General features: G+C 47.9%; 48 protein-coding genes (2 of these 48 only partly in view). 18 read left to right on the plus strand and 30 right to left on the minus strand.

The window, feature by feature from the left end; all coding sequences use genetic code 11:
• The 13 genes from CF168_RS11785 to CF168_RS11845 all read right to left on the minus strand — a co-directional run.
• Positions 1–143: the start of a cell division protein ZapC gene (locus tag CF168_RS11785; protein ID WP_011622458.1), read on the minus strand. Its footprint begins 391 nt before the window's first position; only the first 143 of its 534 coding nucleotides appear in the window; its start codon is at positions 141–143; the stop codon falls past the left edge of the window.
• Positions 144–343: 200 nt separating this feature from the next.
• Positions 344–1,363, minus strand: a complete 1,020-nt coding sequence (gene pyrD, locus CF168_RS11790) for a quinone-dependent dihydroorotate dehydrogenase (RefSeq protein WP_011622457.1) — start codon at positions 1,361–1,363, stop codon at positions 344–346.
• A gap of 62 nt (positions 1,364–1,425) precedes the next feature.
• Positions 1,426–6,270 (minus strand): NAD-glutamate dehydrogenase, encoded by a 4,845-nt coding sequence (locus CF168_RS11795; RefSeq protein WP_089067964.1) that lies wholly within the window; start codon positions 6,268–6,270, stop codon positions 1,426–1,428.
• A gap of 265 nt (positions 6,271–6,535) precedes the next feature.
• The gene (locus CF168_RS11800) at positions 6,536–8,851 is read right to left on the minus strand and encodes an efflux RND transporter permease subunit (protein ID WP_086904710.1); all 2,316 of its coding nucleotides are present in this window, start codon (positions 8,849–8,851) and stop codon (positions 6,536–6,538) included.
• A 31-nt stretch (positions 8,852–8,882) separates the two neighbouring features.
• Complete coding sequence (locus CF168_RS11805) at positions 8,883–9,893, minus strand: YCF48-related protein (protein ID WP_089067965.1); 1,011 nt, start codon at positions 9,891–9,893, stop codon at positions 8,883–8,885.
• 54 nt (positions 9,894–9,947) lie between these two features.
• Positions 9,948–11,312: a DUF1329 domain-containing protein gene (locus CF168_RS11810; RefSeq protein WP_089067966.1), complete on the minus strand. Its 1,365-nt coding sequence runs from the start codon at positions 11,310–11,312 to the stop codon at positions 9,948–9,950.
• 12 nt (positions 11,313–11,324) lie between these two features.
• Positions 11,325–13,367: a DUF1302 domain-containing protein gene (locus CF168_RS11815; protein WP_089067967.1), complete on the minus strand. Its 2,043-nt coding sequence runs from the start codon at positions 13,365–13,367 to the stop codon at positions 11,325–11,327.
• Positions 13,368–13,702: 335 nt separating this feature from the next.
• The gene (locus CF168_RS11820) at positions 13,703–13,921 is read right to left on the minus strand and encodes a DUF2835 domain-containing protein (RefSeq protein WP_089067968.1); all 219 of its coding nucleotides are present in this window, start codon (positions 13,919–13,921) and stop codon (positions 13,703–13,705) included.
• Between the two features lie 307 nt (positions 13,922–14,228).
• Complete coding sequence (pepN, locus tag CF168_RS11825) at positions 14,229–16,778, minus strand: aminopeptidase N (RefSeq protein WP_089067969.1); 2,550 nt, start codon at positions 16,776–16,778, stop codon at positions 14,229–14,231.
• A gap of 83 nt (positions 16,779–16,861) precedes the next feature.
• Positions 16,862–18,913 (minus strand): carboxy terminal-processing peptidase, encoded by a 2,052-nt coding sequence (gene prc / locus CF168_RS11830; RefSeq protein ID WP_167373626.1) that lies wholly within the window; start codon positions 18,911–18,913, stop codon positions 16,862–16,864.
• Positions 18,914–18,941: 28 nt separating this feature from the next.
• Complete coding sequence (gene proQ, locus CF168_RS11835) at positions 18,942–19,583, minus strand: RNA chaperone ProQ (RefSeq protein WP_089067971.1); 642 nt, start codon at positions 19,581–19,583, stop codon at positions 18,942–18,944.
• Between the two features lie 278 nt (positions 19,584–19,861).
• Positions 19,862–20,320, minus strand: a complete 459-nt coding sequence (locus CF168_RS11840) for a GAF domain-containing protein (protein WP_011625985.1) — start codon at positions 20,318–20,320, stop codon at positions 19,862–19,864.
• 15 nt (positions 20,321–20,335) lie between these two features.
• On the minus strand, positions 20,336–20,635 hold the full coding sequence (locus tag CF168_RS11845; RefSeq protein ID WP_089067972.1) for a YebG family protein: 300 nt from the start codon (positions 20,633–20,635) through the stop codon (positions 20,336–20,338).
• Positions 20,636–20,840: 205 nt separating this feature from the next.
• On the opposite strand from CF168_RS11845, the gene CF168_RS11850 reads away from it, so the two are divergent.
• The 3 genes from CF168_RS11850 to CF168_RS11860 are packed head-to-tail and all read left to right on the plus strand — an operon-like array spanning position 20,841 to position 24,718.
• A complete protein-coding gene (locus tag CF168_RS11850) occupies positions 20,841–21,476 on the plus strand; it encodes a paraquat-inducible protein A (RefSeq protein ID WP_086903596.1) in 636 nt (211 codons plus the stop codon).
• A gap of 1 nt (position 21,477) precedes the next feature.
• A complete protein-coding gene (locus CF168_RS11855; RefSeq protein WP_011622444.1) occupies positions 21,478–22,095 on the plus strand; it encodes a paraquat-inducible protein A in 618 nt (205 codons plus the stop codon).
• Positions 22,082–24,718: a PqiB family protein gene (locus CF168_RS11860; RefSeq protein ID WP_089067973.1), complete on the plus strand. Its 2,637-nt coding sequence runs from the start codon at positions 22,082–22,084 to the stop codon at positions 24,716–24,718. Before CF168_RS11855 ends, CF168_RS11860 begins: the two co-directional genes overlap by 14 nt.
• Before the next feature lie 179 nt (positions 24,719–24,897).
• On the opposite strand, the gene CF168_RS11865 is transcribed toward CF168_RS11860, so the two are convergent.
• The gene (locus CF168_RS11865) at positions 24,898–26,124 is read right to left on the minus strand and encodes a nucleoside recognition domain-containing protein (RefSeq protein ID WP_089067974.1); all 1,227 of its coding nucleotides are present in this window, start codon (positions 26,122–26,124) and stop codon (positions 24,898–24,900) included.
• Positions 26,125–26,269: 145 nt separating this feature from the next.
• Here CF168_RS11865 and rsmF point away from each other — a divergent pair, with 145 nt between their 5' ends.
• Positions 26,270–27,718 (plus strand): 16S rRNA (cytosine(1407)-C(5))-methyltransferase RsmF, encoded by a 1,449-nt coding sequence (gene rsmF, locus CF168_RS11870; protein WP_089068963.1) that lies wholly within the window; start codon positions 26,270–26,272, stop codon positions 27,716–27,718.
• Positions 27,719–28,039: 321 nt separating this feature from the next.
• Here the strand turns inward: rsmF and CF168_RS11875 are convergent, their stop codons facing one another.
• The 9 genes from CF168_RS11875 to apbC form a co-directional block, all read right to left on the minus strand.
• Positions 28,040–28,828 carry a TatD family hydrolase gene (locus CF168_RS11875; protein WP_089068964.1) on the minus strand — a complete coding sequence of 263 codons (789 nt, stop codon included), beginning with the start codon at positions 28,826–28,828 and terminating at the stop codon, positions 28,040–28,042.
• A gap of 361 nt (positions 28,829–29,189) precedes the next feature.
• Positions 29,190–29,516, minus strand: a complete 327-nt coding sequence (locus CF168_RS11880; protein WP_011622439.1) for a PilZ domain-containing protein — start codon at positions 29,514–29,516, stop codon at positions 29,190–29,192.
• A gap of 6 nt (positions 29,517–29,522) precedes the next feature.
• Positions 29,523–30,479: a DNA polymerase III subunit delta' gene (holB, locus tag CF168_RS11885; protein ID WP_089067975.1), complete on the minus strand. Its 957-nt coding sequence runs from the start codon at positions 30,477–30,479 to the stop codon at positions 29,523–29,525.
• The gene (gene tmk / locus CF168_RS11890) at positions 30,473–31,102 is read right to left on the minus strand and encodes a dTMP kinase (protein ID WP_011622437.1); all 630 of its coding nucleotides are present in this window, start codon (positions 31,100–31,102) and stop codon (positions 30,473–30,475) included. The genes holB and tmk overlap by 7 nt, the downstream gene beginning before the upstream one ends.
• Complete coding sequence (gene mltG, locus CF168_RS11895; RefSeq protein ID WP_089067976.1) at positions 31,099–32,109, minus strand: endolytic transglycosylase MltG; 1,011 nt, start codon at positions 32,107–32,109, stop codon at positions 31,099–31,101. Before mltG ends, tmk begins: the two co-directional genes overlap by 4 nt.
• The gene (gene pabC, locus CF168_RS11900) at positions 32,106–32,915 is read right to left on the minus strand and encodes an aminodeoxychorismate lyase (RefSeq protein ID WP_089067977.1); all 810 of its coding nucleotides are present in this window, start codon (positions 32,913–32,915) and stop codon (positions 32,106–32,108) included. Before pabC ends, mltG begins: the two co-directional genes overlap by 4 nt.
• A 5-nt stretch (positions 32,916–32,920) precedes the next feature.
• The gene (gene dcd / locus CF168_RS11905) at positions 32,921–33,502 is read right to left on the minus strand and encodes a dCTP deaminase (RefSeq protein WP_055648412.1); all 582 of its coding nucleotides are present in this window, start codon (positions 33,500–33,502) and stop codon (positions 32,921–32,923) included.
• A 29-nt stretch (positions 33,503–33,531) separates the two neighbouring features.
• Positions 33,532–34,170, minus strand: a complete 639-nt coding sequence (udk, locus tag CF168_RS11910; RefSeq protein ID WP_089067978.1) for a uridine kinase — start codon at positions 34,168–34,170, stop codon at positions 33,532–33,534.
• Positions 34,171–34,181: 11 nt separating this feature from the next.
• The gene (apbC, locus tag CF168_RS11915) at positions 34,182–35,297 is read right to left on the minus strand and encodes an iron-sulfur cluster carrier protein ApbC (protein WP_089067979.1); all 1,116 of its coding nucleotides are present in this window, start codon (positions 35,295–35,297) and stop codon (positions 34,182–34,184) included.
• A 160-nt stretch (positions 35,298–35,457) separates the two neighbouring features.
• Here apbC and metG point away from each other — a divergent pair, with 160 nt between their 5' ends.
• Both metG and CF168_RS11925 read left to right on the plus strand, forming a co-directional pair.
• Positions 35,458–37,488: a methionine--tRNA ligase gene (metG, locus tag CF168_RS11920; protein WP_089067980.1), complete on the plus strand. Its 2,031-nt coding sequence runs from the start codon at positions 35,458–35,460 to the stop codon at positions 37,486–37,488.
• Positions 37,489–37,782: 294 nt separating this feature from the next.
• On the plus strand, positions 37,783–38,739 hold the full coding sequence (locus CF168_RS11925; protein ID WP_089067981.1) for an AEC family transporter: 957 nt from the start codon (positions 37,783–37,785) through the stop codon (positions 38,737–38,739).
• Between the two features lie 109 nt (positions 38,740–38,848).
• Here CF168_RS11925 and CF168_RS11930 read toward each other — a convergent pair whose 3' ends face one another.
• Positions 38,849–39,601, minus strand: a complete 753-nt coding sequence (locus CF168_RS11930; RefSeq protein ID WP_089067982.1) for a Nif3-like dinuclear metal center hexameric protein — start codon at positions 39,599–39,601, stop codon at positions 38,849–38,851.
• Positions 39,602–39,661: 60 nt separating this feature from the next.
• Positions 39,662–40,132, minus strand: a complete 471-nt coding sequence (locus CF168_RS11935; RefSeq protein ID WP_069455124.1) for a glycine zipper 2TM domain-containing protein — start codon at positions 40,130–40,132, stop codon at positions 39,662–39,664.
• Between the two features lie 54 nt (positions 40,133–40,186).
• On the opposite strand from CF168_RS11935, the gene aat reads away from it, so the two are divergent.
• The 3 genes from aat to infA all read left to right on the plus strand — a co-directional run bounded on the left by aat (position 40,187) and on the right by infA (position 41,904).
• Complete coding sequence (gene aat, locus CF168_RS11940) at positions 40,187–40,897, plus strand: leucyl/phenylalanyl-tRNA--protein transferase (RefSeq protein WP_089067983.1); 711 nt, start codon at positions 40,187–40,189, stop codon at positions 40,895–40,897.
• Positions 40,887–41,603 carry an arginyltransferase gene (locus CF168_RS11945; protein WP_089067984.1) on the plus strand — a complete coding sequence of 239 codons (717 nt, stop codon included), beginning with the start codon at positions 40,887–40,889 and terminating at the stop codon, positions 41,601–41,603. The genes aat and CF168_RS11945 overlap by 11 nt, the downstream gene beginning before the upstream one ends.
• An 82-nt stretch (positions 41,604–41,685) precedes the next feature.
• A complete protein-coding gene (gene infA, locus CF168_RS11950; RefSeq protein ID WP_006081934.1) occupies positions 41,686–41,904 on the plus strand; it encodes a translation initiation factor IF-1 in 219 nt (72 codons plus the stop codon).
• A 104-nt stretch (positions 41,905–42,008) separates the two neighbouring features.
• On the opposite strand, the gene clpA is transcribed toward infA, so the two are convergent.
• Positions 42,009–44,276: an ATP-dependent Clp protease ATP-binding subunit ClpA gene (clpA, locus tag CF168_RS11955; protein WP_086903585.1), complete on the minus strand. Its 2,268-nt coding sequence runs from the start codon at positions 44,274–44,276 to the stop codon at positions 42,009–42,011.
• A 42-nt stretch (positions 44,277–44,318) separates the two neighbouring features.
• Positions 44,319–44,627, minus strand: coding sequence for an ATP-dependent Clp protease adapter ClpS (clpS, locus tag CF168_RS11960; RefSeq protein ID WP_011622425.1), 309 nt, complete (start codon positions 44,625–44,627; stop codon positions 44,319–44,321).
• Positions 44,628–44,820: 193 nt separating this feature from the next.
• Between clpS and cspD the strand changes: the two genes are divergently transcribed.
• On the plus strand, positions 44,821–45,027 hold the full coding sequence (gene cspD / locus CF168_RS11965) for a cold shock domain-containing protein CspD (RefSeq protein ID WP_011072576.1): 207 nt from the start codon (positions 44,821–44,823) through the stop codon (positions 45,025–45,027).
• Between the two features lie 146 nt (positions 45,028–45,173).
• Here the strand turns inward: cspD and CF168_RS11970 are convergent, their stop codons facing one another.
• A complete protein-coding gene (locus tag CF168_RS11970) occupies positions 45,174–47,399 on the minus strand; it encodes an NADP-dependent isocitrate dehydrogenase (protein WP_089067985.1) in 2,226 nt (741 codons plus the stop codon).
• 350 nt (positions 47,400–47,749) lie between these two features.
• Here CF168_RS11970 and CF168_RS11975 point away from each other — a divergent pair, with 350 nt between their 5' ends.
• The 6 genes from CF168_RS11975 to CF168_RS12000 all read left to right on the plus strand — a co-directional run bounded on the left by CF168_RS11975 (position 47,750) and on the right by CF168_RS12000 (position 53,720).
• Positions 47,750–48,535, plus strand: coding sequence for an rRNA large subunit pseudouridine synthase E (locus CF168_RS11975; RefSeq protein WP_167373629.1), 786 nt, complete (start codon positions 47,750–47,752; stop codon positions 48,533–48,535).
• Between the two features lie 70 nt (positions 48,536–48,605).
• Positions 48,606–49,097 (plus strand): NUDIX hydrolase, encoded by a 492-nt coding sequence (locus CF168_RS11980; RefSeq protein ID WP_089067986.1) that lies wholly within the window; start codon positions 48,606–48,608, stop codon positions 49,095–49,097.
• A 221-nt stretch (positions 49,098–49,318) separates the two neighbouring features.
• Positions 49,319–50,437 (plus strand): tRNA 2-thiouridine(34) synthase MnmA, encoded by a 1,119-nt coding sequence (gene mnmA, locus CF168_RS11985; RefSeq protein ID WP_055648406.1) that lies wholly within the window; start codon positions 49,319–49,321, stop codon positions 50,435–50,437.
• A gap of 30 nt (positions 50,438–50,467) precedes the next feature.
• Entirely contained in the window at positions 50,468–51,058 is a 591-nt protein-coding gene (gene hflD / locus CF168_RS11990) for a high frequency lysogenization protein HflD (RefSeq protein ID WP_430980744.1), read from the plus strand.
• A 29-nt stretch (positions 51,059–51,087) separates the two neighbouring features.
• Positions 51,088–52,458: an adenylosuccinate lyase gene (gene purB, locus CF168_RS11995; protein ID WP_011716764.1), complete on the plus strand. Its 1,371-nt coding sequence runs from the start codon at positions 51,088–51,090 to the stop codon at positions 52,456–52,458.
• Positions 52,459–52,580: 122 nt separating this feature from the next.
• Positions 52,581–53,720 carry a cupin domain-containing protein gene (locus tag CF168_RS12000; protein WP_089067988.1) on the plus strand — a complete coding sequence of 380 codons (1,140 nt, stop codon included), beginning with the start codon at positions 52,581–52,583 and terminating at the stop codon, positions 53,718–53,720.
• Positions 53,721–53,818: 98 nt separating this feature from the next.
• On the opposite strand, the gene CF168_RS12005 is transcribed toward CF168_RS12000, so the two are convergent.
• Entirely contained in the window at positions 53,819–54,277 is a 459-nt protein-coding gene (locus CF168_RS12005; RefSeq protein ID WP_023265484.1) for a DUF4826 family protein, read from the minus strand.
• 279 nt (positions 54,278–54,556) lie between these two features.
• On the opposite strand from CF168_RS12005, the gene CF168_RS12010 reads away from it, so the two are divergent.
• Both CF168_RS12010 and CF168_RS12015 read left to right on the plus strand, forming a co-directional pair.
• A complete protein-coding gene (locus CF168_RS12010) occupies positions 54,557–55,591 on the plus strand; it encodes a Glu/Leu/Phe/Val dehydrogenase dimerization domain-containing protein (RefSeq protein WP_011716761.1) in 1,035 nt (344 codons plus the stop codon).
• A 194-nt stretch (positions 55,592–55,785) separates the two neighbouring features.
• The gene (locus tag CF168_RS12015) at positions 55,786–56,133 is read left to right on the plus strand and encodes a hypothetical protein (RefSeq protein WP_011622377.1); all 348 of its coding nucleotides are present in this window, start codon (positions 55,786–55,788) and stop codon (positions 56,131–56,133) included.
• 62 nt (positions 56,134–56,195) lie between these two features.
• On the opposite strand, the gene CF168_RS12020 is transcribed toward CF168_RS12015, so the two are convergent.
• Positions 56,196–57,671 carry the final stretch of a S8 family serine peptidase gene (locus CF168_RS12020; RefSeq protein ID WP_089067989.1) on the minus strand. It continues 2,313 nt past the right edge of the window, so the window shows 1,476 of its 3,789 coding nt (coding positions 2,314–3,789); the start codon falls outside the window, past its right edge — the gene reads right to left on this strand; its stop codon occupies positions 56,196–56,198.

Below are 57,671 nucleotides of genomic sequence, written 5' to 3' on the forward strand. Positions count from 1 at the left end.
TCCATGCTTGATAAGGCATCAGGAATTAATGATTTTGCTTTATAAGCCGTCAGAAATTCTATCTCGGAACCTAACGAAACGCCTAATACACCGTACGAATCGTTATATTTCCAGTGCCAATCCTTTTGTGGCAATAATAACATAACGTTTACCTACTATTTGAACACTGGCACATCATAGTAGATATTTTATTCAATATCAAAATAAAAATATAAAAATACAGATTAGTTAACAATTACTTAGTAGATCTATTTAAGGATCTTAACTGCGATCTATTGATCGTTTTAGATCGCAGTTAAGATAAATGATCGTAATTTAGATCCCTGTTGAGATCTAAAGATCATTATTTTAAGCGGTAAGCTTCAACAATTTCTTTAATTAACTTTGGACCTTGGTAAATAAAACCTGAGTAAATCTGTACCATAGTCGCGCCCGCATCAAATTTAGCTAACGCATCTTCTGCACTGTTAATTCCACCCACACCAATGATCGGGATCTGACCATTTAAACAGGTGGCTAATTGTTTGATCACTTTAGTTGAAAGCTCAGTCAATGGTTTACCACTTAATCCACCACTTTCATTGGCATTCGCAAGGCCGCTAACACCGTCACGAGTTAACGTTGTGTTAGTCGCAATCGCGCCATCAAACTTGTTTTTAATCAAGGATTGAGCAATATTTTCGATTTCTTCCGTGGTTAAATCAGGCGCAATTTTAAGGGCAATTGGCACGTATTTTTTATGTTTCTCGGCCAACTCAAGTTGCTTAGTTTTTAATGCGCTTAATAATTCGTCCAATAGATCGCCATATTGTAGCGATCGTAATCCGGGTGTATTCGGTGATGAAATATTCACCGCAATATAGGCTGCATAGGGATAAACTTTGTCCATGCAGATCAAATAATCGTCTTTACCCTGCTCTACTGGAGTGTCTTTATTTTTACCAATATTGACCCCAACCATGATATCGGTTTTCTTTGCGATCAAATTTTTGACCAGATTATCGACACCCTTGTTATTAAAGCCCATGCGATTGATGATCGCCTTTGCGGGTTTTAATCTAAATAAACGGGGTAAATCATTACCGGGTTGTGGTCTTGGGGTCACTGTACCCACTTCCACATGACCAAATCCCATCGCATGAAAGGCATCTATCGATTCGCCATCTTTATCCATACCTGCGGCAAGGCCGACAGGATTAGGAAAAGTCAGTCCCATGAAGCTGACAGGCGCTGGCGCAATATTCTGGGCATAAAACGCATTCAATGGACTATTACCTGTCATTTTCAGGCTGCCAATGGCTAAATTATGCGCTCGCTCAGGATCCATCTGAAACATGACTTTCTGTGCGATTTTATAAAACATGTATTTTCCTCGACCTAAAAAAAGCCCCGGCGATCGCCAGGGCTTCTGATTGTTATAAAAGTTTACTTATGGCCTTCGCAATGAAGGATCAGAAGGTTCAGTTCACGCAGGGCGACAGAGAACTTAGCAAACTCATGGCTTTGCGACGTTTTGAAGTCAGCGAGCATATGGAACCATCTTTCCAGTAGGGCTTGATTGGTATCAATCCACTGAGAAATAACGCTCTGGGCGTCACAGGTTGCACTGCATGTTCTTAAGACCACTGACGTCAACGCACGTTGTTGCCAATCCAACTCTTCCCTAAAGGCTGCACGAGCCAGTGCTTGCCAATGGTTCGCCACGGGTTGTGCACTGATCTGCTCTAGGAACCAATGCAGCTCAACGCGGGCACCGAGTTTGAAATATGTCTCGGCAACGAGCTCAACTGTTTTCTCTTCGGCTTGGGCAATTTGCGCAATATCCAGAGCCGAGAACAGTGTGCTCATGTTAGCCACGACGGTCGCCACATTCTGAGGCACATTCTCTTTCACAAGAGCGTTGATCTCAGCTTGGATACCCGCCGCTTCTTCTTCTACCAAGTAGGAATGAACATTCGCTTTGATTTGTTCAAATACGGGTTTGAAGAAGGCTACAGTTTGCTCGATGCTCCAAGTACGGTTGCGGTGACGCAGGAACCAGCGGCATGCACGGCGCATGTTGCGACGTAATTGATGCAGCATTTCGCCCTGAACCACAGCAGGAACAATACCGTTTAAGTCAGTGATCGCTTTAGTTAATTCAGCTAAACCAAACACTTCGCGAGCCATAGTGTAACAAATTGCCGCATCGGCAACTGAGGCACCAGTCTCATCTTGCATACGTTGAACAAAGTTCAGACCCATGTCGTTGACCAATTCGTTGGCCAGTGACGTGGCAATGATTTCACCGCGCAGTGGGTGCGTCACCATTCTGTGGCTGTACAGTTCCTGAAGTTGTTTCGGGAAGTAAGCAATCAACAGTTGGCTCAGCAGTGTATCTTCGGTGATTTCTTGAGTCAGTAACTGCTCTTTCAGTACCATCTTAGCGTACGCCACCAGTACCGATAGTTCAGGACGCGTTAAAGCGCGGCCATTGGCTAAACGTTCTGCCAGCTCTTCTTCCGATGGTAAGAATTCTAAGGCGCGGTCTAACTTGCCTTCTTTTTCCAAATACTGGATAAAGCGAATTTGCTCTTTTAACTGCTCAGCACCACGGACTTGGGTGACAGAAATCGTACGGGTTTGATCTTTACAATCCTGCAGCACGATTTGGCCGACTTCTTCGGTCATCTCTTCCAGTAAACGGTTACGTTGCTTGAGTGTCAGTTCACCCTCTGCCACTAATGCGTTTAATAGAATCTTGATGTTAACTTCGTTGTCAGAACAGTCCACACCACCCACGTTATCCACGAAGTCAGTGTTGATACGACCGCCGTTAGCTGCGTATTCGATACGACCTAACTGAGTACAACCTAAGTTACCACCCTCGCCCACGATCTTGGCGCGCAGTTCGCGACCATTGACACGCAGAGCATCGTTAGCGCGGTCGCCCACTTCTGCATGGGTTTCGCGTGATGACTTAACATAAGTACCAATACCACCGTTCCAAATCAGATCCACTGGCATTTTCAGCAGTTCTTTCATCAGCTCAGTCGGAGTCATCGACGTCTTTTCCGTTTCCAGCATTTGCTTCATTTCAGCAGACAATGGAATGGACTTAGATGAACGCAGGAAGATACCGCCGCCCTTAGAAATCAGCTTGCTGTTGTAGTCTTCCCAGGTTGAACGTGGCAGCGCGAATAAACGGGCACGTTCTTCATAGCTGGCAGCTGTATCTGGATTCGGGTCGATAAAGATATGCATGTGGTTGAATGCAGCCACAAGTTTTGTGTGCTTAGACAACAACATACCGTTACCGAATACGTCACCAGCCATGTCACCAATACCTAAACAGGTAAAGTCTGTAGTTTGACAATCGATACCCACTTCGCGGAAGTGACGTTTAACCGATTCCCAACCACCTCTGGCCGTGATACCCATTTTCTTATGGTCGTAACCGTTACTACCACCCGATGCGAACGCATCGCCTAACCAGAAGTTATATTCTTGCGAAATGGCGTTAGCGATGTCAGAGAAGGTGGCAGTCCCTTTGTCTGCCGCGACCACTAAATATGGATCATCTTCATCGTGACGGACCACATCTACCGGGTGAACGATTTCACCGTTAACGATGTTATCTGTGATATCGAGCAGCGCACGGATAAAGATGCGGTAACATTCTTGACCTTCGGTGAAAAAGGCTTCGCGGCCACCTTCAGTAGGCAGTTGTTTACAAACGAAACCACCTTTCGCGCCCACAGGTACGATTACAGTGTTCTTCACTTGTTGTGCTTTTACTAAGCCAAGCACTTCGGTACGGAAGTCTTCACGACGGTCAGACCAACGCAGACCACCACGAGCCACTTTACCGTAGCGTAAATGCACACCTTCAACCCGTGGCGAATAAACGAAAATTTCGAATTTCGGCAGCGGACGCGGCATTTCAGGAATTAACGAAGGCATGAATTTAAACGAGATATAACTCTTAGATTCGCCTTTGGCATCCAGTTGGTAGAAGTTAGTACGCAGTGTGGCGTTAATCAGATCGAGATAACGACGGATAATACGGTCATCATCTAGGCTCGATACTTCGTCTAAACGTAGGTTGATCTGCTCCATAAACTTGCCCAGAGTACGGGTCTTCAGTTTTGGATTGAACTTACGGATAAACATTTTCACCAACAAATCAGCGATTTGTGGGTAACGACCGAAGGTTTCTTCGATGTAAGCTTGGCTGAATGTCGCATCGATTTGACGCATGTACTTAGCGTAAGCACGCAGCACTGACACTTCACGACCAGTTAAACCTGACGCCAGAATAATGCGGTTAAAACCGTCATCTTCTAATTTCTTTTGCCACACTTGAGAGAGTGCAGTTTGGAATCTGTCCTGGCTGTCGGCGATATTGTCGGTATTAGTGACTTTAACCGTCATTAAGAAGTCTAAGATCCAGAAGGTCGAACCATCTGAGGTCGTCACTTCATAGGGACGCTCGTTGATCACGCGCAGACCAAAGTTTTCCAACATCGGCAGCACGTCAGAAAGATGGATTGGCTCATCTTTATGGAACAGTTTTAAACGCACTTTGTTGTCGTTCAACGCCGCTTCCTGCGGTTGATAGAACAACATGCCTAACTTGTGTTCGTCATCCAGTGCTTCAAGCTGTTGCATATCCACAACGGCAGAGCTTGGTAATACGTCTTCTTTATAGCTTTGTTCGAAGGCGTTAGCATAACGCTTCATCAGATGAGTACCGGCTTCTTCACCTAAGGCAGTGTTTAGCGCGGTATTTAACTTATCTTCCCACGAGCGTGCCGCTTCAATTAAATTGTTTTCAATGGCAGCCACATCTACATCCATATTATTGTTATCAACTTTGACAATGTAGTGAGTACGGGCCAGGGTTGACTCGGAGAAATACGTCGTAAACTCTACATCTTCTTTGCTGTTGAAATGCTGAGCCAGAATACGTTGGGTATCTTGGCGAAGTTTAGTGTTATAACGATCTTTTGAAACGTACACTAAACAGGATAAGAAACGACCGAAACCATCTTTGCGAACAAAGAGTTTCAGTTTGTCCCTGTCTTGCATCTCGAGCACACCGTGCGCCGTGTGTGCTAAATCATCCACATTCGCTTGGATTAGCTCATCGCGCGGCAGGTTTTCGAGAATGTTCAGCAGGGCTTTATAGTCGTGAGAACGTGGGGTTAAACCTGAACGGTCTAATACGCGCTGGACTTTTTCGTTCAGCAGCGGGATCTCACGTGGGCTGCGGTTATACACATTTGAAGCGTACAAACCGATGAATCTGTCTTCACCGACCACATTGCCTTTCTTGTCAAAGCGTTTGATACCGATATAGTCCACATAGGCAGGACGGTGCACGCGGCTCTTGGCGCTGCTCTTGGTCAGGATCAATAAACTGTGGTCTAAGGCTTCTTTACGGGCACTGTCAGAGAAGCTTGATAATAACAAACCTTGCTCTGGCTGAGTCTTATGGTGCTTATTCATTAAGCCTAAACTAGAGGCCATATTTGGCACTAGTTCGACGTCGCCTTCAACGCGTTTTAAATCGTATTGACGGTAACCCAGTAAGGTAAAGTGATGATTATTAAGATAAGTTAAGAAGTTAATCGCTTCTTCTAACTCTTGCTTCTCACCGGGGAATGGACGCTTAGGTAAATCTTTAATGGTCTCACTCAGCTTAGCTGACATCGCGCTCCAGTCGTTGACTGATGCAGCCACATCACCCAGCACAGATTGGATTTCGCGCTCAAGGGCTTTGATATCCACACTGCTGCTTTGACGGTCGATTTCAATCAGGAAAACGGCAACGTGTTCAGTGCTGTCAGGGCTTTGATTCAGGTAAGTGACTTTAGTTACATCCTGGGCTGAACGCTCAATCGCCAGCGGAGTGTGTAACATCATGTGAGCTGTAATACCCATACGATTCAATGCCATACCAACTGAATCTACCAGGAATGGCATGTCAGGTTGGATAACTTCAATGATCGAATGAGTTGATTGCCAGCCGTGCTTTGACTGACTTGGATTGAATACTCTGAGGTGAGTCTCCCCTTTCGGGGTTTTGTTTAGTGCATTCCATAAACTGAGAACCGCACCATACAGGTCGCTGTCGTTACGCGCATTGAGGTCGTCTTTCGACATGTGGGCATAAAGGCAGGTCGCGAACTGTTCAACTTGCTTGGCTTGTGAATTAGGGACTTTAGCGTGAATTAAACTGACTACATTTTCAAGTAGTACTGAAGGCATTGCATCTTTCAAGGCCATGTTGCTGTTTCCTTAAGCGTCTATGGCAGCGCTTTTTTTCATTATTTGGATGCTTCGGCTTAACGATCTCAGAAAATTAGTGTGATCCAGATCGTCGCGCGAAGTTTATTACTAAATCCTCTGTATTTCGAGGAAAATTTTAGTGGTACATCCTCTGTAAATCCAGCCAGAGCGTAAAGATGTGATAACAGGTGAGCAAAAAATCAAAAAAACAGCGTTTATATTCAAAGACAATGGGGAGTCAAAAACTCCCCATTGTTTGTAACTACTTAGCCTGCCGCCAGAATACCGCTGCCAGTGCTGGCAGGATAATTATGGCACCCAACATATTTACCACAAACATGAAGGTGAGCAGGATCCCCATGTCCATTTGGAACTTAAGCGCCGAGAAAAACCAAGTGCTCACCCCAATCGCCAACGTCAGGCCAGTGAAAATCACCGCACTGCCCCGCTCGACTAACGCTTCATAGTAGGCTTGTTGTACTGGCATCCCATTCGACAACTTAGATGACATGGTCGACAGGATATAAATACCGTAGTCAACACCGATACCCACACCGAGGGCGATAACGGGTAAAGTACTGACTGCTAAGCCAATATTGAGTTGAGTCATCAGCGCCTGTGCCAGCGTGGAGACCACGTAAAGCGGAATAATCACCGCGACTGTCGCTTTTAATGACTTAAAGCTGATAAGACAAAGCACAAATACCGCGCCATACACATAAATCATCATAGGTAATTGGGCTTCCGCTACCGCTTCGTTGGTCGCCGCCATCACCCCGACAGGACCAGACGCCAGCTTAAATTGCAGCTTATCATTGTCCATTTTGGCCGCGACCGCTTTCACCTTAGCGACAACCGTTTCAATGGTTTCAGCCTTATGATCCTGCATAAATAGATACACAGGCATCACTGAGCAATCACCATTTAACAAGCCCGATGTCGTTGGGATCTGACCAATCGCCTGTACTAAACTGGCGGTCGTACGGGGCAGTACTTCCCATCTTGGGTTGCCTTCGTTAAAGCCCGCATTCACTTTTTTCGCCACCGAGGCCAAGCTAACTGTCGATTCAACACCCGGGGTATTACGCACTAACCATTCAAACTCATCAATTTGCGTCAGCATATCGTGGTAAGTACAGGCCTCTGGGCTCGCTTCCACAATTACAGTCATCACGTCGGTGGTGATAGAAAAGTGATCGGTAATAAAGAAGGTGTCCAAGTTGTAACGAGAATCTTGGTGTAAAGCCGGCGCGCCGCCCTGCAGATCGCCAATTTTCATCTGATTCGCCTGTTGCAGACCGGCAAAATACAAGGCAATGGTCGCCGCAATCACTACCACTGCGTATTTCGGCGTAGCAAATTTGGCAAGGTAGCGCCAAATTGCCTCGGCTCGCACTTCATCCGAGGTCGGCACGCCCTGTGGTGCAACCTTGAGTTCAGTGAAAGAAATCACTAAAGGCAGAAGGATAAGGTTAGTGAAAATAATCACGCCCACACCGAGGGATGCCGAAATGGCCAGCTCACGGATGATACCGATATCAATAGATAACAGTGTGATGAAACCAACCGTATCAGAAAGCAGCGCCACCCCACCAGGCACTAATAAACTGCGAAACGCAGAAGCCGAAGCCGCCTTGGTGGTTTGTCCGTCCATCACGCGGCGTCTGACCGCATTGATCATCTGCACCCCGTGACTCACCCCGATAGCAAAAACGAGGAATGGCACCAGAATTGACATAGGATCTAAGCCAAAACCGATGACCGTCAGTAAACCCAGCTGCCAGATCACCGCCGTTAAGCTACAGACTAATGGCAATAAGGTCAGGATAAGTGACTTGGAAAACAGATAAACCATTACCGCAGTGATCAAAATGGCAATCACGAAGAACAGCAATACGCCTTTGGCGCCATCGGCCACATCACCCGCCATCTTAGCAAAACCGATAATATGGATTTTCACCTTATCGGTTTCATACTTACCGCGAAGTTCCTTCTCCAGCTGAGCGGCAAAGGCGATGGTATCTAAGGGCTTACCCGTTTGTGGATCAAAATCCATCAACTGAGCCGACACCATAGCGGCACTATAATCGTTGGCAATCAAACGCCCCACAATGCCTGCTTTTTCAATGTTATCGCGCACCGTGTTTAAGCCCGCTTCGGTGGTCGTGAAATCGGCGGGGATCACAGGGCCCCCCGCAAAACCATCTTCCACGACTTCGGTAAAACGGGTCGAAGGTGAAAATAAAGATTTCACCTGTGAGCGGTCAACACCAGGAATAAAAAACAGCTGATCGTGAACGTTTTTCAGGGTGTCGAAAAAGTTAGGGTTAAAAATATTGCCGCTGGTATCTTCCACCGCCACCATAATGCTATTCGCGCCACCAAAATCTTTTTGGTGTTTGAGGTAGGTTTGCATATAGCTATGATTAAGCGGAATATTTTTAATGAATGCCGCATCCATTTTTAATTGGCTCGCTTGGTATCCCAAAAAAACCGTCAGCAAAATAAAAATGCTCACCACCCAAGCACGGTTGCGGAATAAAAATGACTCAAATCCGTTGACCAGTTTTTCTAACATCTTATCGGCCCTGTTATTGTTGTTTTATAATTTATGGCTTCAGTGTGAGTAGCCCTTGGCTACCCGATAACCACACATTCCCTTGGTTATCTTTGGCAATCGAAACTAAGTTTTCCCCCTGGCGGCGAGTGACAATACTCGCACTATCATCCTGATTAAGCTGGATAACAACGCCAGCATTCCCCACAAGGTACAAGCTGGTGTCAGAGCTCACCAAGGCGCCATTGATGGATGATTGCACAGGCATTTCAATCTCATCCCATTGGCCAAGGCTCAAATCTGCTTTAAACACGTGCCCTCTCAATCCCATTACATAGACCGCATCCTGCAATTGAATGGCATTGAACATAGAGCCGTCGTAATCAAACCCGGTACGGGTAAAGGTTTGGCCCTTATCAGCCGATACCGCCACAAGCCCAAGCTCTCCGACTAATAACAAACGACCATCATTGAGCACGATCATTCGATTAAAATGCGGCAGTAACGAGGCGCGCTCGGTCAAATAAGCGGCTTGGTCACTATTTTTTAACTCAGCCAAATAGGACACGTCTTCTTCGGCCAGCAACTCTTCGTGGAATTCTTCTGCCCAGGTCTTGCCGCCATCATGGGTTCGATAAAACAGTCCGTAAGCCCCAATGGCCATGCCGTCCTGCTCATTGAGAAACAGCACATCGAGGAAGGGTTTTTCAATTTCAGTCGACTGCATTTGTAACGACCAGGTCTGGCCGCCATCTTGGGTGTGCAAAATAGTGGCATCATGCCCCACAGCCCAACCAAGTTTTTCATTTAAAAAGAACACTTTTGTCAGCTGCGCCGAGGTTGGTGTCGGCACTTGTTGCCAGGTGTCATTCAGCACGAGCACATGGCCACGCTCGCCCACGGCGACCAAACGCTGTCCCGCATGGGCAATATCTAACACTAAAGAAGATGCCGCTAAGGGCTGAATTTGCGGGAAAATCTCAGACACCGCAGAAAATGAAGGGGAAGAAAATAAACAACCAACACTGATTGCAGCGGCGCATTGAAGGATGCGAAACGACATACAAACTTCCTTAACTAATGAGGGGCGCTTAGCGCCCCTTTATACCGTGGCTGATTAACGGATACCTTCGCGACGTAGCGCGTCTGGGGTGAAGTTCGCTTCACTCAACTTGGCATCGAAGTTATACATTCCACTCTGGTTGTCTAAGCCCATGGCCAAATAACGACGGGACTGCAGATCGTGGAACACTTCTAAGGTATCCCACTGTGTTGGGACTTCGTAGTAGTTCAAGCCGTGGGCAACCGCCACACGGTAGAGTTCATCACGGTTGTCATACAGATCGGCAATCGATACTTGCCATGAGTCTTCGTCAAGATACATCACACGCGTTTTGTAGATGTGGCGCATACCATCTTTCAAGGTCGCCTTCACTTCCCATACGCGGTGTTTTTCCCAACGGACAAACTCAGGATTGATATGGCCGGGTTTTAAAATCTGGTCATATTTCAGCTTATCTGAGTGCAATTTATAGTCGTTGTAAGGAATATAGATTTCCTTCTTGCCCACAAGCTCCCAGTTATAACGCACGGGAGAACCGTTAAACATGTCGAAATCGTCTGTGGTGCGCAGACCATCGGATACGGTACCCGGTGTATCAAAGGCAACGTTTGGTGCTTTACGAACGCGGCGCTGACCTGTGTTATAGGTCCATGCTTGGCGTGGCAGCGCCTCTTGGTCCATGGTTTCTTTCACTAACAGTGCAGTACCAGCCAAACGAGCAGGCTGAGTCACCACTTGTTTAAAGTAGAACAGCGTGTTGCTGGCCTTTAACTGATCAAGGGTGATTTCAGGGCGAGAATACTCGAAACGAATCTCCTCAGCGGTTTCCACTAAGGTGTAGCTGCCATCGGCCGTCGGTGCCGCTTGGCTACGTGAAGTTTCCACATCCACACCACGGAAGCGCAGGATATGGTTCCAAATCGCTTCTAAGCCATTGGCAGGGATAGGGAATGGAATCCCAATCGATGCCCCCGAAATACCATTACCCTGTGCAACCAATTCAGCGCGAGTGGCGTTGGCTTTTGTCGCATCATAGACAAACTGTGGTACTGATGCGCTGCGGCGCGTTTTGTACACATTCATCTTGTAAGTGTCTGGGTAAAGCTCGAACAATTTCATTTGACCCGGGGTCAAGAAATCCTTGTATTGGGCTTTGTTCGCATTGGTAATAGTGAATTCAATTTTATCCTCAGGGAAAGGATCGGGGTGATGCATTCCCTTGGTATATCCAGCAACTGGCTTAGTAATACCGCCATCCCAAGCGGGAATAGAGCCATCGGCATTACCGGCTTTTTCTGCGCCTAATGGCGTTAATTCGTTACCTAATTTAGCGGCCTCGGCTTCAGATACCTTTGCCATCGCTACAGGTGCTACAAGGGCCATCATCACGGCACTTGCCAATATCGACAGTTTCTTCATTGTTATAGTCCTTTAGAGCGAATACTTGATATTGAAAGAAATATAATCACGATCTGACATCGCGTTGGTTGTTCCTACACCGCCAAAGAAGTTGTTGTAGGATAAGTCTGCGCCCCAACGGTTTTGGTACTCAAAATTGAGACCCAAGGCCACTGACTTACGTCCTTCGGTAAAGAGGAACATAGGATCAGGCGTTATACCGTCTACATCGTGTGAGAAAATCAACCGAGGAGACATGTTCACGCCCGCAAACAAGTTGTTAAAGTCCGCTTTAGCCACAAGACGGTATCCCCATGCAAAATCCGTTGGGAATGGGTTGGTTTCTGGACCATTATGCAGCGCTTGGATGATGCCAGGCATATCTGGATTACCACCAGAACGTGCGGTACCTGGGCCATTGAGACGCAGTTCATCAAAACCTGGCATATCGTGGATCCATACCCCACCGACTTCAGCCAACATCGTCAGGTTATCCAATCCCAAGGTAGGACCGAATAAGTGCGTGAAAGTGACTTGCGCTTGAGTGGTATCGAGGCGGATAAAACCGTCAACGGTTTCACCAGGTTGTACGCCATCAATCTGTGAAATGCCGTCGAAGTCGGGGCGAATACCCGCATTAGCTAACTGTTGTGGCATACCCGCAAACAGCAGTTCTACGTCATCGATTTGCAGCGGTTCGTCTTGGCGGTGAGCGATTTCAGCACCGACTGAGGTATCGCCCAATGAGGTGTTAAAGCTGAAGCCATAGAGTTTAATGTCTTCTGGGTAAACAATTTGCGCCTTAGAGAAGCTCTTTAAGCTGAGCAGCAATTCGCGGTTAATATCACCCGCGTTTTGACCCAGTACCGCAAGATCTGACAACAGTGCGCCAGTGCTGAAGTCGGCGGCTGTACCGCTGATCAGCGGACGACGGCTGTGGTAGTTCATAAAGTAGAAACCAAACTCGGTATCGCCTAACTCAGGGGCGTAATAACCTAGCTTGATACCATATTGACCACCGTTGCTTGGCGCTTGCTCATCTTGCACTAACGTCACTTTAGTTGGATAAGCCAGTGCCATCGCCACCAATTGCTGTGTAGGAATAGTTTGACCACTGGCGATCATCCCAGCCAGTTTCTGATATTCCTGCGTTAAGAAGTCTAAATTGATGTCTGGGTTGGCGTTGAAGCCTAATTGCGCGTTCTGGTTGTAACCACCGTAACCAGCGAAATCGTTAGTCGCAAAAATTGAACCAGGGGTTGGGATCCAAACGGGTTCCCAATCATATTGATAGAAACCTTCTACCGATAGGTTTTCGGTGATCCCCAATGAGGCCCACACCATACCCTGAGGACGGAAGGCTTCTTTGAGTTCCGCGCCTGGCGCGTTCAGGATGTTCAAATCGACCGGGTTGATTTCACCAATACCGTGGGCGATCAGCGTACTTTCACCCCAAGAAACCACTTGGTTACCCACACGGATAGAAAGCGGGTTGGCACCATCATTTAAATCAAAATTCGCGTAGACGAAGGCATCCAGCAGACGGATGTCCTTACATTGCACTTCAGACGCTTTACTGTCGCGGCAAGGATCGTATTCTTTCCCTGTTAACGGGTCATTGAAGTCGTAGTTACCATCGTTTAGCTTACGATCGTAAAAATACATACCACGAACGAATAGACCATAGTTCTCATATTTAAGGGATAACTCGTGTAATCCTTTAACGATTTCGGATGTAGTATCACCTTGAGAATAAAGTAAATTACTCAAATCGTTGTTGCTAGAATAAGAACCTGGTTGTGCCCAAATCTCAGCAGATGTGTATTTGGTATTGCCAAATGCAGTGTAGTTTGACCAATCAAACTGTGGCTGGTTTACCTTACCAATTTGTCCATCCCAATCGCGCTCCCCTACACGCCAACTGGCACCAGCAGTCCAAGTCGAGTCAAAAGTCCCTTGTATCTCCCCCCAATCGAACGCAACCGCATTAACATTCGACACCATCAATAAACTCAATGCCGACGCCACCCCCAAAGCAAGCGCCGACTTGTTAAAACTTTTTTTAACAATTTTCATTTTAGCTCTCCGTACCCTGCTGGATTCTTTGTTCTTGGAATTACAACCAACATCTTGTTAGCTCACAGGTAACATCATTGTTACAGCAATTAATCCCCATGAGCAAGGCACAGTTAGAGAAAATTTTCTAAAGAATTAAGCACGTAGACACATTTATGTCATCTACTACAGGGATGGGATTTAAATTAGAAAAGCAGAAGATTGAAAAGCGCGGGTGAAACCATGCAAAAAACTTTATATTTCATTAACATAATCACAAAGAAAATATCATATTTCCGTGATTGTAATTAGTCGACCGTTTAAAGTAATTGCTCTAAGTAAAAATCAACAATTTATTAGGTTAACTGCTCTAGCGACACAAATTGCCCTTTATCATCGAGCACCAGTTTGAACTGTCCATGAATACCGTTATCGGTTAAAAAACGCCTAAAATGTCGGCCATTAATCCACAGGATCCGCCCCTGACGTTCACGCACTTCAACCTTATCGGCAATGCCTTGATAGTAAGGTAAAAACTCTCGATAACTTAGATTTAGCTTAAAATACAATTCCATATTAAAACTCAAATAATCGGCATAAAACTGGTAGTGGGAATTTACGACGGGCCAATTACAGCTGTTGGACCAACAAACAGCATGTCGTAGAAACAGAGCTATTGCCTTGAATTATCGGCCTCACAGGGACAAAGAACACTCTACTCCCCTCGTCAAAAGGCCATCATATTCAATAGTATAAAGCGTCATACCTTAGATTTAACTTAACTCGTTAAATAGTATAACTAGGGTACATGGCCTTCATGACTCTAACTGCTCAATTACTGTTTGGAAGAATGAGGGCAGCATAATGCTGCCCTCTTCATAGCTACTGTGCTAATGCCTTAGATACTTTCTCGAATAAATCTTTCGACAGTTCAGGCAGCGCCAACAATCGCGTTAAACAAGCCTTGATCTTGACTTGGCGCGCCTCATCAAACTTACTGAATTGGATGAGTGGCGTCACCATACGCGCCGCAACCTGTGGGTTGAGTTTATTTAAGCTGATAAGGCATTCAGTTAAAAACTCGTAACCTTTGCCATCGGCGCGGTGGAATTGATAAATATTTCCCGCTGCGAAACTGCCAATCAGTGAACGCACGCGGTTAGGATTGCTCATGCTAAAGCTCGCGTGTTGCTGTAATTGACGCAAGCTATCAATCACCCCTTCCACATCATGGGTTGCCTGCAGCATAAACCATTTATCCATCACCAGCGGCGTATCGCGCCAGCGGGCTTCAAACATTGCCATCAAATGTTCGCGGCAAGGTAACGAGCCGACATTGGCCGCACTTAATGCGCCAAGTGAGTCGGTCATATTGGCAGCCTTCTCAAACTGCTCAACCACAAAGCTTTCGGCCTCGCTACTGACTCGGCTCAACCAGTTAAGACATTGGTTTTTCAGCGCTCGCGCTTTTGTGCAATCACGGTTTACCAATGAGCGATACAGCGCCGTTAATTCATCTTCACAATAGGCGGCAAGCTCTGTGAGCACAAATTCGCGGGCTAGGGCTAAGGCATCTAAATCGACCGTGTCGGTTTGCTCAATCAAAGCTGAGGCCGATGGTATGGCTAACATTTCCGCCATCAGCGCCTGATCTAACTGCTCATCGAGTAAGGCGCCTTTAAAGCTGTCTTTCACGCGCTCGTCTAAGGTCATGCTGTGATGTTGCTGTAAATGCGCCACATTTTGCCAAATCGCTTGGCTCACGAGCGCCACCGATGCTTCCCAACGCGCCACTTCACTCGAGGCAAAGCGCATCAAATGCACAAGCTGATCGATTTCAAAGGGATAATGTAATTTAACCGGTGCAGAGAAATCCTGTAGTAAGGATGACACGGGTTTATGGCGCATACCTTCAAATGTAAAGACTTGCTCTGCTTGAGTAAAATCAAGCACTTGATCTACCAGTGATTGCCCTTTCTCATCTAACAGCTCTAGGCTAAAGGGAATATGCAAGGGTGAAGCACAGCCAGCTAAGGTTTGCTTGAGGGTTAACTGGTAAGTCCCAGTCTCGGCATCAAAACTGTCGCTTGCGGTGACAATTGGCGTACCCGCTTGGCTATACCAGAGACGGAATTGCGTTAAATCGATACCACTGGCATCTTCCATCGCCGCGACAAAATCATCGCAAGTCACAGCTTGGCCATCGTGGCGTTTGAAGTATAACTTCATCCCCGCTTGGAAATGGGCTTCACCCAACAGGGTGTGCATCATGCGAATAACTTCGGCGCCCTTGTTATACACAGTAACAGTATAAAAATTATTCATCTCAATCACAGACTCGGGGCGGATCGGATGCGCCATGGGGCCTGAGTCTTCAGCAAACTGCTGGTTTTTGATGACTTTAATCGCGTGAATTCGGTTCACAGCACGAGAGCCTAAATCCGAACTAAACTCTTGATCGCGAAACACTGTCAAGCCTTCCTTGAGGCTTAATTGAAACCAGTCACGGCAAGTCACACGGTTACCCGTCCAGTTATGAAAGTACTCATGGCCGACCACAGATTCAATGCCGTGGTAATCCTCGTCGGTTGCGGTCAAGGTATCTGCCAACACATACTTGGTGTTGAAGATATTTAAGCCTTTGTTTTCCATCGCCCCCATATTGAAAAAATCGACGGCGACTATCATGTAGATATCTAAGTCGTATTCTAAGTCAAAACGAGATTCATCCCAGGCCATAGACTTTTTCAGGGACGCCATTGCATGGTGCGCTTTGTGTAAATTACCTTTATCGACAAACACCTGCAGTACCACTTTGCGATGACTGCGGGTGATAAACTCATCCTGCAGCAGATCAAAATCGCCAGCGACTAAGGCAAACAGGTAGGCGGGTTTTGGGAAAGGATCTTGCCAGCGCACGTAATGGCGACCACCATCAAGCTCGCCTTTCTCAATCAAGTTACCGTTGCTGAGCAGGAACGGAAACGCCAGTTTATCGGCTTCGATTCGCACTGTGTATTTGGCTAACACGTCGGGGCGGTCGAGAAAATACGTGATACGTCTAAAGCCTTCCGCTTCGCACTGAGTACAGTAGGCGCCGTCGGACATATAGAGCCCTTCGAGGCTTGAGTTAGCCTCGGGATCGAGTTGGGTGATGATGGTCAGCTCAAATTCGTTCAGTGTCGTCTCGATAGACAACTGCCCTTCACTCGCGTGATACGTCGCCGCTTGTCCATCAATGGCCACACTCACTAAGGTCAAACTTTCACCATCGAGCACTAAGGGATTGGTGTGGGAAGAAGTGCGTTTGACTTTGCTAACGGCTTTAACCAGAGTGTTTTTACCATCGAGATTAAAATCTAAATCAATGGTTTCGATCGTGAACTGGGGAGCTTGATAATCTTTAAGGTATTTTGCTTGTGCTTGTGTCATGTCGTTCCCTTTAACACTGTTCTAAATAAGAAAAACGCGCCATAAGCGCGTTTTAAGATACGGTAAACAGGCGCAATAACCGCCTATTTAGTGCCAGCGTTAGCCAGCTTTTTTGCATCCGCCATATCGAAGGTGATATAGGCCGTTTCGTCTAAGAAGGCATCCGGTGCTTCAATGTCGTCTTTGTCTTTAATGTCTTCCATCGATTTAACCGCGGCTAAACCATGGGCAACACGACGCTCGTTGGTTCTATCGAGTACTTTCTTCTCATCGGCTTCACGCGAGGCAATGCGCTCACTTTCAACTAAGGAGACTGTTTTCTCTTTATGATGCTTTTTAAAGTCGGCAATATCTTGATTGATATAGTTAAACTCGACATTGTTCTGAATACGGGCAAGGTGCTTTTTATCTAAACTCGCCACCAACTCAGGGGTGATATCGTTTAGGGTGCCGTATTGCGCCATTGGCACTTTGTCCCAAGGTAAAGCATTCTTCTCTTCCGCTTCACCGTATTCACCAGGCTCTAACGCACTTGGGTAAGCAATGTTCGGGGTTACGCCTTTGAGCTGAGTGCTGCCACCGTTGATACGGTAGAACTTCTGGATCGTGTACTGCACGTGGCCAATCGGCTTCTCGTACATGTCGTAGATTCGACCAAGGCTCTTATGCTGCTGCACAGTGCCTTTACCAAAGCTTGACTCACCAACAATCAGCGCACGGTCGTAATCTTGTAACGCGGCGGCAAAAATTTCCGAAGCTGATGCACTGTAACGGTCAACCATAATGGTTAACGGGCCAGCGTAGGTTGTCTTGCCATCGTTATCACGGTGGGCAGACACTCGACCATCGGCGTCACGCACTTGCACCACAGGGCCCATATCGATAAAGAGTCCCGTCAGTAACACGGCTTCGGTCAACGCACCGCCGCCGTTACCACGTAAGTCGATGACGACGCCTTCAACCTTGGCTTCGTTTAACTTCACCAATTCTTTTTCGACGTCCTGGGATAAATTCATATAGAAACCAGGAATTTGAATCACACCCACTTTACGGTTGGCGTATTCACCGTCTTTTGGCTCGATGATCTTTGAGGTTGCGGCACGGTCTTCTAAACGGATTTTGTCGCGCACTAAGGTCAGATTAAACGGCTTAGCGTTAGAGCCACCCTTCTTAGGTAAAATCTGTAATACGACTTTACTGCCCTTCGGCCCTTTGATCAGATCGACCACATCGTCTAATCGCCAGCCGATTACATCAACAATCTCACCGCCTTCTTGGCCGACGCCGACGATCTTATCTTCAGGCGACAGTTTTTCACTGCTGGCCGCAGGACCGCCTGCAATCAAGCTCTTGATGACAGTGTAATCGTCTTCGAGCTGTAACTGCGCACCAATCCCCTCGAGGCTTAAGTTCATTTCCATTTGGAAACGTTCCGCATTACGGGGAGATAAATAGCTAGTATGTGGCTCGATGCTACGGGAGAACGCATTCATCACCGCTTGGAACACATCTTCGCTATTGGTCTGAGTCAGTCGCTTGATGGCGTTGTTATAACGCTTTTGCAGAATATCAACGATTTCAGGCCATTTCTTGCCAGTGAGTTTCAGATTCAGCGCATCGTATTTAACACGTTGACGCCATAACTCGTTGATCTCGTCTTGATCTTTTGGCCAAGCAACATCTTCTCTATCGTATTCGTAGGCATCACCCGGAACGGTGAAATCCATCTCTTTGTCGAGCAGAGAGAGTGCGTATACAAAACCTTCGTAGCGACGTTTCTGAACCAAATCAAACATCTTATAAGCAGGCTCGAGTTCACCCGAGCTCAGCATATCGTCAAACTGATTAACGTAAGGTTTGAAGCTGTCGACATCGGCTTGCGTCAGCACATTACGACGGTAGTCGAGTTGTTGCAGGTAGCGGTCAAAAATCTGAGCAGAAAACGCATCATCTAATGCAAATCTATGATAGTGGGAACGAGTGTATAAATCCGTCACTCGCTTACTCGCCACTTTATGCTGCGCTTCCTGCTTGAGAGTGGGTAACTCGCTGATTTGAATCGTAGGGGGGACAGCCCAAGCCGAGAATCCGACAAAAACAGTGGCAATGGATGTAGCCAAAGTGAGTTTTCGCATCAACAAGTTACTCCGTTTGATTAAATGATTACAGCAGGATATGTTCCGCTTTCACTTTTACCGTTAAGCCGCTATCTAGCTGAACATGAATGTCCTCTTTGTTAATGTCGGTGATCACGCCGGCTACTGGCGTCACCCCTAACTTAACATTGACACGTTGCTTCTTCGCTAAATCGGTCAATTGAGCTTGAACTAAGTTAACAGCAGGCTCTGCCTTAGGTGCTGCTTTTGCTGGGCGCTCAGTCTTGCGTGCTGGCACGGCAACTTTCTTAGGGGCTTTCTTCGCAGGGGCTTTACCCGCAGGCGCCGCTTTTGGTGCTTGAGCTGCACGCTTAGCTTTTGCTTTATCTTGGCTTTCTTTCAACATCGCTTGAGCATGATCGATATGCTCTTGCTCTAACTCACCGCATGGCTGACCATCAAGATCCACACGCTGTGCACCGGCTTTTACCGATTTCAGGTAGCGCCAGCTGCTGGTGTAGCGTCTTAAGGCAACTCGCAGTTGAGTTTTACTGACTTTAGAATCATCAGCCAACCTTTCAGCCAAATCTTGAAACAATCCGATTTTTAATGGCTTAGTTTCACCTTCAGCAATAAAGCACAAAGGAAATGTTTCATACAAATACGCCAAAATTGCGTTGGTGTCGGTCAACTTATCTGTTGATTCCATCATTACTTCCACAGTTAAAAAGGGACATCGAATCCGAGGTGATAAAAATCAGCTTCTTACGAGTCGTTTATCTTGGTTAAGCTCACATATGAGCCAAAGTACAAATTAGCATTCTCGCCGAGTTAACTAAAGTTAAAAAATATAAGTTAACAATTTTTCACGGCTGAACCTATCAGGCTTATTTCGGCAGTGCTCAAAATAAGCCTTATCAGTGCATGCGCTATTATAAGGCGCACGCCACCGATTGCGACTATGAATTATGCGTTATTGTACGCAAATTAAGCAAATAGGCAGTTTTCGAAGCTTTTTACCAATAATTCCAAGCCCTTTTGGTCTTCTTCATCGAAGCGGTCAAAAATAGGACTATCGATATCCAGCACGGCCACAACCTTACCATCGGCGCGCACTGGGATAACAATTTCAGAATTACTGGCTGAATCGCAGGCGATATGACCATCAAATTGATGCACATCGGCGACGCGCTGCGTCTGATTGGTTTGCGCGGCGGTACCGCACACGCCCTTACCCATTGGAATACGGGTACAGGCCACTTTACCTTGGAAAGGACCCAACACCAGCTGTTCGCCACGCATCACGTAAAAACCCACCCAGTTCAATTCGGTTAGGTTATCGTTTAGCAAAGCAGAAAAGTTAGCCATGGCAGCCACTAAATCATCCTCGCCCTCGAGTAAGGCCAGCGCTTGACGATTCAGTGACTCATAAAATTGCGGTTTCATAGACTTCCTAAAAAATTATTCGGCAGCGTCGTCCTTCTTAGGCGCTTTTTTCGCTGCATTTTGTTTTGATGGCGTACTATTAACTTGAACCACGCCTTTAAGCAAGTTTGTCAGCTCATCTTTATTGTTAGCAAAATAGAATGCGAGCTGTTCGCTCACGGTTTCATCAATTCCGAGCTGCGCTTTTTGAATAAATGGAATGAGGTTATCGGCGATGTCGAGCATCTTATCGTAGGCGTCAGCCTCCTTTTTCGATGTAAATGTCATCTTCTCCACCCCTTCTCTTACCACGACAAACTGTGTAATAACTGCCATGACTGCCCTCGCACTGTTTTTATATACAGTAATCAGGATGACATAAAGTGAACTAGTGATGCAAGTGTTCTGATTATTCTGGTATTATAAGTACGCTTTTCGTTGTCGAGATGGGTCAAGCAATGTGCTATCTCACCCTGTAATATGGTTTTATTGCGGATTATTTGCTCTCTCAATGGCTTTGGGGCTAATTTAATATTTTTATATGCATGAAAATACAGCAGAAAACTCTGTAATCCTCTGTCGTTCCTGCGACTTAGCCGTTCGAAAGCGCGCCTTACCTACGGGTGTTAGGGCGTTATGCCCGCGCTGCAGCACCGCACTTTATGACACACCATACTGCTCGGTAAACGGCATGTTAGCGCTATGTATTACCGCGCTGGTGTTCTATTTCCCCGCCAATTTTTTCCCGGTACTCGAAATCCACTTTTTGGGTAGCATTCGTACCACTACAGTTTTTCAGGGTGCCTTTGCGGTGTTCGACCAAGGTTATTGGGTCGTGGGATTAGCCGTGCTTGCCGCCGCCGTGATTGGTCCGGGATTGTTGATCCTGTCGATCCTTAGTCAGATTTTGATCGTCAAATGGGGACTTGGCAGTCCATTTTGGCGTCGCAGCCTCAAACAGTTATTAAAGCTGCAAGGGCTGCTATCCCAGCTCACCATGCTGGAGATTTATGTGATTAGCTTTTTGGTGTCATCATTTCAGTTATCTGATTTCTCGGATATTTACTTCGGTATGGGCACCTTCTGCTTCACCATGCTTTTTTTAGTCACCCTGTTTTTGCAGCGTGAATACGATATTGAGCATATGTGGAGTCTTCTCATGCAGGAGCGACACTAAGATGCAGCAACAGGGAAAAGACTTAGGCCTGTGCTTGTGCAGGGTGTGCCGGCAGCTCAATAGCAGTGATAATAGCCACTGCAGCCGCTGCGAGGCCGAGCTCCATGTCCGTGATCACAGCAGTTTACAAAAAAGTTGGGCGCTGCTGATCACCGCCGCCATTTTGTTGGTTCCCGCCAACCTCTACCCTATTACAATGCTCACCAATCAGGGGCAAGTGCGCCACGATACGATTTTTTCGGGGATTATCCATTTAGTGCATTCGGATATGTTGCCCATCGCCATTATTGTATTTATTGCCAGTATTTTAGTGCCTTGGGTGAAAATTATCGGTTTGGCCACTTACCTCTGTGCCATCAGTTTTAATCTGCCAATTTCGAAAAAGAAACTCATGGTGGGATTTCATGTGATTGAGTGGATTGGCCGCTGGTCAATGCTCGATTTGTTTGTGATCTCCTTAACGGTTGCCCTCGTCAATATGGGGCAATTACTCGATGCAAAGCCTGCACCTGCGGCCACGGCGTTTGCATTGGTGATTTTACTGACTCAACTTGCCGCAAAAGTTTTAGACACTCGTTTACTCTGGGATCGATTGGAACCTCAAGATGACACAAATTGAATCGCCAAAAGTTGTGAAGAAAAAACTCTTTTCGCCGATTTGGCTGCTCCCGATAGTAGCGCTCGCGCTCGGCGCATGGCTGGGCATTAAGAGCATCAAAGAATCGGGCATTGAAATTCAGATCCACTTCCCCAGTGCCACGGGGATCGATGTGGGCAAAACCTTAGTCAAATATCAAGGTCTTACTGTCGGTAAGGTAAAAGACATTGGTATCGATGAAGATCTTAAGGGCGTAAACGTCAAAGTCATGATGGACTATCGCGCTAAGCCTTTCTTAAATAAAGAAACCCTCTTTTGGTTAGTCACCCCAAAAGCCAGCATCACGGGCGTTGAAGGCTTAGATGCGCTGTTTTCGGGTAACTATATCGCGATTCAACCCGGTAAAGGCAATGCCGCCACTTTCTTCGAGGCTGAGCGTCAACCGCCACCTATGCAGGTGGGCTCAGAAGGGGTAATGATTGAACTGACAGCCGATAAACTCGGCTCGTTAGACGTGGGCTCGCCTGTGTTCTTTCGCCAGATCCCTGTCGGCAGCGTGGTCAGCTATCGTTTAGACGGCAATGCCAGAGTCATTATCAGCGCCTTTATCCAAGAGCAATATGCGCGTTTAGTGAAGAAAAACTCTCACTTTTGGAACGTTTCCGGCGTGAAAGTCGACGCCAGTTTAGCGGGCATAAAAGTCAACACTGAGAGCTTAGCTTCCATTCTGGCGGGCGGCGTGAGTTTCAGCTCCGATGATAAGGCACCTGCGGCACAAAATGGTGACAGTTTTGCCCTCTATGATTCCGAAACCAGCGCCCTTGGTGGAATTGAAGTGAGCCTGACCATGAACGATGGCAACGCGATTGATAAAGGCACTCGCATTGTGTATCGCGGCATCACCATTGGTACTCTGCAGAGCAAACAACTCACCGCAACCGGCGTGACTGCGGTGGCAAAATTTGAGCCTGAATATGCCAACCTGTTAACCAGTGACGGACTGTTTTGGCTTGAAGGCGCGGATATTTCGCTCTCTGGGATCAAAAACCCCGAGCGTTTACTCACGGGAAGCGTGATTAACTTTTTACCCGGCACCAATGCCAATACGGCGCTGCCAAGCAGTTTTGCCCTGCAAGAAACGGCGCCGGATCTACTTAAGGCCAAAAAACGTCAGCTCACTATCACCTCAACTGAAAACATGGGCCTCACCGCAGGTGCTGAAGTGCGTTACAAGCAGCTACCTATCGGTCAGGTGCTGGCGGTGAAATTAACCAAAGATCTGTCGGCCGTCGAATATCAACTCGAGCTGCAGCCTGAGTTTGCCAGCTTAGTTCGCAGTGATAGCTATTTTATCCCCGAGTCGGCGCTGAGTATCGATGCCTCACTCGATGGGGTGTCGGTGAAAACCCGCGATATGGCGACCCTCACCAAAGGGGCTGTAAGTCTTATCCCAGGAAGCAGCGACACACCGCTTGCGGCAAATACTCGTCTGTCACTCTTTAGCTCAATGGATGAAGCAAAACAGTTTTTTGCTCGGCAACAACGTCTGTACTTTACCCTCACCAGCGTAGATGGCGCCGATGTCAGCCAAGGCTCACCGATTTACTATAAAAAAATGCAAATCGGTAATGTGGAGTCGGTCAACTGGCAGAGTAAAACCGAAGACTTTGCCATTAAAATCGCTATCGATAAGCAGTTCCAACCCTTAGTGCAAAAACCTAAAGTGTTTTGGCGTAATAGTGCCGTGGATGTCAGTGCCAGTCTTGCGGGTATTGATGTCGCCGTCGCGCCACTCCAGGGCGCGTTAAAAGGCAGCATCAGCTTAGGTTTGTTAGATAGTTCAACGACTGAGCCTAATGCGACACTTAAACTATACGAAAGCAAACAGCTCGCCTTAGCGCAGGCTCAAGCCATCAAACTCACCTTACCCGCCTCAGCGAAATTGGCTGCCAAAGCCGCCATTCGTTACCAAGGCCATCAGGTGGGTGAAGTGACACAAGTGAAGCTCAATGCCGACTTAGCCACTCTCACGGCCACCGCCTATCTTTACGGCGACTATGCCGAGCACTTCAGCCGCAGTGATACTGAGTATCATATGGTTGATGCGCAAATCTCCTTAGCGGGGATCAAATCGCCAGAAACCTTAATCACTGGGCCTTATATTGGTGTGTTACCGGGTAAGAGCAACCAAAAGGCGAGTCAATTCCAGGCTAAATTGGTTGAGAGCAGCTATGCCAACGTGGCCGAAGATGCGCTTAAGTTTACCTTAGAAGATAGCAACCTTGGCTCGATGAAAGTCGGCACGCCCATCTTCTTCCGTGGCATTAAAGTCGGCCAAATCGATGGTTATAGCCTCTCGTCTCAAGGCAACAGTGTGTTAATGCAAGCACATATTGAACCGCAGTACAGTCATTTAGTGAATCAGAGCAGCCAGTTCTGGGACGCTTCGGGCATCAAAGTCGATGTGGGAATTTTCTCTGGTGCACAAATTGAAGCCGGTTCGCTCGAAACCCTATTAGCGGGCGGGATTAATGTCGCGACTAAGGAAACGACGCAAGCAGGTAATCGCTTAAACCAAGGCACTGTGATCCCGTTGCAACACAAAGCCCAGAGCGAATGGCAGGAATGGGCTCCAGCCCAGTAGCTAAAGCCCTGAAGCGAGGCACTGCTACGCCGATGCTCTTTACCAGCAAGATAACAAGGTAAAAGCACTCGGTATCATTTAATAATCAGGCGCATTAGAGCGGATCTAATGCGCCTGATTTTTACCTGCTAAAAGCGACTGTTTGCATCGCTATCAATCACCCTTTCGTCATCATATCCTTAGCCATAGAACCAATAACAGACCGCAATCGCGGCGCAGATCCCTGCAAAATCGGCCGTTAAACCACAGGCGAGCGCATGACGCCCGTGACGGATCCCAACAGAGCCAAAGTAAACTGCCAGCACATAGAAAGTTGTTTCAGTACTCCCTTGGAAAATCGCCGCCAAGCGCCCCGCAAAGGAGTCCACACCATGGTGCGCCATGGTTTCGAGCATCATAGCCCGCGCGCCCGAACCGCTAAAAGGCTTCATTAATGCGGTTGGCATTGCATCGACAAAGCGGGTATCAAACCCGAAAAGACTCACGCCACTGGCAATTAGTTGCAGCAGGTAATCCAAGGCGCCCGACGCCCTGAGTAAGCCAATCGCCAGCAGCATGGCTAACAGATACGGGATCAGTTGAATCGATTGGTTAAACCCCGCCTTAGCGCCTTCGATAAACTCATCATAAATCGCCACTTTTCTCACGCCCGCCACCAGCACAAAACTGAAGACTAACAGTAGCAATACCCCGTTGCCCAAGGCGGTCGACACTGTGCCAATGGCGTCTGCGGTTAAGGTCATCAAATAAAAACCACTGGCGACTAATGCCGACAGCAGTACTGCGCCATATCCGAGCACCACGGCATTGAACAGTGAAAGCCGCTGCACAACAGCGACGATCAGAAGCCCCGCTAAGGTTGAGGCTGACGTGGCGAGCAGAATGGGTAAAAATATGTCTGCAGGTGCAGCGGCGCCCTGCTGGGCACGATACAAAAACACAGTGACAGGAACTAAAGTCACCGAGGAGGTATTGAGCACTAAAAATAGAATTTGTGCATTGGTTGCGACGGTTTTGACCGGATTAAGACTCTGCAAATCCTGCATTGCCTTAAGCCCCAATGGCGTGGCTGCATTATCAAGTCCAAACACGTTGGCCGTTAAGTTCATCGTCATACTGCCAAATGCGGGGTGTCCCTTGGGCACTTCGGGCATCAAGCGGCGCAGCAGCGGCTCAAACACAAAGGCAATCGCCCCAACAACGCCTGCCTTTTCACCAATTCGCATTAATCCCATCCACAGGGACAAAACGCCCACTAAGCCTAGGGCGATTTCAGCAGCGAGTTTAGCGCTAGCAAACATGGCCTCTACCGCGTTGGCAAGCACCTCGATATGCCCATTGAAAAGCTGTACCGCCATCGCCAGCAGCGATGTGAGGAAAAACACTAACCACACCCGATTTAGCACTCTGCCGCTTCCTTATTTTATCCATGCTTTGTGTTTATGTTGCTGTGATAACCGGTTTTTGATGGCAAAAGCCAAGGGAGAAAATCCCAGCCTAGTAAGGGATTATGATATACTTGCCGCAGTTGATACACAGCCTAATCCCGTTATGGTTCAATTAAATCAAAATTTTATCAATACTATTGCCCAAGAACTGCCCGCCCATCTCTCAATGGATGACTTTATCGCGGCCTGTTCAAGACCACTACGCCGCTCGATTCGCGTCAACACCTTAAAGATCAGCAGTGAAGACTTTAAGCAGTTAATGCAGCCTAAGGGATGGACCTTTGAACCCATTCCTTGGTGTGAGGATGGTTTCTGGATAAGCTACGATGAAGAAGAGCAGCTCGGCAATGCCCTAGAACATATTCAGGGATTGTTCTATATCCAAGAAGCCAGCTCCATGTTGCCCCCCGCAGCGCTATTTACCCCAAATGCGGATTGGCAATGTGTATTAGATTTAGCTTCGGCGCCGGGCTCTAAAACCACGCAAATGGCAGCGTTAATGAATAATCAAGGCTTATTAGTCGCCAATGAATATTCCGCTAGCCGCGTCAAAGTACTCCATGCCAATGTGCTGCGCATGGGCGCCAGTCACTGCGCCCTGACCCACTTCGATGGACGGGTATTTGGTGAGTATCTGTATGAAAGTTTTGATGCGGTATTGATTGATGCCCCCTGCGGCGGTGAAGGCACAGTCCGTAAAGATGCGGACGCGTTAAAATCTTGGTCACTCGATGAGGTGCTCGAAATTAGCGAAACCCAAAAGGCATTAATCGAATCTGCATTTTTGGCGTTAAAACCGGGTGGCAGTTTGGTGTATTCCACTTGCACCCTTAATCGGCACGAAAACCAAGGCGTGTGCGAATATTTACAGCAAACCTATGGCGATGCGGTGCAATTTGAATCCTTAAGCCAACTGTTTGATGGCGCCGAAAAAGCCACTACGCCAGAAGGCTTTTTGCACGTTTGGCCGCAAATTTACGACAGTGAAGGTTTTTTTGTCGCTAAGTTGACTAAAACCCGCTCTGTGCCGCGCCTGCAACCTGAGCCTAAATTGCAAAAGAATTTCCCCTTTACGGAGGCAAGTGTCAAACAAGCCAAAGCCATTCAAGCCTATTTTGCCGATGATTTGGGTATCGAACTGCCCGATGATCTCATTATGGTGCGCGACGATGAGTTTTGGCTATTTCCCCATGAATTTAGAGATTTTATTGGCAAAATGCGCTTTCAGCGGATTGGGGTTAAGCTTGCCGATCACAGTAAACATGGCTTTAAAGTCCGTCATGAAGCCATTATCGCACTTGCGGGAAAAGCACTTACCGCAGGGACGGCAAACGGCGCTAAAGTTGTCGACGTTAGCGATGAGCAAGCGAAAGAGTATTTGATGGGACGAGATATTCCCCTCGATATGGCTGGCAAGGCTCAAGGTGAAGTGATTGTCTGTTATGGCGGCGCGCCCTTAGGCATGGCTAAACATTTAGGCAATAAATTAAAAAACAGCCTGCCCAGAGACTTAGTAAAAGATAAAGTGTTATTGCTACCACCGCAGGCATAATGGTTATAAATCGACCATTTTTTAGCGAGAAATAACCTAAAAAAGGGGATAGAGAAAGTGTCACTCACACTAAACTCAACTACACTGAGTCTATTGTAAAGCGCACTGCATGGCGCTTTCATCTGTAGCGCACGGCTCTTCAACGAGCCATTCCCCTAGGCCCAAACAGTTGGAATCGTTTTGGGCCTTTTTTTATGGGCTTACGCCTAATCGAGTTTAGCTTTTATTTATGGAGCAAACTTCATCGACTAGCCTAGCACTTTACTCACAACGCGTAAGTAAAAGCTTAGCCTTTGCGGACTCAACCAAGTGTTACACGTCTTATCGGCCGATTAAACGGGCCGCATCCTTAAACAAGTTAAAGAAGTTCTCACTGGTGTACTCGGCAAGATCTTCGTAACGTTCTGCGCGCAGTTCTGCCACAAACTCGGCCACATCACGCACATAAGCAGGTTGATTCTCCTGTCCACGGTGTGGAATAGGCGCAAGATAAGGCGAATCGGTTTCCACCAATAAACGCTCTTTAGGCACTTTGCGGATCACGGTTCTTAACTCACCGGCATTTTTAAAGGTCACAATGCCAGAAACGGAAATATAAAAACCTAAATCAATCGCCGCCTTGGCCATTTCCCAGTTTTCCGTAAAGCAATGCAACACGCCACCGACTTTGTCCGCCTGCCCCGCTTTGAGCATGTTGATGGTGTCTTCACGGGCATCACGGGTATGCACAATCAGCGGCTTATTGACTTCAACCGCCAAGGCTATTTGTTGCTCAAAACACTGTTGTTGCAGGGCTTTAGTTTCATCGGCATAAAAATAATCTAAGCCGGTTTCACCAATAGCCACCACTTTCGGATCCGTCGCAAAACGGCGAATTTGCTCAACATCGAGGCCGTCTTTCACATCCAGCGGATGCACGCCCGAAGATAAAAACACTTGCTCGAAAGCAGCAACCTTGTCACGCATCGACTCGAATCCCTGCTGGCGCACATTGACACAGAGCATATAGTCGACACCGCGCGCCTTAGCGTTAGCGAGAATGAGTTCTAAGGTTTGTTGATCGGGCGCCGCTTTCAGGCGATCGAGATGGCAATGTGAATCGATAAGCACAGCAATTTCCACACAGAAACAAAAAAGGAGCACAAGGATACTCAGCGATGGGATCGAGGTCAAATTCCGCTTAGGCATCACTCAGCACTAAATAACCTGAGCTCGGGATAAGTAGAGTCGCTGAATAGGCATCTTTTCGGGCCTCTCTGCGTTGCTCTGTCTAACCATAGCTCGCTATGGCGTACGACAGAGCGCCTTGATATGCGCAAAAATCTGCACATTCAGTCAAAAAAGATTTAAACTTTTAAAAAAACAATAAGTTACGGCGTTTGCGTGGATTGTTAAATTTAGATTTTCGACACTCGTTACCCCGAGTTCAGGTTAAATACTCAGTGTAGGCCCTAGCTAAGCACAATAGAAATTACATAGTGCAAGTTAAGTCGCCCGAAGCGAGCTCTCGGGATAACAGTTTTTCGATATGGTGTTTATGGCTGTCGGGATCTGAAACGATTTTAATCCCAATCCCCACGGGGCGGCCGCCCGATGCGCCCAGCGGATTAATCCACACAACCACGCCACGGAACTCGTTTGAGGTGGTCGCGCCGGGTAAACGATAGGCGATGGTTAACGTCTCACCGAGGTAATGGGTTTCCCCGGTGGCGACAAACAGCCCTGCCGGTTTGATAAACGGCATATAGGCGCGGTAAAGCTGATGTAAGGTATCAAAATTTACGACAAGATCGACCATGGCATGTTACTTATTTGTTATTTCTCTATATTCTAAGACATAACTTTGACACAAGCCTAAATAATTGACACTCGGCATTGCACTTAAGCTATGACACATTCCCATGATTTTCGCCGCCAAGTTCCCTATTTGCGCTTGCACAAACGCATCTTGGTCGCCGTACTTCAATAAAATTTGTCTCAGGAGTAAGTATAAAACCTTAAGAGCATCAATGATTTGTTGTTCACTTATCGTTAACAAACTAGCACACAGATGGCCTGACGACAAACTTTGCGCCCAATCTTTGCGAAAACCTAACAAAGTTTGATAGCGACTCGGTTGTGTCCCATCTGTTTGCAAACTTTCGGCCAACTTTAATGGGCCGCCAACCACACTTAAACACCAAGTCACATCCTCTTGGATCTGACAGTGCTGAATTAACCAGTTTTTGATCAACATCTTAGACGGCGCCACAAAGGGAAGCCGTTGGCAGCGACTGCTGATCGTTGCCATTAAACGCGCGGGCGTATCGGAATGTAATAGCAGTAAAGTGTCTTTGCCCGGCTCTTCGAGCGTCTTGAGTAACGCATTCGCGGAGGCTGAGTTCAGGCGCTCGCTGTGGTGAATGATGGCGACACGCCGACCACTCTGCTGGGCGGTTGCACTCAGGCGAGTACACAGCTCACGGATTTGGTCGACTTTAATTTGATGACCATCGGCCTCAATTTGATAAAAATCGGGGTGATTACCCGCATCAAATAACTGGCAGGACTTACAAAAACCGCATCCGCCCGCAGGAGTGGGTTGTGAACACATGGCGGCGCGCGCCATAAACACACTCAAGAGTTCACCGCCATAGGCGGAATCGATACCCACGAGTTGCGCGTGGGGGACTTTTTGAGTTTGTAACTGGGTTAAAAACGCCTGTCTTGGCGCATCGAGCCAAGGCAGGGTTAATACATCAAATCCGCTTTGCGTTACCATGCCATCGCCTGTAACACGGCCAGAATATCTTTATGCACTTCGGCCATGGTTTGGCTGGCATCGATGACGACAATCTGCTCATCTTCGCTGGCAAGCTTGAGGTAAGTTGCGCGCGCCCGTTCAAAAAAGTCGATGGCTTGTTGCTCGATTCTATCAAGCTCGCCCCGCTTTGCTGCGCGCTGCAGCCCAAGCTTAGGATCAAGGTCAAGATAGAGGGTTAAATCGGGTTTAAAGCCTTTGAGCGTCGCGTTACTCACGGCTTCGACTAAGGGCATTAAGCCGCGTCCACCGCCTTGGTAAGCTAAGGACGACAAATTATGCCTATCCCCTAACACCCACTTGCCTTCTGCCAGCGCAGGTTTGATCACATTGGCGACGAGCTGAGCTCTGGCGGCGTAGATCAATAAACATTCGGACTCATCACACAGAGGATCGCTTGGGTCGGCAATTTTCACTAAGTCACGAATACGCTCGGCCAGCGGCGTACCGCCTGGCTCGCGGGTGCAAACAGGTGCGAGGCCGGTGTGCTTTTCAATAAAATCGCGAATAAGGGCAATCGCACTCGATTTGCCTGCGCCTTCTAGTCCTTCAACAACGATGAATTTGGCGGATGCTTGGGTCATTTTTTCTTTCTCTGATAAATATCGACGGCGCGGTTATGCTCTTCCAAGGTGGTCGAAAACACATGGGTGCCATCGTTGCGCGACACAAAATACAAATAACTGACCTTGGCAGGCTTAGACACCGCCTGCAATGAGGCCTTACTCGGCGCAGCAATCGGCGTAGGCGGTAAACCGAAAATCCGGTAAGTGTTAAAGGGGGTCTCTTCGACGAGATCTTTACGGGTGATATTGCCTTTAAATCTGTCCCCCATGCCATAAATGACCGTGGGATCGGTTTGCAGCTTCATCCCCAAGTTGAGTCGATTGATAAAGACGCCGGCGATTTGATCGCGCTCGAAGGCTTGGCCAGTTTCTTTCTCAACGATCGATGCCAAGATCAGCATCTGGTAGGGCGATTTGAGTGGTAAACCGGGCACACGCTCCGCCCATGCTTTGGCAAGCTCCTGCTCCATCATCTTATAACTTTGGGTGAGCAGCGTCTTAGCATCGCTATCGGCGGTGTAATGGTAAGTATCGGGGAAGAATTTACCTTCGGGCAGCGCCGAATCGTCGCCCTGCTCCATCAAAACCGCACTAAAGACTTCGGGAGACAACTGTAAGTGCGGCGCACTCGCGAGTTGTTGTTCCCACTCGGCAATGGTTTTGCCTTCGACTAAGGTCAGGCTGAAGGTTTTCACCTTACCATTCACTAAATCGTTGAGTAAGTCGGCAATCGACTGCGAAGGAGACATCTCGTAAAGACCGGTACGGATCTTCGCCAGCTCTGGGCGCAATCTCAGTAACCATTTGAGTTTCCATTTGTCTTGGATAACACCATCGGTTTCTAACTGCTGGGCCAACTGGTGCACGCTAGTGCCACGGGCAATGGTTAATTCTTTGGCTTCGGTTAGCACTAAGGGGGCTTGGCTGTAATCAATAATCGTTCGATAGCCCCAATAACCAACCAAACAAGCTAAGGTCAGCAAGGTCAACAAAGTAGAACTTGCGATCAGAATGATTTTTTTCATAGTGAGAGTGAAAGTGTTTGTCTAAGATCTGCTGTCAAAGGAGAAGGAGTAAAAGTGTGCGAGTCAATCGCCAGCACATCCACTACGCCTAAGACGCTGTTAGTGATAAATGCCGAGTCAAACTCCACTAAACGCTCGGCGCCAAACGGCAAACAATCGATATTCATCTGCTGTGCAAGTAAGGCTAACATAACTTGCTCGCGCATCACACCCGCGACGCCGCAGCGTTCCAACGACGGGGTAATCACTTGATTGCCTTTGACAAAAAAGATATTCGCCATCGAAGACTCGATCACCTGCCCAGTGCAATCCAGCACTAACCAATCATCAAATCCCTGTGGTAAGGGCTGGGATTTGATCAACACTTGCTCGAGGCGATTAAGGTGCTTTATGCCCGCCAATAAAGGTTGATGACCTAATTGGACCGCTGACGTAGCAAGGCGAATGCCCTGTTGCTGCCACAAAGCATATTGGGCAGGAATAGGATGAACTGAGACGACTTCAGTGACTTGAACCTGCTCTGGCGGCGCATAGCCACGGCCACCCACGCCCCGTGTGAGCATCAATTTAATACAGTGCTGCGGGTATTGCTTGGCGAGAGTATCGAGTTGTTGACTTAGGGTTTGACTCATTTGCCAGTCAAACCCTAGCCGCGCAGCGCCTGCCGTAAGACGGGCTTGGTGCTGCTCAAAAAACAAAATGCCATGCGCATCGGTTCGCATCGTGGCAAATAGGCCATCACCATAGGCAAGCCCTCTGTCCATGGGAGCAATGCTTGCCTGTGATACCCCATTAACCCAAATCAAGGGTATTAGTCCTGACTGATACGGCTGGCGACCGCATCTTGCTGATCTTTATATTTCGCGTTTTTACGCTTGTTGTAAGGACGCGCCACTGGGCCACTTAAACGTTCAAAGTTTAACGCACCAATAGTCATCCGTGGACGCAGCGCCAAAGGCAACTTACCACTGTTATAAAACTCGAGCACGATTTTACCCTGCCAACCCGGATCAATTCGGTGCGCAGTGACGTGCACCATCAGGCCTAAACGCGCCAGTGAAGAGCGGCCATCGAGCCAACCGACGATATCAGCTGGCAGTGTCACGCTTTCATAGGTCACGGCAAGCGCCAATTCACCGGGATGGAGGAAGAAGGCTTCGCCGTCAGGGATTTCGATGATTTCGCTCATCACCCGATCAAGCGCCGCCTGCACTTCCGTACTCGGACCACTCAGGTCGATAAAAGGCGCGGTATGATCTTTAAAGACGCGAAATTGCCCCCCTAATCGCACATCGACACTCACACCAGAAATCGCATCGTTGCTTGGGCGAGGTTCAATCACAATCGTGCCGTTATCAAGGGCCTGTTCAATTTCGATATCGGTTAAGCGCATCTTGCCTTTTACTCCCTGAGTTTTAGTCGTTATTTTGCCAGTAGATGTTGAATACGAGTCTTCAAAATATCGGTCGCGATGCGGTTTTTACCGCCGCGAGGCACGATAATATCAGCGTATTGTTTTGAAGGTTCAATAAATTGCAGGAACATAGGACGCACTGTTTTCTTGTACTGTGAAATCACCGATTCCATTGTACGGCCACGCTCGGCCACGTCGCGGGTTAAGCGGCGCAGGAAGCAAATGTCCAGCGGCGTATCCATAAACACGCTCGCATCCATCAATTCACGCAATTTAGGGTCTGTTAACAGCAGGATGCCTTCTAAAATGATCACTTTTTTCGGCGTCATTTTTACGGTTTCGGCCATACGCGTATGTTCGGTATAGCTATAGCAAGGAATATCAACAGCTTCGCCAGACTTTAGCAACTGCAAGTGCGTGCATAGCAGCTGATGGTCTAACGCTTTGGGATGGTCGTAGTTTGTTAACACACGCTCATCCATGGATAAATGAGTCTGATCGCGGTAGTACGCGTCTTCGTTAATTACCCCAATCTGATCTGTGCCTAAATCGCGGCGAAGTTCGTCAAAAATCGTCTTGGCAATTAAACTCTTGCCCGATGCTGACGCGCCAGCAATTGCAATAATGACACACTGCTGAGAATTCATACCCTTAAACCTTACTCGTCATCTGATACGCTAATAGAAACTGTTTTTTGGCTCTGTTTGAGAGCCAATTCGGCGCCCACTTTACGGGCAATTTCCCGATAAAGTGCCGCCACTTCACTGTCAGGCTCGGCCACAACCGATGGCGCCCCCACATCCATGGCTTCACGGATATTGATGTGCAGCGGTAAGGCGCCTAACAATGGAACTTGATAACGCTCGGCCATTTTACTGCCACCGTGCGTACCAAATGGGTGTTCTTTATGACCACACTCGGGGCATAAATGGAAACTCATATTCTCAACAATCCCAAGGACGGGGATATTCACCTTCTGGAACATGGTGATGCCTTTCTTGGCATCGGCCAGTGCGATGTCCTGCGGGGTAGTCACGATCACAGCGCCACTGACAGGCACTTTTTGCGACAGGGTCAATTGAATGTCGCCAGTCCCCGGCGGCATGTCGACCACCAGATAATCGAGTTCAGGCCACTGGGTTTCATTGAGCAGCTGCGCAAGCGCGCCCGCCGCCATAGGACCACGCCATACTGCGGCTTCATCACCACTTAACATAAAACCAATTGATTGAGCTGCAATACCGTGGGCACTGGCGGCGCTCATGTGTTTACCATCAAGGGAAACGGGTCTGAAGTTGGGGATCCCAAGCATTAATGGGACGGAAGGACCATAAATATCGGCATCTAAAATACCGACCTGGGCACCTTCGGCAGCCAAAGCTAAGGCAAGGTTAACCGCCGTGGTCGATTTACCCACACCGCCTTTGCCGGACGCGACGGCAATCACTTGCTTCACATTGGCAATCGGTGCAATAGAGGCAATCGCCGAATACACTTTTGGTTGGAAATCGATTTCACACTCAACTTCGTCGATGGCATCCAGCACCGCGAGTTTGTTGGTGATGGCCATGACAGTATCACGATATTGCGTCATGCAAGGGTATGGATAGACTAAGCCAAGCTGCAAACGCTTACCTTCAATCGCCAATTTATTCACGCATCCTGCGCTCACTAACCCCTTCGCTAAATACGGGTCGATATATGCATCGAGAATGGCCAGAACGGGCCCGAGAAGATCGTCACTTAAACGATAATCAGTTTGAGTTGAAGACAAAAGAATTACCCCCACCAATAAATTTGCCCAAGTGTACCAGATAATGACAAAAACATTAGCGCAGTTTTAACCCAATCGACTCAGGTTTTGATGAAAATCATCCTGTAATCGGTTAGTATCTCTACCATTATTTTTGGCCCACCACGATATTTGAGACAAGATGGCAACTTCACAACGTAAAATTCTCGTGACCAGCGCACTTCCCTACGCGAACGGACCGATTCATTTAGGTCACATGCTGGAATACATCCAGACGGATATCTGGTCGCGTTATCAAAAGCTTCGTGGACATGAGTGCCACTATATTTGTGCCGATGACGCCCACGGCACACCGATTATGCTCAAGGCGCAACAATTAGGCATGGCGCCTGAAGAAATGATCGCGCAAGTCAACAAAGAGCATCAGCAGGATTTCGCCGATTTTAATATCGCCTTCGATAATTATCACAGCACCCACAGTGAAGAAAACCGCGTGCTGGCGAGCGATATTTACTTAAAACTGCGTGCTAACGGCTATATCAAGAGCAAGAGCATTTCGCAATTATTTGACCCTGAAAAGTCGATGTTCCTGCCAGACCGCTTCGTAAAAGGCACCTGTCCTAAGTGTAAATCACCGGATCAATACGGCGACAACTGCGATGCCTGCGGCGCAACTTACAGCCCAACTGAGCTGATTAATCCTAAGTCGGCCGTCTCTGGCGCGACGCCAGTGATGAAGGACACCGAGCACTTCTTCTTCGACTTACCCGCTTTCGAAGACATGCTCAAAGAGTGGACTCGTTCGGGTGCACTGCAAACCGAAATGGCCAACAAACTCGATGAATGGTTCGAACAGGGTCTGCAGCAATGGGACATCACCCGCGATGCACCTTACTTTGGTTTTGAGATCCCAGATGCACCGGGCAAATACTTCTACGTATGGTTAGATGCGCCTATCGGCTACATGGGCTCATTCAAAAACCTCTGTGACAAACGCCCAGAGCTGAGTTTTGACGAATTTTGGGCTAAGGATTCTAAGGCCGAAGTTTACCACTTTATCGGTAAAGACATCGTTTACTTCCACAGCCTGTTCTGGCCCGCCATGCTCCATGGCTCGGGCTACCGTCAACCTAACAGCGTCTACGCCCACGGTTATGTGACAGTGAACGGCGCTAAGATGTCTAAATCTAAGGGTACCTTTATTAAGGCGCGCACCTATTTAGACCACTTAGATCCTGAATACTTACGCTACTACTACGCCGCCAAGCTGAGCAGCCGTATCGACGATCTCGACCTGAATTTAGAAGACTTCGTTCAGCGCGTAAACTCAGACTTAGTGGGCAAACTCGTTAACCTAGCGTCTCGTACTGCAGGCTTTATCACTAAGCGTTTCGATGGCAAGTTGGCCAAGATAGCCGACACCACGCTCACGGATGCGTTTTTAGCTAAGCAAGAGCAAATCGCCGAGTTTTATGAAACCCGCGAATACGGTAAAGCGATGCGCGAAATCATGGCACTAGCCGATATCGCCAACGGTTTTGTCGCCGATGCGGCGCCTTGGCAGTTAGTGAAGCAAGACGATCAACAGGAAGCCGCGCACCAAGTGTGCTCGAACGCCCTGAACCTGTTCCGTATTCTGGTCACTTACTTAAAACCTGTGTTGCCACGTTTAGCGCTGGATGTTGAAGCCTTCTTCCAACAGACTTTAACTTGGGATAGCTTAGGCCAAGATATGGCGGGACACGAAATTGCACCATTCAAAGCCATGATGCAACGCGTTGAATTAGAAAAGGTTAACGCTATGGTGGCCGACTCTAAAGAAAACCTGCAAGCCACGAGCGAGCCTGAAGCGCCTAAGGGCCCATTGGCGAGCGATCCGATTAGCGACACCATCAACTATGAAGATTTCGCTAAAATCGATCTGCGTATTGCGCGTATCGTTAAAGCCGAGCATGTAGCCGAAGCCGACAAACTGTTAAAACTGCAATTGGATATCGGCGGCGAAACCCGTCAGGTATTTGCGGGCATTAAATCGGCCTACTCGCCTGAAGATCTCGAAGGTAAGTTGACTGTGATGGTCGCCAACCTTGCACCACGTAAGATGCGTTTTGGCATGTCAGAAGGCATGGTACTGGCAGCAGGCCCTGGTGGTAGCGATTTGTGGATTTTAGAACCCCATGAAGGCGCACAGCCTGGCATGCGTGTGAAGTAAACACGAGTCAAGCTACTGCTAAACCGACATAAGGCCGCATTAAATGCGGCCTTATTTGTTGGTAAAAACATCCCTTTACGCTTTTTCTGGTAGCCTAACCGAATGCGCTCTCGACAAGCGGCTTACAGTGGGACACTATCGCGCCTGTGGCTAAGCGTTAATTGCGAGGCCGCAATCACTAAGCTGTCCTGGCTGAGCTGTAATCGGTGTTGGAATCGCTGTTGTAATAGCTTTTGTAATAGCTAAGCCGCACTGTGTCGCGGCAACGCACTATGGAATTTTCGAGGAGAAGTTATGGGCAATATCATTGAGCAGTTGTTGTTTTCTGCTTCAATAACCGGTCCCATCTGTTTAATGTTAGCCTTAGGCGTGATGCTTAAACGCACCCAAGTGATCGATGAGCACTTTATTGATGTCGCCTCTAAGCTGGTTTTTAATGTCACCCTGCCCGCGCTGTTGTTTCTCAGCATCATTAGCTCGCACCACGATCTTGCCGCCAGTGCGCCGTTAATCGGTTATGGCTTAGTAGCCAACTTATTGTTTTTTATTCTCTCGACCTACGCGACGAAACGATTTTTCCCCGAGCCGAAGGATCAGGGCGTCATCATTCAAGGGGGATTTAGAGCCAATACCGCCATTATCGGCCTAGCCTATGTCTCTAATGCCTATGGCGAATCGGGTGTTGCTTTAGCAGCCGTTTATGTGGCATCCATGACACTGCTCTACAATATCCAAGCCGTGATTTGTTTAAGCCCGCGGGGAGAAGAATCGAGCCGCCGCGCCTTTGCGGTGATCATTAAAACCATCACCAAAAACCCGCTGATCATTGCCATTATGCTCGGCATGCTGTTTTATCTGCTGGCGATCCCGGTTCCTAAAATGGTCCTCGATGCCGGACAATACTTTGCCAATATGACGCTCCCCTTAGCACTGCTGTGCACTGGCGGCTCACTGGATATTGGCTCGCTCAGACATGAAAAATATTCCACTTGGTTCTCGACCGCCTTAAAACTGATCTTTGCGCCACTGTTCATCACCCTAGGAGCCTTAATACTTGGCTATCGCGGTGTGGAATTAGCCTTAGTGTTTTTGATGAGCGCCGCGCCCACGGCGGCCGCAAGTTATGTGATGGCGCGGGCCATGGGGGGAAATGCTACCCTAGCGGCCAATATTATCGCCCTCACCACAGTTTGCTCACTGCTCACCTGCACCTTAGGCATTTTTATCCTATCGACCCTGGGGCTTATTTAAACTAAGGCTTATTCAAACTGAGGCTGACTTAAATTTAGGGGTAATTTACATAAGACAAAGGCGAGCATGGCTCGCCTTTTGTTTGCAAGATGTCGATAAGGCAACGCCATTAGACAGGGTTAGCGATATCCACAAAATGGTGCACTAAATTAAATTCGCGGGCGAGATGGCGCCCCAGTGCCTCAATACCAAAACGCTCGGTCGCATGGTGACCCGCAGCATAATAGTGAATACCCTGCTCCACCGCGCTGTGGAACGTCCGCTCGGACACTTCGCCACTGATGAACGCATCGACCCCAAGGCTTGCGGCAATATCGATATAATCCTGAGCGCCACCGGTACACCAAGCTAAGTGCTGGATTTCATCCGAACTTTCACCAATATGCAGTGGCGTTCTGCCAAGTACATCACCTAAGGTCGCGGCAAATTCACTGGCACTAACAGGTAAATCCAGTTTGCCACGCCACACGAGCCCCTGCGCCACATCTTCAACCGCTTCGGCATCGAGGATCCCAAGTTGACGGCCAAGTGTGGCATTGTTACCCAACATAGGATGAGCATCTAAGGGCAAGTGATAACCAAACAGGTTGATATCATGGGCGAGTAAGGCTTTGATCCGCCGCTGCTTCATGCCGGTGATCACCTCTGGTTCACTCTTCCAGAAAAAACCATGGTGAACCAAAATCGCATCGGCTTTGAGGCGAATCGCTTCATCGATTAACGCTTGGCACGCCGTCACACCTGTCACTATGGTGCGGATCTCTGTTTTCCCTTCAACCTGTAACCCATTCGGGGCGTAATCTTTAAAGGCCGATACGCGCAAAAAATCGGCTAAATATTGGGTTAGTTCTGTCCGTGTCATTCCATCACCGTTTACACTTTTTTATTGATTATAGGCAGTTACGCTTAAGTTCGTACTGTATCACATGGCTAAATCAACGCGAACCCCACCTTGCAGGTACACCACACGTACCCTATCCCCCGCATTGAATACCATGCCAGGATCATAATCTTGGATCACCATGACTTGCGTGCCATCTTCCTGAGTGATCATCAGCTCCACTAGCTTAAGTGATTGTACTGTGGTGCCACTGCCATAGCGATTACCAACACCAGCGCCAATCAAGGCCCCCAATACGGTCGCGATATCTTGGCCTGAGCCGCCACCAAATTGATGGCCAATCACCCCGCCCGCTAAGGCGCCGCCAAAGGTTTTCCAACCTTGGTTTCTGTCTTCAATCAATTGGGTTTCGGTGATATTGCGTACCGAGTTGATATCGCCATAGAGGACTTTTTCGACCGGCACAGCCTGATTACGATCGTAGCCTGCTTGCACGGGAGAAATCACTAAAGCACAAATAAACATAAAGCTCGCTAGTGTAGGTTTCCACATATCCGAATTTCCGCTAACTTAGTATAAGGGTCTATTACTGAATCATACGCAATTGTGAACTCACTGTCTTTTCTGAATCACGAATTTGAAGCTTTTCCTTCACCCGAACTCGCCCTAACCGATCCAAACGGCTTATTGGCGATAGGCGGCGATCTTCGCCCTGAACGTTTATTGACCGCCTATTATCACGGCATTTTTCCTTGGTTTAACGCCGACGATCCCATCTTATGGTGGTCACCTGACCCCCGCGCCATTTTTATTCCTGGCCAAGTGAATATCAGCACCAGTTTACGCAAATATTTAAAAAAACAGCCCTGGCGATTCACCATCAACCATGCCTTTACCGATGTGATGGCGGGCTGCGCTCAACCTCGGCGTAAACAAGCCGGCACTTGGATAACCCATGAAATTCAAATGGCTTACCGCGAGTTACATCATAATGGCCATGCCCATTCCATCGAAGTCTGGCACGGCGAGCGATTAATTGGCGGGCTTTATGGCCTTGCGATCGGCCAAGTTTTTTGCGGGGAATCCATGTTCCACCGCGAAACCAACGCGTCAAAGGCGGCCATGGCGGTGCTACAACAGCATCTCATCACAATGAATTTTAAATTGATTGACGCACAGGTGATGAATCCCCACCTTGAGAGCCTAGGAGCCAAACCGGTGAAACGCGCTGATTTTATTCAACTCTTAACTCAGTTTAGGGATAAGCCCGTCAACCCAGCGGCTTGGATACCGAGTGAGGTCACTCTTGAACTCTAACGCGAGTAACACGCCCATCGCCATTGGGATAAGCCAAATCTTCCCCTGCAGTTATCTCGATGGACAGCAAGAACAACTGTTGGTTATCCAAGAGGAAACCCTCGACCCCATTTTATTTGATCGCCTATTAGCCATAGGTTTTCGCCGCAGTGGCAGTGCCATTTATAAACCTCGCTGTCCTCGTTGCAGTGCCTGTCAGCCGATTCGTCTGCCGATCAATGAATTCATGCCTTCTAAACGACAAAAACGCACTTTAGCCCATAACCGCGATTTAACTTGGCGTATAACCTCAGAGCATACCGAGGCCCAATACGCCTTGTATGAAAAATACATTCGTGAGCGCCACTTAGATGGCCCCATGTTTCCCCCGAGTAAGTCGCAGTATGAGCAGTTCTTATTTTGCCATTGGCTACCGCCAACCTTTATCGAAGTCTATGATGGTAATCGACTTTTAGCGGTGGCAGTGACAGATACGCTCCCCAATAGTTTGTCGGCTATTTACAGTTATTTTGACCCCGATGAAGAACGTCGCTCCCTTGGTTCACTGCTCATTTTACTCCAGTGCCGCTTAGCAAAATTACAGGATAAAGAATTTCTTTATCTCGGGTATCAAATTGATGCAAATCGAAAAATGTCCTACAAGCGCTTATACCGCCCTTATCAGATTTTAACCCCCCAAGGCTGGGAGTATTCCCAAGTTTGCTAGGCACTTCCCCTTTACAGCAAGGTGAATTTGCGGCATGATACGCCCGTTTTTTATATTCGAAGGCTAATGGGATAACTAATTAATGGCGAAAGAAGACAACATTGAAATGCAAGGCACTATCCTTGAAACCTTGCCAAACACAATGTTCCGCGTAGAGCTTGAAAATGGTCATGTGGTGATAGCCCACATTTCTGGCAAAATGCGCAAAAACTACATCCGCATTCTGACTGGTGACAAAGTTACCGTTCAGTTGACTCCTTATGATCTGACCAAAGGTCGTATTGTCTTCCGCGCACGCTAATAGTACCCCTTAGTTGAAAAACCCGGCGAGGCCGGGTTTTTTTGTTGGCGAAAGATCAGAAAAATGGCTGCAATTGCAGCCATTTTTATTGGGTTTCAAAGCATTTACGCTTTGCTGGTACTCTTCTCATGCCGTTCGGTGTGGATGACAATTTCCCCTTCCTTCGCATCGACATGGGCAATACCGCCATGTTCTAGCGCACCGAAGAGGATCTCATCCGCTAACGGACGTTTAATCAGCTCAGTCACCACACGGGCCATTGGTCGTGCACCCATGCTCTTATCATAGCCTTTCTCGGCGAGTAAGGTTCTGGCTTCATCGCTGACTTCCAGCACCACATGTTTCGCATCCAGTTGTGCCTGCAATTCCACCAAGAATTTATCCACCACTTTGGCAATGATGGTCATATCTAAATGGTTGAACCAAATGATGGAATCTAAACGGTTACGGAACTCTGGTGAAAAGACCCGATTGATTTCCGACAGGGCATCTTGGGTATGATCCTGCTGAGTAAAACCAATGGACTTACGGATCGTTTCCTGAACACCTGCGTTTGTCGTCATCACTAAGGTGACATGCCTAAAGTCCGCCTTGCGACCGTTGTTATCGGTCAAGGTGCCGTGATCCATGACTTGCAGCAACAGGTTATACACATCAGGGTGAGCCTTCTCAATTTCATCGAGCAGCACCACGCAATGGGGATTCTTAATCACAGCATCGGTGAGTAAACCACCTTGGTCATAGCCCACATAACCTGGAGGCGCACCAATTAAGCGAGAAACCGTATGGCTTTCCATGTACTCAGACATATCAAAGCGCACCAGTTTCATGCCAAGGCAACTGGCTAACTGATTGGTGACTTCTGTCTTACCAACCCCGGTTGGGCCCGCAAATAAGAAGCTACCCACAGGCTTTTTATCCGTACCTAACCCACTGCGAGATAAACGAATCGCCGAGCTTAAGGATTCAATCGCCTTGTCTTGACCAAAGACCACCATCTTGAGATTGCGCTCAAGATTACGCAGTAAGTCTTTGTCGGTGGCAGAGACCGACTTTTCTGGGATCCGAGCAATCTTAGCCACTATGGTTTCAATCTCGGCCTGACCGATGGTTTTCTTACGTTTGCTCTGTGGCAACATGGCCATTCGCGCACCCGCCTCATCGATCACATCGATGGCTTTATCGGGTAAATGCCGGTCATTAATGTGTTTTGCCGACAGCTCAGCCGCGCTATTAATCGCCGCTTGGGTATAACGCACTCCATGGTACTCTTCGTACTTAGCCTTAAGCCCCATGAGAATTTTTGTGGTTTCGGCCACTGAAGGCTCATTGATATCGACCTTCTGGAAACGACGCGCCAGTGCACGGTCCTTCTCAAAAATGCTTTGATATTCTTGGAAGGTGGTCGAGCCCATGCAACGCAAATTACCGCTCGATAATAATGGCTTAAGTAGGTTCGACGCATCCATCACCCCACCCGATGCGGCGCCCGCACCAATGATGGTGTGAATTTCATCAATAAATAAAATGGCGTGTTTATCGGCGCTGAGTTCTTTAAGCAGACTCTTGAAACGTTTTTCAAAATCGCCACGGTATTTAGTGCCAGCAAGCAAGGAGCCTAAGTCGAGGGAATAAACTGTCGCCTGCGACATCACCTCTGGCACTTGATTATTGACGATTCGATAGGCCAAGCCTTCGGCAATCGCAGTTTTACCCACGCCAGCCTCACCCACTAAGAGCGGATTATTTTTACGGCGACGGCACAGGGTTTGAATTGCCCGTTCAATTTCTTGATCGCGGCCGATGAGTGGGTCGATAATTCCTTGTTTTGCAAGCTGGTTTAGATTGCTCGCAAACTGCGACAACATGCTGCGCTCTTCACCCGCTTCAGTTTGATCTTCGATGCGTTCGTGATCTTGATGGGCGTCGCTGTCCTCATTTTTTGAAAAGCCATGGGAAATATAGTTCACCACATCTAAACGGCTGATATCACTGCGACGCAGCAGATACACTGCTTGGGATTCCTGCTCACTAAAAATCGCCACCAGCACATTGGCACCGGTGACTTCATTGCGGCCCGAAGACTGCACATGGAAAACGGCGCGTTGCAGCACCCGCTGAAACCCAAGCGTCGGCTGGGTTTCTTTATCATCATCCATATCCGCAATGATTGGGGTGGTTTGTTGGATAAAGCTTGCTACTTCATCTCTGAGTTTATCTAAATTCGCTCCACAGGCGATTAGCGCTTCTTGAGCCGCAGGGTTGTCTATCAGAGCCAATAACAGATGTTCAACTGTCATGTACTCGTGACGTGCCTCTCTGGCTTGCTGAAACGCCAGATTTAAGGTGACTTCCAGATCTTTGTTCAGCATAAGCACCCCCAAAATTAACAACTGACAACAGAGTAAGCGCTGTTAAGCCTTCTCTAACGAACACAGTAACGGATGTTGGTTTTGTCTTGCAAATTGATTTACTTGTATCACCTTAGTTTCTGCAATGCCGTAGGGGAAAATCCCGCAGATACCCTTTCCCTGGTGATGAATAGTCAACATGATATCTGTGGCTTCCTGCTCATTCTTGCGAAAGAAGATTTGCAGCACTTCGATCACAAAATCCATTGGAGTGTAATCGTCATTATTGAGGATCACCTTATACATCGAAGGTGGCATTAACTCAGATTCCACACGCTCTTCAACGTGTTCTATGTTTCCTGTCTTACCCATTTTTTAATACTAGCCTCTCGTGTTGGCCTCTTCCAATTGCTATCTTCAAATTAATTAGTTGTTACCTCTTTGTTAATTTTAGCTTGACTTCCGCTTTTACTCCTTACATTCTGTAGCTCAGACGGTGAAACAATCCCGTCTATACAGGTTTTACTATCTTACTGGTAAGTAGACAACAGAAGGAAGTGGAAGTATGGCAAGCGGAACTGTTAAATGGTTCAACAACGCCAAAGGATTCGGGTTTATTTGCCCTGATCAAGGTGGCGAGGACGTTTTTGCACACTATTCTACCATTGAAATGGAAGGCTATAGAACTCTAAAAGCAGGCCAACCAGTTCAATTCGAAGTAGAACAGGGTCCAAAAGGAATGCACGCTTCAGCCATTTCACCAACAAAATAACGTTTGGTGAGGCCAATGATCTAAAAGGCAGGGATTTATCCCTGCCTTTTTATTGGGCGATTGTTAGCATTCTCGAAGATTAAGTGTGATAAAAAAGGCCTGCAATGCAGGCCTTTCAGTATGAATGCTAAGTTAACGATAAATCGTTAAGCAATTAATAGCTTGTTCAATGTCTCGCTTGGGCGCATGGCTTTTTCAGCTTTTGCGGCGTCTAAACGATAGTAACCGCCTAAATCCACTGGTGCACCTTGCGCGTTGTTTAGCTCAGCAACAATCACTTGCTCATTGGCGCTTAAAGCGTGCGCTAATGGAATAAAGTGAGCTTGTAACTGCTCGTCTTTGGTTTGAGCGGCTAACGCTTGTGCCCAGTACATCGCCAGATAGAAATGGCTACCACGGTTATCCAACTCACCAACGCGTCTTGATGGCGACTTATTGCTATCTAAGAACTGACCGATGGCTTGATCTAAAGTATCCGCCAGTACTTGCGCCTTAGGGTTACCCACTGTTTGGCTTAAATGCTCTAAAGAAGCTGCTAAAGCCAGGAATTCACCCAGAGAGTCCCAACGTAAGTGACCTTCTTTTTCAACCTGTTGTACGTGTTTAGGCGCACTACCGCCCGCACCCGTTTCGAACAGGCCGCCACCATTCATTAATGGCACGATAGACAGCATCTTAGCACTGGTACCCAGTTCGAGAATTGGGAACAAGTCAGTCAGGTAGTCACGCAGTACGTTACCGGTAACAGAAATAGTATCTTTACCTTCTTTAATACGCACTAATGAGAAGCGAGTCGCTTCTTCTGGTGACATGATGCTGATTTCTAAACCGTCAGTATCATGCTCAGGCAGATATTGCTTCACTTTAGCGATCAACTGCGCATCGTGGGCACGATTCGCATCTAACCAGAATACCGCAGGAGTATTGCTTAAGCGTGCACGGCGTACAGCTAATTTCACCCAGTCGCGAATTGGCGCATCTTTAACTTGGCACATTCTCCAAATATCGCCCGCTTCAACGTTGTGGCTCATTAACGCTTTGCCACTGGCATCAATCACGTTAACTACGCCATCCGCTGGGATTTCGAAGGTTTTATCGTGGCTACCGTATTCTTCGGCTTTTTGCGCCATCAGACCAACGTTTGGCACGCTACCCATAGTGCTTGGATCGAAGGCACCGTGTTCTTTACAGAAAGCGATAGTTTCTTGATACACACCCGCGTAGCAACGGTCTGGGATCAGCGCTTTAGTGTCGTGCAACTTGCCATCAGGGCCCCACATTTGGCCTGATGAACGAATAGCAGCAGGCATAGAAGCATCGATAATGATGTCGCTTGGTACGTGTAAGTTGGTGATACCTTTGTCAGAATCTACCATCGCCAGCGCTGGACGCTCAGCATAAACGGCGGCGATATCCGCTTCAATTTGTGCACGGACATCGGCTGGTAAACCAGCGATTTTGGCGTATACATCGCCAAAGCCGTTGTTCACATCAACGCCTAGCTCAGCAAATAATGACGCATGTTTATCAAACACGGGTTTGAAGAACACTTTCACTGCGTGGCCGAACATGATGGGATCAGACACTTTCATCATGGTGGCTTTAAGGTGCAGTGATAACAACACGTTTTCAGCCTTGGCATTGGCGATTTCGCGCTCTAAGAAGCTCACTAAGGCTTTTTTGCTCATCACTGACGCGTCGATGATCTCACCAGCTAGCAGTTTCAGGCCAGATTTCAATACCACTTCTTGACCGTCTTTTTGCGACAGTACGATGTTAACTGTGTCTGCGTTAGCCAGCGTCACTGACTGCTCGCTACCGTAGAAGTCACCTTCGCTCATGTGAGCAACATGTGATTGAGACTCTTTGGTCCACTTACCCATTGAGTGTGGGTTTTTCTTCGCGAAGTTTTTCACTGACAGCGGCGCGCGGCGATCAGAGTTACCTTCACGCAGTACTGGGTTTACCGCACTGCCTTTGATCTTGTCGTAACGGGCTTTGATAGACTTTTCTTCGTCAGTCTTTGGCTCGTCAGGATAATTTGGAATATCGTAACCTTTCTGTTGCAGCTCTAAAATACAAGCTTTTAACTGCGGGATTGAGGCACTGATGTTTGGCAGTTTAATGATGTTAGCTTCAGGTTGGTTCGCTAATTCACCCAGCTCAGCTAAGTGATCGCCAATCTTTTGCGCGTCAGTCAGTTTTTCAGGGAAATTAGCAATCACACGGCCCGATAAAGAAATATCACGGGTTTCAACCGCAACACCCGCCGCATCAGTAAAGGTTTTGATGATAGGTAACAGAGAAAGCGTTGCTAGCGCTGGTGCTTCATCGGTTTCGGTATAAATAATTGTTGGTGAGTTATCTTTCATGTTACATCCTACATTATTGTAAAATTTAATATTTTTATAATAATTTTATATCATGACGAACAAACATTGGCACGGCGGAATTCTCTATCGAGGCAATCGTGAACGCCTCTGCTACCTCAAAACCCGCGGCAACATCCTCTTTGCGTTCGCCAACGTGGGTAAATCGACTCATTAATACCTAACAAACATTTAGGCGTAGATCACATTTTCAGGCCGACATCATAGAGCATTCGCAGTAATATTCAAATTCCACTAACGGCGAATGCCAAGTACACTGTGTACAGATTATTGATACACGTCCTCAAACTTTTAAGTTCGGTCGTCAGCTTACAGCGACTATTAGCCATACCATGAACAAAAACAGCACGTCAGCAACCCCATCCAGCCCACGCGCCAGCGGCAAACGCCCCGCTACAGGGCGAGCCAATCCGGCGGATAACCGCAATAGCGCCAAGAAACCTCGTACCTTCGCCAAAAATGCCAAGCCAAGTTTACAGCAAGGGGCAAACGCTAAGCGAAACAATGCTGAGCGTAGCGGCGACAAGCCTCGCCCCCAGCAGCGCACTTCGGCTGTACGCACAAAACCCCAAGGCGAGCCGATGATCGTCTTATTTAATAAGCCGTTTAATGTCCTATGCCAATTTACCGATGAGCAAGGCCGCAAGACCTTAAAGGATTACATCCCTATTCCGGGTGTGTACGCCGCAGGGCGATTGGATCGCGACAGTGAAGGCTTGTTACTCCTCACCAACGACGGTCAACTTCAGGCCAAACTGACTGAACCGAAAAAGAAAACCTTTAAAACCTATTGGGTGCAAGTCGAGGGAGAGCCCACGGAAACAGATTTAGCGAAACTGCGCCAAGGGGTTGAATTAAAAGATGGTATGACACTCCCCGCTAAAGTCAGCATCATGGCGACGCCGAATGTTTGGCCGCGTAATCCGCCGATCCGTGAGCGAAAAAACATCCCTACCACTTGGCTGGAAATTCAAATCCACGAAGGGCGCAATCGCCAAGTTCGGCGGATGACGGCCCATATTGGTTTTCCGACCTTAAGACTCATTCGTTATAAAATAGGCCAATGGAGTCTAGATGATTTAGCGACAGGTGAGCATAAATGCATCCAAATGGCTTAGTGATGTAACACCGCAAGAGCACTAAACAGGATATCGCAGTGCCCAACCAACAGATAAAAAGGTGATTAACGTGGCAGAAAAACTCAGATACAAACCCAATGTGACTGTAGCCTGTATTATCCACGCGCCTACCGCAGATAAGTATCTGTTAGTGGAAGAGTGGATCGATGGCGAGCAGCGCTTTAACCAGCCCGCCGGCCATTTAGAAGCGAATGAGAGTCTGATCCAAGCCTGTAAACGTGAAGTGCTCGAAGAAACTGGGCTGGATCTCGAACCCCAAGGCTTAGTGGGGATTTATCAGTTTAGTGCCAGTGAAGCACTCGCTTTTGTGCGCTTTACCTTTTTCGTACAAGTCGATGCACTGCTTCCCCCTCAGCCACAGGATGCGGATATCGATGCAGCCCATTGGCTGAGCTTTGAGCAAATCGAAGCCAAAATGGAGCAGCTTCGTAGCCCATTGGTACTCGATTGCCTTAGGGATTACCGCCATCAGCAGCAACAGGGGCAAACCTACTCCCTGGAGTTACTCAATAGTCAGCGTCTAACGGGATGTCAAAGATAGCCCCAAGCGACAAGGCGTGATAGAATACGCCCCCGCGTAAATTCGCGATTCAACACGGCATTTAAGCGCTGTTTTAGCAAACACCCGCTCGATGAATCGCCCGCTTGTCTGCCATCAAACACAGTCTAAGCGAAGACGCAGATTTTAACGTGAAAGTGGCCCACCAAGGTGAGCCACTTTCACGGCTAACCAATACATATACTCAATGGTTTTTAGGATCTATGACATCAATCGAACCTACTCATACAGGAAAAAAAGTCATTGTCGGCATGTCCGGCGGTGTTGATTCATCTGTTTCAGCCTATTTGCTTATGCAGCAAGGCTATCAGGTTGAAGGCCTTTTCATGAAGAACTGGGAAGAAGATGACAACGACGAGTATTGCGCGGCCGCCGAAGATTTAAAAGATGCTCAAGCCGTTTGCGACAAGCTTGGGATCAAACTGCACACGGTCAACTTTGCCGCCGAATATTGGGACAATGTGTTCGAGTACTTCCTCGCCGAATACAAGGCGGGTCGTACCCCTAACCCCGATATCATGTGCAACAAAGAAATCAAATTTAAAGCCTTTTTAGACTTTGCCGACGATATCCTCGATGCCGACTATATCGCCATGGGTCACTATGTGCGCCGCCGCGATAATGCCGATGGCACCACGCAAATGCTGCGCGGAGTTGATAACAACAAGGATCAAAGCTACTTCCTCTATACGTTAAGCCATGAGCAAGTGGCGCGTAGCCTGTTCCCCGTTGGTGAACTCGAAAAGCACGAAGTGCGTGAAATCGCTAAAAAAATGGGCTTAATTACCCATGATAAGAAAGACAGCACCGGCATTTGCTTTATCGGTGAACGTAAATTCACTGAGTTCTTAGGTAATTACTTACCGGCGCAACCTGGCAATATCGAAACCGCCGAAGGCGAAGTCATTGGCAAGCACCAAGGCTTGATGTACCACACCTTAGGCCAACGTAAGGGTCTGGGTATTGGCGGCATGAAAAACAGCAATGACGATCCTTGGTACGTGGTGGATAAAGATCTAAAACGTAATGTCTTAGTCGTTGGCCAAGGTGGACATCACCCACGTTTGATGTCAAACGGCATGTTCGTCAATCAATTGCATTGGGTCGACCGCAAAGGCCCCGCCGAAGGCAGCCAGATTGTGGTGAAAACCCGTTACCGCCAGCAGGATATCCCCTGCACCCTCACCTATCTTGATGACAATACCCTCAAGGTGGTGTTTGACGAGCCTGTTGCCGCCGTAACGCCTGGCCAATCAGCGGTATTCTACGATGGCGAAGTGTGCCTAGGTGGCGGGATTATCGATCAACTGATCCGAGGATAAGCCGTGAACGAGCAGCTCCATAATCGCACCATGGCCTTTGCAGGAATACTGCAGGCCATTGCGCAAGTTCAGCATTTAGCCCGTCATGGTGAGAGTGACACTGATGAGCTGGCGGCCAGTTTAAACACCATTTTAGTGACCGACCCTGAAAGCGTCGCCGATGTCTATCAAGACAAGGCCGCGCTGCACAAAGGTTATAAGTTGGTGTTAAACCAACTGGGCGACAGCAGTCAAAAAGATGTGGAAATTACTCGCTATCTGGTCGGCATTTTGGCCCTTGAACGTAAATTAACCCGTTCTAACAGCGGCTTAGCCATGCTTGCCGAACGTATTAATCAAGTGAATCGCCAGCTACATCATTTTGCGATCACCGACGAGCAAGTCATTGCCAATCTGGCCAGTATTTATAGCGACATTATCAGTAATCTTGGACCTAAGATTCAGATCTCAGGCAATCCGCTGTGCCTGCAACGTCCGATAGTACAACACAAAATTCGCGCCCTGCTGCTCGCAGCCATGCGCAGCGCTGTGTTATGGCGACAACTGGGCGGTAAACGTCGACACTTAGTCTTCGCCCGTAAAGCCATCATAGACACAGCCAAGAAAAGTCTTACCCTATAATAAAATAAGTTTTCATCAAGGAGCTTCACATGGATCTTTCCGCACTAACTGCTATCTCTCCGGTAGACGGCCGTTACGGTAGTAAAACAGCGTCATTACGAGGGATTTTCAGCGAGTTCGGTCTTACTAAGTACCGTGTTCAAGTTGAAATCAACTGGTTAAAATTACTCGCCGATTGCCCAGAAATCACCGAAGTGCCGCCACTGAGCGAGTCTGCTATCGCGGTGTTAGATGCAATTAAAGACAATTTCAGCGAGCAAGATGCGCTACGCGTGAAAGCCATTGAAAGCACCACCAACCACGACGTAAAAGCGGTTGAATACTTCATCAAAGAAAAAATCGCAGACAACGCCGAACTCGCCGCTGTGGGTGAATTTGTTCACTTCGCCTGTACCTCAGAAGACATCAACAACCTAAGCCACGGCTTAATGTTGACCGAAGCCCGTGAGCAAGTGGTTCTGCCATACTGCAATGAACTGCTCAGCGCCATCAAAAAACTGGCCGTTGAATACCGCTCAGTACCATTGATGTCACGCACCCACGGTCAACCCGCTTCGCCTTCGACTTTAGGTAAAGAAATGGCCAACGTTGCTGTGCGTTTAGAGCGCCAAATCAAGCAAATCGCAGCTGTTGAAGTCATGGGTAAAATTAACGGCGCCGTGGGTAACTACAACGCCCACTTATCTGCTTACCCAGAAGTGAACTGGCATGCACTGTCAGAGCGTTTTGTCACCAGCTTAGGCCTGCACTGGAACGCTTACACCACACAAATCGAGCCACACGATTACATCGCCGAACTGTTTGATGCTATCGCGCGTTTCAACACTATCCTGATTGACTTCGACCGTGACGTTTGGGGTTACATTGCCCTTGGTCACTTCAAGCAACGTACCGTTGCGGGCGAAATTGGTTCATCAACCATGCCACACAAAGTCAACCCAATCGACTTTGAAAACTCTGAAGGTAACCTTGGTATTGCTAACGCACTGATGCAACATTTAGCGTCTAAGCTGCCAGTATCAAGATGGCAACGTGACCTGACCGACTCAACCGTACTGCGTAACTTAGGCGTGGGTATTGCCCACTCGCTGATCGCCTACCAAGCCACCTTAAAAGGCATCAGTAAGTTACAAGTGAACGAAGATCATTTACGTGCCGAACTCGACCAAAACTGGGAAGTCCTAGCCGAGCCAGTACAAACCGTTATGCGTCGCTATGGTATTGAAAAGCCATACGAGAAGTTAAAAGAACTGACTCGTGGTAAGCGTATCGATGCCCAGCAATTAGCAGTATTCATCGACGGTTTAGCCCTGCCTGAAGAAGTGAAAGCAGAGCTGAAGAAGATGACGCCAGCCAACTACATTGGCCGTGCTGAAGCCTTCGTCGACGAGCTTAACTAATATTTTTAGCTCAGCGGAGTTTGCTAAGTCGCAATAGCAAACATGCGCGAGCTGATATTGTTTATCAGCCATAAATAAGGATTAAGGCGGTTACATTCGATGTAGTCGCCTTTTTTGACACTATGTATACACTTAATCTCGATATCGCCCAGTTCCTCAAGGAACACTGGCAACAAAAACCTGTAGTTATCAAGGGTGCCTTCCCTAACTTTGAAGATCCGATCAGCGCCGATGAGCTTGCAGGCCTTGCCTGTGAAGAAGAAATCACCTCGCGCATTGTGGTCACTCAAAAAGACAACTGGGAAGTGATCCAAGGCCCATTCGAGGATTACGACAATTACGGTGAAACCCACTGGCAATTACTGGTGCAAGCCGTAAACCATTGGTATCCGGACTCTCAGCCATTAGTGGAAGCGTTTCGTTTTCTACCCGACTGGCGATTCGATGATTTGATGGTGTCATTCGCGACGCCAAGTGGCGGTGTCGGTCCACACGTTGATAACTACGATGTGTTTATCATCCAAGGTGAAGGCGAGCGTCGTTGGACTGTGGGTGCTAACACGCCGCAACAACGCCGTGGCGGTAACCCGAACTCGCCACTGGTGGAAGACTTCGAGCCCATCATCGACGTGGTATTAGAGAAAGGCGACGTGCTATATATTCCGCCTGGCTACCCACACTGCGGTGAAACCTTAACCTTAGCCTTAAGCTATTCAATTGGTTACCGCGCGCCGAGCCAACAAGAACTCGCCAGTGAAGTTGCCGATTACCTGCTCGACAATAACTTAGGTCAGCAGCGTTTTACCTCTGCGACTGAGCCTGCGAATCCTGGCGTGATCAGTCAAGATCATCAGCTCGGGATCATGTCGCTGTTAAGCCAGCTCGCCCAAGATCCAACAAGCTACCAAGTGGTGCTGGGTAAATTGTTGAGTCAAAACCGTTTTGAACTGGATATTTGTGAGGGTGAAGAAGCCTATAACGCCGAGGATCTGCAGGATGCGTTTGAGCAAGGCGCTGGCGTTAATCGCATCGGCGGCTTAAAAGTGCTGCGTTTAGAAAACGATACTCAATCTCGCTTATTTATCAATGGCGAAATTTATGAGCTACCCAATACACCTGAAGCCGTGTTAACTCAGTTAAGCGACCATGTTAGCTTTGATAGCGACAGCGCCATGGCACTGTGTGAACATGGCGAAGTGCAAGCGCTACTGCTCAAGCTAATCAATCAAGGCTTATATTATTTAAGTGATGATGAAGCTTAAGCCTTAGCGCACTACTGCGTTAGGTCGACAGATTAGCGTCACCTAAAACAATAAAGGCACTCTACTGAGTGCCTTTATTGTTTTACCATTAAACAAGATTAAGCATTGGTATTCCAAAGCTTTTCGTCATTGTGCATCCGATACAGGCTCTCAGCACGTGAGACTAATAATTGCGCAAATTTTGCCTGCGTCGCATCGCGTTGAACCGCGCCTGAACGGATTAAATTTTCGGCCTGCATCTGCCACATCATAGAGAAATGACGAATCGCATCACGCGCCGTTTTCGCGACTTTGACATCGACGAAATCCGACGGTAAATCGCCAGACATCACCCAATAGGTTTTGGCCGAAGGACGCTTAGATTCCATTTTCCAAATCGCTAAATAAGGCGCCAGATAACGGCTCTCGTCGGCTAACACTTTACTTGGGATCACCCCTTTTTCCGCTAAAAAACGGTTCGCCTTTTGGAATTGAGTTCTGACCCACTCTTGGCGCATTTTCTCCATTTCTTCTGGAGAGATTGTTGGTTGAGCCTGGTCGACAGCTTGTTCAGTCATACTTCCGTCCTATCTTATTGTTATTACGCGGCTTTCATTCTTGGGACAGCACGCGAATCGTTCTAATGTCTGAGATTATCCCAGTAAAAACTGGTTTCACACTAAAAACCTTACGTTTACGTAAAGTGGAAAGCTAGATTGCCACAAATAATCTATTTATTCGGTCATTATGCATGGTTGAGAGTATCGCTAAATGCTATGGTTCTGCAATAAATATAACGAGCTGTCGATGGGAAGTGATTCCATCGACGTTTTATTGTGTATAGCGGAGAACTTCACGTGGCTGTATTTAATCATGTATCCTTTGATGAGCATGAACAGGTCGTATTCTGTCATGATAAAGAGAGTGGCTTAAAAGCCATCGTTGCCATCCATAACACCAATTTAGGTCCTGCTGTGGGTGGTTGCCGGATGTGGAACTACCAATCCGACGATGAAGCCCTGACAGACGTATTACGCCTCTCCCGCGGTATGACGTACAAAAACGCCCTTGCTGGTTTAACCATGGGCGGTGGTAAGTCAGTGATTATTGCCGATCCTAAGCGCCCTGATCGCGAAGCCCTCTTCCGTGCGTTTGGCCGTTTTATCAATAGCCTAGGTGGACGTTACTATTCAGCCGAAGACGTAGGTACCACAACAGCGGATATCATGATCGCTCATCAAGAAACCCCATACATGGCGGGTCTTGAAGGCAAGAGCGGCGATCCATCGCCCTTTACAGCATTAGGCACCTATTTAGGCATCAAAGCTGCCGTTAAACACAAACTGGGTTTAGACAGCTTAAAAGGCCTTAAGATTGCCGTTCAAGGTGTGGGCCATGTAGGTTACTACCTGTGTAAACACCTGCATGAAGAAGGTGCTGAGCTTATCGTCACCGATATTCACCAAGCTTCACTCGACAAAGTGGCTACCGACTTTGGTGCTATCGTCGTTGCCCCACAGGATATCTATGCCCAAGACGTTGATGTCTATGCGCCATGTGCATTAGGTGCCACCCTAAACGATGTCACTCTGCCACAGCTTAAAGCTAAGATTGTTGCCGGTTGTGCCAACAACCAATTAGCCGAAGTCCGCCATGGCGAGCAGCTAAAAGAAATGGGCATTCTGTATGCTCCAGACTATGTGATTAACGCTGGCGGTATCATCAACGTCTCATTTGAAAAAGACTATGACGCGGCAAAATCAGAAGCTAAGGTCAGAGAAATCTACAACACTCTGCTGAAGATTTTCACTAAAGCCGATGCTGAAAACCGTACTACTGCTGCGGTTGCTGACGAAATGGCCCGTGCCATTTATCAAGCAGCAAAAGCATAATCATGCTGTAGGCGGACAACAGCGCGTTGTCCGCCTCTACCACTTCCCTCACTTCGCTTATCCAGCTAAAAAATAAATTCCTCTCAATACCAATCAGATACCAAAACGCCACGTAAAATTCACTTTTCTGTAGTGGAAAAGCCTATGTGCCTCTGCTTGAATTAATCACTCGTCTGTCAGTGAAGGGATTGCATATGGTCAGTTTTAAGTACGAGTTAAATCAGGACTCGGTTGAGCTACAGGCCAGTGATTGGTTTGGAATTGAACGGGTGTTCGTGAATGGGCAAATGGTGTCGCGCAAGTTTAACTTTGGCCCTAACAGTATACATAAAGTGCAGCTCAATGATGGCCATCAATGCAGTTTCAAGTTGTTTATCGACCCTCAAACCGATGAGTTGACTTGCCGAATTTATAAACACAATCAACTTATTACCAGTTTAAAACAAGGCAAAAATAATTTGCTGCAATGCCAGCGACTGTTGCAACAGGGATTATTGCTTGGCTCAAGCCTAGTATTACTCATGCTCCTCCTGCCATTGTAATCGCCAAATAAAAACCGCCACTAGCGTGGCTAGTCGCGGTTTTATTGGCTCACAAAAGCGTGTTACTTCAACATATACACCCGCATCATGGTTTGTTTCGCTTCGCTACTGCCATCACTCATCTGCACACGTAAGTGAACAAAATTACCGGCATTGGAATCGTTCGGGATTGTGGCAACCCACTCACCGTTAACCCATTTCACTTCTGCGGTTTTCCAAGCGCTTTCGGCAAACTTTGCCGATACAGGGCAATAAATCGAGACAGAAATCGCCGCAAGCGAGCATTCCTGACCATAACCGTATTGCAGCGTGACATCGGATAAATCCACCTGCGCCGCACCATCCATCACAACTGAGAGTTTCACTTCGACAGGTACACCTGCTGCCAAGGTATTATCGATCGCCACTGGAATGTCGAGCTTAGGAGTGAGCACCGCTTGGCGGCCCTGTTTACTCGAGTCTGTGCTGAATTGATAAATCCCTTGATAGAAGGAGCCGAGATTGTCCTTCACCGGTGAGCTATTGCCCACACCACGGGCGTAAGAGCGCACTTCTAACTCCACTTGCGCATTGGTATCGGGGAGCGTAAACACCCCACTGTCTAAGTAAGTGCTCTGGCCATTCACTTTGAGTCCGTAGAGCGACTGTGAATTATACCCGCCCGTGCCATCATGCCCTGCCGCATCGCCAAACCGCACAATGCTTAAGTCGATAGTGTTAGTATCACGATTGGCAATGGCGCCACCATTGGTGAGCAAACTCCCCGCCTTGGGGCCTTTTAGCCAAGAGGTGGTCTCAACCGTGCCTTCGGTCATCATTCTTGGACCATCAAAATAGCCGCCGTCCGTCGATAACTGAATGCCGGGCATCACAATGTTAGTCCACATGTTTTTGCTGGTTGCCGTGTAGTACTCGTCGCGCACCACGGGCGTCATGACCATTTGTGAGCTACCGGTTGAGTAAAACTCTCCGGTGCTGTTGGTCATGGCCATCATATCGGTCCAAATGGGGCGCTGATCATTTTGCGAATGATAGCTGGCACGAATGCGCTGCATTTTTTGCTCTTGCAACACCACTTGTCCACCATTGATACGCCCGTCGGTGATATGGTTAATGGAGTAGGCATAGGGCGTTCGCTCCGCAGCCGTACCTGACCAACTGACGATATTGTTACCCGCTTCAATCTGAGCTAACAGGGCTTCACCCTGCTCTGAACTGATCCCAACAGCGGGGATACGTGGCGTGCCAGAAATCGTCCCCTTATAACGACCATGTTGACCCGGACGATAGAAGATAACCCCAATCGCCCCGTATTTAAGGGCATTCGCCACCATGTAAGATGTCAAATAATTGGGGTTGCCAATCAACGCAATACGGCCCGTTAAGTCAAACTGAGTCCAGTCGGTGCTGTAACCCGCGTCGCCAACGGGCACGACTTCTGCACTGCCTTTACCATCAAAGGATAAAGCTAAGCCCTGCTTGTTATAATCGAGCACTTCGCCATTTTGCATGGTGAGCACGGTTTCGGGAGCAAAGGC

The sequence above is a fragment of the Shewanella bicestrii genome (assembly GCF_002216875.1).
GTDB classification, from domain to species: Bacteria; Pseudomonadota; Gammaproteobacteria; order Enterobacterales; family Shewanellaceae; genus Shewanella; species Shewanella seohaensis.

Bases quoted from the DNA above. Each gene is read 5' to 3' on its own strand.
- mltG (WP_089067976.1), bottom strand. From the start codon at position 32,109: ATGAAAAAAATCATTCTGATCGCAAGTTCTACTTTGTTGACCTTGCTG.
- metG (WP_089067980.1), top strand. From the start codon at position 35,458: ATGGCAACTTCACAACGTAAAATTCTCGTGACCAGCGCACTTCCCTAC.
- CF168_RS11860 (WP_089067973.1), top strand. From the start codon at position 22,082: ATGACACAAATTGAATCGCCAAAAGTTGTGAAGAAAAAACTCTTTTCG.
- udk (WP_089067978.1), bottom strand. From the start codon at position 34,170: ATGAATTCTCAGCAGTGTGTCATTATTGCAATTGCTGGCGCGTCAGCA.
- CF168_RS11805 (WP_089067965.1), bottom strand. From the start codon at position 9,893: ATGTCGTTTCGCATCCTTCAATGCGCCGCTGCAATCAGTGTTGGTTGT.
- tmk (WP_011622437.1), bottom strand. From the start codon at position 31,102: ATGACCCAAGCATCCGCCAAATTCATCGTTGTTGAAGGACTAGAAGGC.
- CF168_RS11845 (WP_089067972.1), bottom strand. From the start codon at position 20,635: ATGGCAGTTATTACACAGTTTGTCGTGGTAAGAGAAGGGGTGGAGAAG.
- CF168_RS11815 (WP_089067967.1), bottom strand. From the start codon at position 13,367: ATGAAAATTGTTAAAAAAAGTTTTAACAAGTCGGCGCTTGCTTTGGGG.
- mnmA (WP_055648406.1), top strand. From the start codon at position 49,319: ATGACATCAATCGAACCTACTCATACAGGAAAAAAAGTCATTGTCGGC.
- CF168_RS11925 (WP_089067981.1), top strand. From the start codon at position 37,783: ATGGGCAATATCATTGAGCAGTTGTTGTTTTCTGCTTCAATAACCGGT.
- clpS (WP_011622425.1), bottom strand. From the start codon at position 44,627: ATGGGTAAGACAGGAAACATAGAACACGTTGAAGAGCGTGTGGAATCT.
- CF168_RS11840 (WP_011625985.1), bottom strand. From the start codon at position 20,320: ATGAAACCGCAATTTTATGAGTCACTGAATCGTCAAGCGCTGGCCTTA.
- CF168_RS11975 (WP_167373629.1), top strand. From the start codon at position 47,750: ATGAACAAAAACAGCACGTCAGCAACCCCATCCAGCCCACGCGCCAGC.
- cspD (WP_011072576.1), top strand. From the start codon at position 44,821: ATGGCAAGCGGAACTGTTAAATGGTTCAACAACGCCAAAGGATTCGGG.
- hflD (WP_430980744.1), top strand. From the start codon at position 50,468: ATGGCCTTTGCAGGAATACTGCAGGCCATTGCGCAAGTTCAGCATTTA.
- CF168_RS11820 (WP_089067968.1), bottom strand. From the start codon at position 13,921: ATGGAATTGTATTTTAAGCTAAATCTAAGTTATCGAGAGTTTTTACCT.
- prc (WP_167373626.1), bottom strand. From the start codon at position 18,913: ATGCGAAAACTCACTTTGGCTACATCCATTGCCACTGTTTTTGTCGGA.
- CF168_RS11850 (WP_086903596.1), top strand. From the start codon at position 20,841: ATGCATGAAAATACAGCAGAAAACTCTGTAATCCTCTGTCGTTCCTGC.
- pyrD (WP_011622457.1), bottom strand. From the start codon at position 1,363: ATGTTTTATAAAATCGCACAGAAAGTCATGTTTCAGATGGATCCTGAG.
- clpA (WP_086903585.1), bottom strand. From the start codon at position 44,276: ATGCTGAACAAAGATCTGGAAGTCACCTTAAATCTGGCGTTTCAGCAA.
- CF168_RS12015 (WP_011622377.1), top strand. From the start codon at position 55,786: ATGGTCAGTTTTAAGTACGAGTTAAATCAGGACTCGGTTGAGCTACAG.
- dcd (WP_055648412.1), bottom strand. From the start codon at position 33,502: ATGCGCTTAACCGATATCGAAATTGAACAGGCCCTTGATAACGGCACG.
- rsmF (WP_089068963.1), top strand. From the start codon at position 26,270: ATGGTTCAATTAAATCAAAATTTTATCAATACTATTGCCCAAGAACTG.
- CF168_RS12005 (WP_023265484.1), bottom strand. From the start codon at position 54,277: ATGACTGAACAAGCTGTCGACCAGGCTCAACCAACAATCTCTCCAGAA.
- purB (WP_011716764.1), top strand. From the start codon at position 51,088: ATGGATCTTTCCGCACTAACTGCTATCTCTCCGGTAGACGGCCGTTAC.
- CF168_RS11810 (WP_089067966.1), bottom strand. From the start codon at position 11,312: ATGAAGAAACTGTCGATATTGGCAAGTGCCGTGATGATGGCCCTTGTA.
- CF168_RS11800 (WP_086904710.1), bottom strand. From the start codon at position 8,851: ATGTTAGAAAAACTGGTCAACGGATTTGAGTCATTTTTATTCCGCAAC.
- CF168_RS11970 (WP_089067985.1), bottom strand. From the start codon at position 47,399: ATGAAAGATAACTCACCAACAATTATTTATACCGAAACCGATGAAGCA.
- holB (WP_089067975.1), bottom strand. From the start codon at position 30,479: ATGGTAACGCAAAGCGGATTTGATGTATTAACCCTGCCTTGGCTCGAT.
- CF168_RS12000 (WP_089067988.1), top strand. From the start codon at position 52,581: ATGTATACACTTAATCTCGATATCGCCCAGTTCCTCAAGGAACACTGG.
- pepN (WP_089067969.1), bottom strand. From the start codon at position 16,778: ATGACACAAGCACAAGCAAAATACCTTAAAGATTATCAAGCTCCCCAG.
- CF168_RS11880 (WP_011622439.1), bottom strand. From the start codon at position 29,516: ATGGTCGATCTTGTCGTAAATTTTGATACCTTACATCAGCTTTACCGC.
- CF168_RS11795 (WP_089067964.1), bottom strand. From the start codon at position 6,270: ATGGCCTTGAAAGATGCAATGCCTTCAGTACTACTTGAAAATGTAGTC.
- CF168_RS11855 (WP_011622444.1), top strand. From the start codon at position 21,478: ATGCAGCAACAGGGAAAAGACTTAGGCCTGTGCTTGTGCAGGGTGTGC.
- CF168_RS11930 (WP_089067982.1), bottom strand. From the start codon at position 39,601: ATGACACGGACAGAACTAACCCAATATTTAGCCGATTTTTTGCGCGTA.
- infA (WP_006081934.1), top strand. From the start codon at position 41,686: ATGGCGAAAGAAGACAACATTGAAATGCAAGGCACTATCCTTGAAACC.
- proQ (WP_089067971.1), bottom strand. From the start codon at position 19,583: ATGGAATCAACAGATAAGTTGACCGACACCAACGCAATTTTGGCGTAT.
- CF168_RS11935 (WP_069455124.1), bottom strand. From the start codon at position 40,132: ATGTGGAAACCTACACTAGCGAGCTTTATGTTTATTTGTGCTTTAGTG.